Below are 45,840 nucleotides of genomic sequence, written 5' to 3'. Positions count from 1 at the left end.
GCTTGTTTGAGGAGCGCAGGCGCCGCTTTCACGTCGCTGACATTGCCGGCCGTCAGCATCAGCGCATAGGGACGGCCGATGACATCGGTGAGCGCGTGGACCTTGGTAGTCCAGCCACCGCGCGAGCGGCCGATTGCCTGGATCTGGCGCCCCCTTTTCCACCGAAGGCCGCGCGTTGCGCCTTGATGTAAGTGCTGTCGATCGCGGTACTCTTCGCGACCACACCGGCATCCACCAGCGCGTCGAGCAGCCTGAGCCAGAAGCCACGGCGCGACCAGCGGTTGAACCGGTTGTAGATCGTCGTGGACGGGCCTAATCGGCCGGGCAATCGCACCAGCGGCAGCCGACCTTCAGCACATGCACGATCCCGGAGATCACCCGCCGGTCGTCTACCCGCCGGGCACCGGGCTGGTTCTTCGGCAGATGTGGCTCGATCGCCGCCCACGCTTCATCCGACAACCAGAACAGCGCCATGCCTCACTCCTCCTGATCCACACCACAGTGAATCAGGAAAACCGTCACGCCTCAAGAGGCTGATTGGGTTTGGGCCCTAAGTTGCGAAGAGCCGAAGACGCTGACCTGCAGCGTCATGTTTTTGACCCACAATTAATTGATCTCGGCTGGATGGTTAAGCGGCAGAGAAGCAAGAGCGCACGTCATCCTGTGTTTTTCCGGGCTCGACTTATCGACAGATGTATGCAGCTTGAAGAGAAAGCTTTAGTGGCAAGTTGAAGCAAGGTTGGTTATAGCCGCCAACTACATAGTAGCCGTCGGTGTTGCGGCTGCTACTCATGCACGATTATGCTGCTGCGCGTACGCTTGCGTGCCACGCGTGATAACGTGATCTTCAGAAAGCGTCTGCGCGACCGAAATGTCGGAAAGCTGTTTTAGTTCGTCATATAGGGGCGCAAAGTCAGTTTCTACCGTGACTCGGAGCAGCTCGTCAAAGCTGGGTATGACGAAGTAGTTTTGCTGAAAATCGTCAATCCGATACTCGGTTCGCATAACACGTGCGAGGTCGAAGGCTATGCGGTGAGGGCTCGCGTCCTCAAGCGCGAAGCGGCTTTCAGCTGCGGAGGAAACGATGCCCGAGCCGTAGATGCGTAGGGCGCCATTCTCCTGAACAAGCCCAAATTCGACCGTGTACCAGTAGAGGCGGCCAAGATACTTGAGCGCGTTCATGCCGAGCGCGCGTTGACCACCCTTGCCGTAGGCTTCGAGGTAGTCCGCGAAAACTGGATCGGCGAGCATGGGTACATGGCCAAACACGTCGTGGAAGACGTCAGGCTCTTGCAGATAATCGAGCTGATCGGGGCGGCGGATGAAGTTTCCCGCAACGAAGCGGCGGTTAGCCATGTGGTCGAAGAAGACGTCGTCGGGAACCAGGCCGGGAACAGCGACGACCTGCCAGCCGGTTAGCTTCATCAATCGTTCGGACAGGGCGTCGAAATCGGGGATACCGGGCTTGTCGAGGCGCAATACGTCGAGTCCCCGCAACCATGCTTCGCTGGCACGACCGGGCAGCAGCTGCGACTGGCGGGCGAACAGCGTGTCCCAGGTTGCATGTTCCTCGGGCGTGTAGTTCGACCAGTTCTGCGCGATCGTCCAATCGGCGGCAGCGTCGGCGGGGGGAGCGGTGAGAACGTGCGTTTCCTCGGTCATGAGAGTGTTCTAGCAGCGCGTGGTGCGCCGCCAACCCCGACCTTTGCAAATAGCTGTTCTGGCGATCGCCGGGCTTGTTGCGCTGTATCTGCTCGCGGGGTTGGTAGGCGCAGCGTTGGTTGCGGACCCGGGTTGGCGAGAGCCGGCGCGTGGCGTGACCATCTGGGTCGAGGACAATGGCATCCACACCGATCTGGTCCTTCCAAAGCAGGCGGCGGGAGTGGATTGGCACCCTGTTTTCAAAGCCGATGCTATCGGCGATGCGCGCTTTGCCGGGTACGAATTCGTCGCCATTGGCTGGGGTGAGCGCCGGTTCTTTCTTGAGACGCCGACTTGGTGGGATGTTCGACCTGAGACGTTAGTCGCGGCGGCACTGGGTAGCAACGAGACTGTGTTGCACGTCGAGCATATCGCGCGTCCGGTTGAAGGGGAGCGGGTGCAGCGGGTTGTTTTGCGGCCCACAGAATACCGGCGGCTGGCGGAATTCGTGCGGGCGAGCCTTGCCGAGGGGAGGCCGGTTCGTGGTTACGCGGACTACGATGCGTTTTATCCGGCGCGGCGGCGGTATGATGCGCTGAGGACGTGCAACACGTGGACGGGGCGCGCGCTGAGGGTGGCGGGGGTGCGGGTTGGGCGGTGGACGCCGTTTCCCGCGACCGTCAGCTGGTGGTTGTGAGCGCGCGCTCGGAGCGTCAGTTCGCGGCGCCGGTCTGATTGGCGATCTCGCCGCGGGTGGCGGCGAGGGTCGGGGCGGGGCCGGTGGCGGGGCGGAGCGACTCGCGCTCACTTGGCGGAACGGCGGCGGTGGGGTCGGGGCGGAAGTCGACCGGTGCACGGGTGGTGCCGGGCGTGGGAGCGGAAGGCTTGAGATCGGGAGCGGGGTGCTCACCGGCGGACGGGCGGCTGGCAAGCAATTTGTCGAACAGACCGAAGCGGAGCGCACCGAAGAGTCCGGCGGCGACGGCTCCGATGCCGGCGGCGACGGCGACGCCGCTGGTCTTCTTTACCGGCTTGTCGGCGGGTTTGCGGTTCGCGCTGCGGCGGGTTGCGGGGTTGTTCTGTGCCATCGTCACGTCAACCGTCGGGCGGCGCAGGCGTTCCGTCGACCCGTGTGGGCGTAAGCGTGCCAGCGGGGGCGGGGCGGCAGAGATCGGCGGACGTGGCCGAGCCGTCGAGCCACGCACTCCAGTCCGTCGGATCGAGCACCACCACCTGACGGTCGTGATAAGGGGCAATATCGGGGCCCGGGCGGGTCGTGAGCATGGCGAAGGCCTGCCCGACCGCAGCGTCGTCGCGCCACACGCCGGCAATACAGAACCAGGGTTCGCGCGCGTGGGTGAAGAGCCACTTCGTCTTGCGCTTCTGCCCCGGTTCGGTCGGGGCGGTGAATTCGTAGAAGCCGTCGACGGGGATGAGGCAGCGCCCGCGCGCGATGTTGCGGTCGTCGGAGCGGTAATTGTAGACCGGACGCCCGTGCGCGCCGGGCCAGCTCCAGCGGCGGGTGACGAGCTCGGCCTCGCCCGAGGCATCGAAGCTCGCGCGGACGATGACGGTCGGGTCGGTGATCCGGATCGAGGGAAGCGGAGCCATGTTGGGCGCCCCTTCGGGAAAGCGAAGGGGGATGCGCAGGTCGTGGAAATCCTGTCGCAGGAGGCCGAGTTCGATCCGGCGGGCGGCTTCGTTGCACATGGAGCGATGCTAGAGCGTGCTGATCCGGGAGGCGAGGGGCTGGCGAGCGAATAGCGAGCATGGCGCCGCCGGCGTGGTCTGTGGTCGGAGCCGGGCTGGCTGGAGGCGGGCTGGGCGAGATCGAACGGGCGGTTGGAGCGGCGGTGCGGGTGGCGAGCGTGCCGCCGGTGTCGGTTGTCACGCTCGTCGCGGCGTTGCCCGGTACCTCAAGCGGCATGGTGTGAGCCGCCTGGTGTCGGTCGGGCGTGGGCTGTTCGACGCTGACCGGCGTGGCGGTTCGGGCGGCGGGGGCGGTCGGGATGGTATCGTGCTGTTCGTCGTCCGCCTCGGCAGCGGCGGAGGCGGGGGTGTCGGGCTGTTCGTCGCTGGCGGCCTCGTGCGACGGGCTGGGGGCGGATTGGACGTCGGCGGGGGCGTCGTCGCTTTCTTGCTCGTCCTTGATGCGCGCGCGGGCGGCCTCGGCGAACCATCGGTCGCGCATCCGGGCTTCGGTGACGTGGCGGACGGCGGCGTGGATGCGATGGGGTTTCTCGATCTGGTCGATCTCTTCCTCGTCGAGTTCGCGTTCGTAGTCGGGGTCGCCCCATTCGCCGGACTGCGCGCCTAGGAAGCCGTCGGGCGGGGGGAAGCGGGTGCGCCAGGCGTCGGCGTGGTCGCACCACCAGACGGGGTCGGGGCGATCGGCGGGGCTGACGTAGGGGGCGATCCCGGGCGGAAGTTGAGAAAGTTGACATTCACGCGCGGGTGCGAGCGCGAGGAGGCCGGCGGCCTCGGCGCGCGCCCATTGCTCGGCAGTCCAGGTAGCGCGGGTGGCGGGGTCTAGGTCGGAGACGTCGACCTCGGCAGCGGTAGCGGAGTGGCCGGCGAGCCAGCGGTCGGCGCGGGCGAGGGCGAGGACGGGCTCTAGGTCGGCGGCTCGGCTGGCGCGCGTGTCGAGTTCAAGGCGCCGCGCGACGAACAGGCCGGCGCGCGCGGGCGACGCGTCGGCATCGATCAGGTCGAGATAGGCGTCGAACTCGCCCGCGACGGCACGCGCGGCGGTGCCGTGGGCGCTGCGCTGCGCGGCATCGGAGAAGCGGTCGAGCCGGTGGAGCATGTGGGTGGCGAGGCGATTGTCGAAGCGGTGGCGGGTGACGACCGAGCCGTCGGGGCGGGTGATGACCTCCTCCTGCCCCTCCAGCGCGCGGGTGAGGAGCGTGTCGGCAAGCGTCTCGCGCGCGAGCAACCGCGCGCCGTCCCAGGCGAGCGCGAAGGCGGCACCGGCGGCGCGGCGGCGAAAGGCGTAGGCCGAGGCAGGCGAGAGCGCGACGCGCGCGCAGGCACGATCAACGGTGTCGCCGCCGGCGATCCCCTCCACGAAGAGGCGCTGCCGCTCGGGCGTCCAGCCGTCGGCACGGTGATTGAGGGGGCGGTGGTGGAGCGGGCGGTCGTGGGCGAGGGAGTCGTCGGGGGCCGGGATGGTGGCCGGGGCGGCGTGGCGGGTGGGCTCGTGTCCGGCCGCGGTGTCGGCGGGGGCGGGGAGCGCGGTGGGCGGGTGCGCGGTCATCGACGGCACAGCCCGGCGCGGCGGAACAGCGCCTCCATCGTCAGCGCAGCGGCAATCTCGAGCGCGGGCAGCGGGGCGGCGGCGATGCGGCCGGCATCGACGTGCGCCTGCCACTCACGATGCGCGATCTCGTGCCGCTCGGGCGCCTGATCGACCGGGTAGGCGACGGGGATGTAGGATGGGGTTTGCATGGGCGTGGTCCCGTTGGTTGAGGGACCGGGGTAGTAGGCAGGTTTGCCAAGTGTAGGACAGCGGCCGGCGCAGCAAGGCGCTAGCAAAGCTAGCGACGAGCGCCCCAGCGCCGGCCCGGCCAGCAGCGCCGACTGACGACGCGGCTTCGCCGCGGCGAGCCTTGGTTCTTTTTACTCCTAACAACGTCGCCGCCGTCGCCGCGATCAAAGGCGCTCCGCTGCACCGTCAGTTTAGCGGCACAATGTAAGTGCCTGAGTATGCTCAGCAATTTTATTGCTGAGCTTCCTTTTATTTTATCGAAATCACGCTATGCTTAAAACATTGAATTTTCGAAGGATTGCAGCGGTGAAGCAGTGGTTTCCATCGTTCCATATGGATCGACCTCAAGCGCGTCCGCTCGCGCGTTCGCTGGTTATTGAAGGCGACTGTTTAGACGTGATGGAGTATATTCCAGAGCGAAGCGTCAACATGGTTCTATGCGATTTACCGTACGGTACGACGCAGAATTCGTGGGACAGCGTGATCCCACTAGATGAATTGTGGGAAGCTTACGACCGCATTCTCGCCGCGCGGGGCGTTGTAGTTCTCATGGGGCAAGGGCCGTTCACAGCCCAGCTAATCATGAGTAGAGTTTCACAGTTTAAGTATAAAATCGTGTGGGTAAAATCCAAGGCAACAAACTTTTTAAATGCTAAGAAGCAGCCACTGCGTCGGCATGAAGATATATGCGTTTTTTACCCGGCGCAGCCAATCTATAATCCTGTCATGTCTTCAGGTGATGCGTATAACAAAGGTGTAAGAAAAGATCAGCTCACAGGATCTTATGGTGACTTTAAGCCTGTCGAAGTTAAAAGTAGTGGGTCTAGATATCCGAGTGACGTCTACTACTGTAAGACTGCTGAAAGCGAAGGGACGGTTTGGCACTCAACTCAAAAGCCGGTCGAGCTGGGCCGGTATCTTATTAAAACTTACACAAACGAAGGTGACGTTGTGTTGGACAATGCTTCTGGTTCTGGAAGCTTTTTAGTATCTGGTGCAATTGAAAATCGAAAGGTGCTAGGAATAGAAATAAATCAAGCCGTTCAGGCTTTTAAAATGGAACCGGTCGATCTCATTCATATTACCGATGAACGTCTGTCCGAGTACATCGCTGGCACCAATCGTTATGTCTTGCGCAACGGTGAGTGGGGGCATAACTCACTTACAGAGGCAATGAGTAGCTTTTTCAGTTGATGTCGATTTTATAAGTGCCGTTTACGTACTCAATGCAAAACTCCAAGCCGGCAGTATTAATAGTGCTAAAATCATTCAATGTTGCATTGTCGTAGTGTAGCCAAGTGTTTGGAGTGCTATTGTTTGCCATTCGAGTTGAGTCATGCGTGATATGGAATTTGCGCGAACCCTTGTGTGATCCGCAAATTGTCACATCTATATCAACGTAACATTCTTCAACGGGGTGATTGCCAAAAAAGCCAGCAGTCCAATTTTGTTGGCCGAAAAAAGTCTGCCGAAACCATGTTTGATTGTTCTGAGGATTGTTACCTTTGATAAAACGCAAATAAGGTACAATTCGGCCACTTGTCGGTTGTTGTGCGTCAGTAACCGACAGAATTTTACACCACTTCATTAGCCTCTCCAGCCTAGGTGAAAGGAGAGCCTACAATAGCAACCGACGTGGTCAATCCCAAACTCACGTGGCATTAGCCCACGTCTGTAAGCGGTGGTTTTCGGGTGTCAGGATGACCACCAACCCCGCGGCAGCAGCCCATCTTGCGTTTCGCTCCGGCTGAGGCGGCAATCGAGGCAAGACCGCTGCAGCTGTTATACCTAGTCCGATAACTCAAGCGAAGTCGTCCGAAGCGAAATGGCTCCGAGATGGATCAGCTTCGCCGCTTTCAATAAGTGAGAACCCGGATCAAGTCTGGGTTGACGGTAGGGAAGTTGGCTCGCAGCTACCAGCGTTTGCCGGTCTGCTTGATCGCGGCGAGCAGCGTCTTCTTCGAAGCGGTACGATTGCTGCCGGCGTTCCGCTGCATCTCCGGTTCGCCAAGCGCCGCACGCCGCTCCGCCAGCGCGGCCGCGAAGGCAGCGTGGTCGATGCGGCGGCCCGGCCAATCGTCGTTGGCGTCGCTCACTCCGCCGCTTCGGCGTGAACGGGCGCCTCCGCCACCTTCCGCTTCCCCAAGAGTGGCGCAAGATACCGCCCGGTGAAGCTCCCCTTCACCTTGGCGACCTGCTCGGGTGTGCCTTCGGCCACGACGCGGCCGCCCTTGACGCCGCCTTCGGGCCCCATGTCGATGATGTGGTCGGCGGTCTTGATGACGTCGAGGTTGTGCTCGATCACGACGACGGTGTTGCCCTGTTCGACGAGGGCGTGGAGCACCTCGAGGAGCTTGCGCACGTCCTCGAAGTGCAAGCCCGTGGTCGGCTCGTCGAGGATGTAGAGCGTGTTGCCGGTGGCACGGCGGGCGAGTTCCTTGGCGAGCTTGACGCGCTGCGCCTCGCCGCCCGAGAGCGTGGTCGCCTGCTGCCCGACCTTGACGTAGCCCAAGCCCACCTCGACCAGCATCGCCATCTTGTCGCGGATCGGGGGCACGGCCTTGAAGAACTCGGCCGCGTCCTCGACCGTCATGTCGAGCACGTCGGCGATCGAGTGGCCCTTGAACTTCACCTCCAGCGTTTCGCGGTTGTAGCGTTGCCCGTGGCAGACGTCGCAGGTGACGTAGACGTCGGGGAGGAAGTGCATCTCGATCTTGAGCACGCCGTCGCCCTGGCACGCCTCGCACCGCCCGCCCTTGACGTTGAAGGAGAAGCGGCCGGGCTTGTAGCCGCGGGCGAGGCTCTCGGGCAGGCCGGCGAACCAGTCGCGGATCTGCGTGAACGCGCCGGTGTAGGTCGCGGGGTTCGACCGGGGCGTGCGGCCGATCGGCGACTGGTCGATGTCGATGACCTTATCGAGATGCTGCAGGCCTGAGATCTTGTCGTGCTTGCCCGCGAGCATGCGCGCGCCGTTCAGCGTCCGCGCGGCGGCGGCGAAGAGCGTGTCGATGGTGAAGCTCGACTTGCCCGAGCCCGACACGCCGGTGATGCAGGTGAAGGTGCCCAAGGGGATCGACGCGGTGACGCCGGTCAGATTGTTGGCGGTGGCGTTGTGGACGGTGAGCTTCTTGGCCGAGCCCTTGCGGCGCTTGGCCGGCACCGGAACCTCGCGCACGCCGTTCAGGTAATCGGCGGTGACGCTGCCCTCGGTCGCCAGCACCTCTTCGAGCGTGCCGGCGGCGACGACCTGTCCGCCGTGGACGCCCGCGCCCGGTCCCATGTCGATGACGTAGTCGGCGGTGCGGATCGCGTCCTCGTCATGCTCGACCACCAGCACGGTGTTGCCGAGGTCGCGGAGACGCCGGAGCGTGGCGAGCAGCATGTCGTTGTCGCGCTGGTGAAGGCCGATCGACGGCTCGTCGAGGACGTAGAGGACGCCCGAGAGGCCGGAGCCGATCTGGCTGGCCAGGCGGATGCGCTGGCTCTCGCCGCCCGAGAGCGTGCCGCTGGTGCGGTTCAAGTTGAGGTAGTCGAGGCCGACGTTGTTGAGGAAGCCGAGCCGCTCGACGATCTCCTTCAGGATACGCTCGGCGATGGCGCGCTGCTGGTCGCCGAGATGGTTGGGGAGGTCGGTGAAGAAGGCGAGCGCGTCGACGACCGAGAGGTGGGTGGCGTGGCTGATGTCCTGGTGCGCGATCTTGACCGCGAGCGCCTCCGGCTTGAGGCGGGCGCCGTGGCAGGTCTCGCACGCCTGCGCGGACTGGTATTTGGACAGCTCCTCCTTCATCCACGCGCTCTCGGTCTGGAGCATGCGGCGGTTGAGGTTGCCGATGACGCCCTCGAACGGCTTCTTGACGTCGTAGGACTTCTTGCCGTCCACGAAGGTGAGCGTGACGGGCTTCCCGCTTGTGCCGTGGAGGATGGTCTTCTGCACCTCGGCCGGCAGTTCGCCCCAGGGGGTGTCGAGCGCGAAGTCGAACTCGCGCGCGAGGCTGCCTAGCACCTGCATGTAATAAGGCGAGGGCGGGTTGGATTTCGCCCAGGGGACGACCGCGCCCTTCTTGAGCGACAGCTGGTGGTTGGGGACGACGAGGTCCTCGTCGAAGATCAGCTTCTCGCCCAGGCCGTCGCAGGCGGGGCAGGCGCCCTGCGGCGCGTTGAAGGAGAACAGGCGCGGCTCGATCTCGGGGATGGTGAAGCCCGAGACGGGGCAGGCGAACTTTTCGGAAAAGACGATTCGGCCGTCGGGGGCGTGGTCGCCGAGCACCGCGCTGGTCGGCGTGCGGGGTTCGACCGGATCGGCGGGGTCGACGTAGGCGAGGCCGTCGGCGAGCTTCAATGCGGTCTCGAAGCTCTCGGCCAAGCGGGTGGCGATGTCGCCGCGTACCACGAGGCGGTCGACGACGACCTCGATGTCGTGCTTGAACTTCTTGTCGAGCGCGGGGGCCTCGTCGATCTCGTAGAGCTCACCGTCGATGCGGACGCGGGTGAAGCCCGCTTTCTGCCACTCCAGCATCTCCTTGCGATACTCGCCCTTGCGCCCGCGGACGACGGGGGCGAGCAGGTAGAGGCGCGTGCCTTCGGGCAGCGACATGACGCGGTCGACCATCTGGCTGACCTGCTGCGCGGCGATCGGCTCTCCGGTGGCGGGGGAATAAGGCACACCGACGCGCGCCCAGAGCAGGCGCATATAGTCGTAGATCTCGGTGACCGTGGCGACGGTCGAGCGGGGATTGCGGCTGGTGGTCTTCTGCTCGATCGCGATCGCAGGGCTTAGCCCCTCGATATGGTCGACGTCGGGCTTCTGCATCAGCTCAAGGAACTGGCGTGCGTAGGCGGACAGGCTCTCGACGTAGCGGCGCTGCCCCTCGGCGTAGATGGTGTCGAAGGCGAGGCTGGATTTGCCCGAGCCCGACAGCCCGGTGATGACGGTCAGCGTGTCGCGCGGGATGTCGACGCCCACGTCCTTGAGGTTATGCTCGCGCGCGCCGCGCACCGAAATCGTCGTCAAAGCCATGTGGGCCGTTCTACCTTCGTTCCGCGGCGGATGCCAGTGTGGGCGGATGTAGGAACGCGCGGGAGGCCTTGCGAGGTTCGTGCGGGAACGGGATTTAGTGGAAGATGCCGACCGCGCCCTCCGCCCAGATGAGCGCGACGAGCACGACCGCCGCGGCGACCGCGGCGCGGCGCGCGAGCGGGCGGTGGAGGAGGCGGGTCGCGGCCTCAACCGACAGGCCGAGCAGGGCGAGCAAAGCGGCGGCGGCGGCGAAGTCGAACGCGGTCCAGTTCACCTGATCGGTGAAGCGCATGGCAATAAGCGGGGCGACGAGGATCGCGGCGAAGACGAGCCACATCGCCAGGCGCGGAGCGGTGCGTGGCGCAGGTGCGGCGGAGACGGACATGGGTGAACATCCTTTCCGAAAGGGACGCGAGGGACAGCGTGCCACGAAGCGCGCGCGAAGGAAAGTGGTGCCGCAATGGACCGACTGCGCGGGCGCGGCGTTGGGATGGCAACGGAGTTGAGCGACACGATGAGCGACCTGCCCCCACGCGGCAATCCCGGGCCGAAGAGCCGGAAAACGTTCCTGACGGTGGTGGGGATCGTGCTGGCGCTGATCTTCATCACCTTCATCGGGCTGAACATCAACCACGTGAAGACCGAGCACGACCGCCCGATGGGCGAGGACCGGCCGAGCCCGACCGCGCGACAGGGGTGAGCCGGTCGGGCGCGTAGCCGCATCGGCCGCCCTGCGCGGTTCTTCGCCCGCCGCGCGCAATCAGGCCGGGTCAGGGTCGGACGAGGGCGGTGCGGCTTCGTCGCGTGCGCGACGGCGTGCGACGCGGCGATTCGGGCGCGCGCCGTCGCGGACGAGCGGATCGACCAGCCGCTGGTAGAGCGTGACGAGGTGTTCGACGCGCTCACGTTCGGAACCGAAGGGCACGCGGCGATCGTGATCGAGGTCCGCGAGGGTCAGAAGCGGACTGCTGTCGACGAACTAGGCAGGGAAGTGAATCCCGCAAAGTTTGTTGCCGTCGGGGTCACGAAAATACGCCAACTCGATGGTGCCCATCGAGGCAGTTTCGCGTGGTCCGGGCGGCGCTTCGATCGAGGTTCCGCCAGCGGCAACAGCGGTATCGTGAAGCTGCTTCACCTGCTCGGGCGAATTGCAGGAGAAAGCAACGGTGCTGCCGTTGGCGACGCTTGCCGGTTCGTCGTTGATCGGCTGACTGACGATGAAGTTGGTACCGCTGCCGTTGTTATAGATCAGGCGTGTATGGCCGCTATCGGCGATGTTTCTCGTCCCTTCCCCTGCACCCAGGGTGCCGAGCACCGTGTCATAGAAGCGCTTGGACCGTTCGATGTCGTTCGATCCGACCATGGTGTGAAACAGCATGCATACTCTCCTGAAGGCTGATCGACTTTCGATCGCCATTAGCGATTTCACCTAACCGGCATATTACCCGCGGTCACCCTCAGGCTCTCGCCTCGTGCCCGACGACTCGATCCGTTGAATGTCTGCCTCTGAAAGCGAAGTAGACCTTCGTGCTTCTAGGCTTCAAACACGAAAGGCGCTCCTGCTCGATCTCGCGGTGCTCGACGGGCGAGCCGCAGAGCACGAACAGCCAATCTCGCTTCAGGAGAGTAGACCCGCCATGCTGACGCATCACCGAGTTCGGCGGTGGCGATTGCACGCGCGACAACCTCAATCCGCCGCATAACCGCTCCCGCCGCGTGACCTTAACTGCTCAACAAGGTCGGTCCAAAAGGCCGCTGAGTCCAGGTGCGCTTGCCGGCCCGTCTCGTCGTCAATCGTTGCGTCCGCGAGCTTGCGTTGTTGGTCAGCGTAGAACGCGTATGCCGCTGCTCTGTCGCCCCTCACCGACTGCCGCCATCGTCCGCCCATCTGTCCTCGTTCTCGGTCGGCGCAGCACGAAACGATAATGAAACGGAGCTGCGGTGCGGGAAACTGCTTGCCGCAAGCAAGTGACCATATGCCGTCGCGAGCTGCTCATGTGCTATCCGAGCGGGCGCCGATTGAGCGTGCGCAGCATTGTAGAGCGACGTCTGCTCACGCCCGAGAATATAATTAACGTCCATGACGCTTCCTCCTCTTAGGTACCGCTCAGCATTCGTGTTGGCAGGTGACGTGTGATGAGACGCAAGCAGCTCTAGTTTGAGCCTATCGACCATCCCGCAGAGTAATTCGCAGGCGCATCATCATGTGGCGCACGTCGTCAGATGATCGACCCAACATCGTAGCGAGATCGGTGAGCGGAGCACCTGAGCTTGCTCGCTCGCGTAGGCTGGTGATGTCCGTTTGCGTCCAGCGCGCGTGCGGAAACGCTGCACCGAACCCGTCAGCCATTCCGCACCCATCTGGTTCTCACCACATCGCCCTTGATGAGCGATTGCGAGAACACGTCTCGCATGCGGTCAGCATCCGGCATGTTCATGAACACGACCCGTGTGCCGCCGGACAGGATCGCCTCCATCGCGCTGATCGGTGCCTTGTGGCGCTCGGCCTGCGAGCGAACGACTTGCTGATCGAGCGTTACGTTCATGGAGCGGTTCAATTGAACGCACCCCTTCGAAGGTCACAGAGCCCAATCGGGGCAATCGATAAAACAGATGCAGAGCAAAGACGCATCGCGGCCTCCACGTCGAGCGGGAGCGCCAGGTCTCTCAGCCGCGCAACGCCCAGGAAGAGTGCGCGATTGTACCTAGATCGGGCTTGGCTCAGCCATTTACAAGGTGCGGACGAACAGGAGACTGGCTAGGCGGAGCTGTAGAGGGGAACTCCCCGTACAGCAGCGTGACGAAGCTTGCAGCCGCCGCGTCAGCCACGTCCGTCACAAGCGCATCTGCCACAAGCGTATTCGCTCGACTGCACCGCGGCGACTGCTCAACTAAATAGCCGATCGTCCGGCGAAACCATGCGCCGTCGATCGTAACCGTGTCAGCTTCTACAACCATGTGACATCCTTCCGCCTGCGTAGCAGCCGGAGACGCTTACGGTGCGCGCCGACGCGGTCAGAGCGCAACGGACTTAGGAAAGTTGCCGAGACAACCTGATTTATACAGTCTGGCCTTTGCGGTGGTGACTTCTGGCTGCAGCGGATGTGCGATGCCGGGCGGTTGCGGCATGGCAGCTTTCAGCTCGGACCAGTATCGTCCACCCGCCGCCTACACCAGCGGCGGCGGGGGGCTGTTGAAGCGCCAGCGTTCGAGTTGGGTGAGCACATCGCCGGCGATCTGGTCGGCGGTGCGGCCGGTCAGGTCGCGGGCGCGGCGGTCGGTGCCGCTTAGCGCCACGAGCATCCAGGCGCGGCTGCGGCGGCCCTCGGGTGCCTCGAGCGCGGTGTAGGCGGCGAGCGGACGCGACTGCGCGGCGAGGCGGTAGGTGAAGGTGGGGCGGTCGGGCAGGCCGACCGTCAGCGTCGCGGCGCCGTCGGCCTCGTCGTGGGTGACGTGGCTGTCGGCCCAGCCTTCCTCCACCACCGCGCCCGACACCTGTTCGAGCGCGGGGAGGCCCTGACGCGTGAGCTGGCGCGCGATCTCGTCGCGGCTGGCGGGGACGAACAGGCGCTTCAACCGCTCGGCGACGGCCGGGCCTTCGGTCTCCAGTGCGACGCCGGCGAGGTCGGCCTTGGTCTGGCGCATCAGGCCGAAGGCGAGCATCAGCATGATGAAGCAAAAGGGTAGCGCGGCGAGCAGCGTCGCGGCCTGTAGCGCGCCGAGTCCTCCGATCACGAGCAGCAGCGTCGCGGTGAGGCCGAGCAGCACGCACCAGTACATCCGCTGCCAGCGCGGCGTCTCCTCCGCGCCGCCCGAGGCGAGCGTGTCGATGACGAGCGCGCCCGAATCCGCCGAGGTGACGAAGAACACCGCGACGAGCAGGATCGCGAGCGCGGAGGTGATGCCCGCGCCGGGAAGGTATTCGAGGAACTTGAACAAGGCGGTCGAGAGATTCGCCTGCACCGCGTCGGCGATCGCGCCGTGCGCCGCCCCGAGATCGAGCGAGATCGCGGTGTTGCCGAACACGGTCATCCACAGGAAGGTGAAGGCGGTCGGCACGAACAGCACGCCGGTCACGAACTCGCGCACGGTGCGCCCGCGCGAGATGCGCGCGATGAACATGCCGACGAACGGCGACCAGGCGATCCACCACGCCCAGTAGAAGAGCGTCCAGTCGGCCATCCACGCGCGCGGCTCGTACGCGTAGAGCGTGAAGGTGCGCATGACGAAATGGTCGAGGTAGAGGCCGAAATTCTGCACCAGCGCGCGCAGCAGGAACAGCGTCGGCCCGACCGCGAGCACGAACAGCATCAAGAGCACCGCGACGGTCAGGTTGAGTTCGGACAAGCGGCGGATGCCGCGGTCGGCACCGCTCAGGACCGACAAGGTGGCCGCGCCCATGACGAGCACGATTACCACGACCTTGACGAGCGTCGTGTCGGGGAGGCCGTAGTTATAGGCGAGCCCGGCGGTCATCTGCGACACGCCGAAGCCGAGCGAGGTCGAAACGCCGAAGACGGTGCCGCAGACCGCGAAGATGTCGATCGCGTCGCCGATGGGTCCGTTGACGCGCTTGCCGAGCAAGGGCGACAGGCCGGAGCGAAGCGTGAGCGGCATGTCCTTGCGATAGGTGAAATAGGCGAGGCTCAGGCCCACGAGCGCGTAGATCGCCCAGGCATGAACGCCGTAATGGTGAAAGGTGATCGCCATCGCCTCGCGCGCGGCGAGGATGGTGCCGCTCGGTGCCTCGGGCGGGGAGATGTAATGCTGGATCGGCTCGGCGACCGCGAAGTACATCAGGCCGATGCCCATGCCGGCGGCGAACAGCATCGCCAGCCAGGAGAGATAGGGGAAGTCGGGCTCGGCATCGTCGGGCCCGAGCTTGAGCTTGCCAGCAGGCCCGAAGCCTAGCACGAGCACGACAACGAGGAAGACGGCGACCGCGGCGATGTAGAACCAGCCGAAGGTGTCGATCGCCCAACCCTGCGCGGCCTTGAACGCGTGGTCGGCGCGGCCGGGCATGAGGAGCGTGACCGACAGCATCGCGCCGATGACCGCCGACGCGCCCCAGAAGACGCGCGGGTTCATGTGTGATTTGAGCATAAGCGAAGGCGTTTAACCGAAATCAGCCGCGAAGCTCAAATCGGGCAGGTGTTTCTGCGGCAAGCGCGATTGCACGCCGGGGCAGTCGCGTGGGCGCGCGGGGCGTGCGATGGCGGGCGTATTCGGAGGTTTCATGTCGTTCATTCGCCGCTTCATCGATCCTTACCTGCTGCTGCTGCTCGCCACGGTGGCGCTCGCCGCGGTGCTGCCGGCGCGCGGGGAGGGCGCGCGGGTGGCGGAGGTGGCGGTGACGGTGGCGGTCGCGCTGCTGTTCTTCCTCTACGGAGCGCGGCTGGCGCCGGCGGCGATCTGGGCGGGGCTGACGCACTGGCGATTGCAGGGGCTGGTGTTCCTGAGCACCTTCGCGCTGTTCCCGCTGCTGGGACTGGCGGTGAGTGGCGTCGCGCGCGCGTGGGTGCCGGGGGAGATTGCGGCGGGGCTGCTGTTCCTGACATTGCTGCCCTCGACGGTGCAGTCGTCGATCGCGTTCACGGGGATCGCGGGCGGGAACGTGCCCGCGGCCTTGTGCAGCGCGTCGGTGTCGAACCTGGTCGGCACGGTGTTGACGCCGTTGATCGTCGCCGTCGTGTTCCCGCTGACGGGGTTGCTTCCGGCGGCGGCGGGCGGGGGCGTGTCGCTGCATGCGATCGAGGGAATTGCGGCGCAGATCCTGCTGCCGTTCGTCGCGGGGCAGGTGGCGCGGCCGCTGATCGGCGAGTGGATCGCGCGGCACAAGGGGCCGACGAGCCTGGTCGATCGCGGGTCGATCCTGCTGGTGGTCTATGCCGCGTTCAGCGAGGGCATGGTGTCGGGCGTGTGGCAGGCGGTGAGCGCGGGCGACCTAGCGCTGGTGCTGCTGTGCGATGGATTGCTGCTGGCGGCGGTGATCGCAGGCACGACGTGGATGTCGCGCGCGTTGGGCTTTTCCAAGCCAGACGAGATCGCGATCGTGTTCTGCGGATCGAAGAAGAGCATGGCGAGCGGGATACCGATGGCGACGATCCTGTTCGCGGGGTCCTCGGTCAGCCTGATCGTGCTGCCGCTGATGATCTTTCACCAGGTGCAGCTGTTCGTCTGCGCGGTGCTGGCGCGGCGTTACGCGGCGCGGGGCGCGGGCGGGGTCGATCCGGCGCGCGCGGATGAGCGGGTGGTCGAGGCAGCGGTAGACAGCCGCTGAATAGGTGTGATAGTCAGATAATACAGGGTGGCGAAAACAAGCGTTGACGATAACTGACTACGCTTGTAGTCGAAGCGGCATCGACGGGAGGGGGAGTGCGATGCCGGTGCGGTTTGAATGGGGACGAGCGGCGGCGAGCACGCTCGCGCTGGCGGCGGTGCTGGTTGCGGGCGAGGGAGCCGCGCAGACCGCGCCGGCACCCGCACCGGTCACCGCGCCCAAGCCGGTCGACCCGCAGGGCGCGCAGCCGGCGGGACAGCCCGACCGCGTGACCGGCAGGCGCACCTATGACGCGGCGTGGTTCGCCACCTTCGCGCCCGCGACCGCACTGCAGATCGTCCAGCGCGTGCCCGGCTTCACGATCGAGAGCATCGATCCGTCGTTGCGCGGGTTCGGCGGGGCGGCGGGGAACGTGGTCATCAACGGACAGCGCCCGTCGGCGAAGAGCGACACGCTCGACACGATCCTGTCGCGCATCCCGGCGGGGCGCGTGGTGCGGGTCGAGGTGGGCCCGGGCGACCTGTACGGCGCGGAGTTCACGGGCAAGCCGCAGGTGCTGAACCTGGTGACATCGGCGAGCGGCGGGCTGGCGGGGACGCTGACGGGGACGCTCAGGCGCGACTACACGGGCAGACTGTTTCCCGAAGGAAGCGCGTCGGCGCTGCTGCGGAGCGGCAAGTCGACGTTCAACCTGGCGCTGAACGTCACCAACCAGAACAGCACGCAGGAAGGTTACGACCGGGTCACGTCACTGCCCGACGATCAGCTGGTCGAGTATCGCTACCGCGTGAACCGCTACCGCGAGCCGGGCGGGTCGTTGTCGGGATCGTGGGAGTATAACGACGGCACCAACCGCACCGCGCACCTGAACGCGCGCGCGGCGGTCGACCATTACGCGCTCGACCAGTCGAACCGCGTCGACCGCGTGGGGACGCCGCGGCGCGAGGACGCGCTGATCAGCCGGTCGGACCTGAACGAGTACGAGGTCGGCGGCGACGTGACGCGGCCGCTGGCAGGCGGCGGGATCAAGCTGATCGGGCTGGCGACGAGGCGCAAACGCGAGAGCGACGATCTGTCGCTGGTCGACCTGTTCGCGTCGAATGGACCCGGGCCGACCGGGTTCAGCCAGTCGGTCAACGACCGTGAAGCAGAAACGCTGGCGCGGCTGGTGTGGAGCCGGTCGGGGTGGAACGGCTGGAACGTCGAGGCGGGGGCGGAAGGGGTCATCAACAGCCTGCGCAGTCGCGTCGACCTGTTTGACCTGGCCGTCGGCGGCGCGCGGACGCGGATCGACCTGCCGGTCGACGATGCGACGGTGCGCGAGGTGCGGGCTGAGGCGTTCGTCAACGTCGGGCGCGCGCTGTCGCCGACGCTGCGCGTGGACGGCGGGCTGACGATCGAGGCGTCGCGGCTGACCGTGTCGGGCGACGTGGATGCGAAGCGGACGCTGTCGTTCCTGAAACCCAAGCTGGTGCTCGACTGGCGGTTCGCGCCGGGCTGGCGCGCGCAATTGTCGGCGCAGCGGACGGTCAACCAGCTGCAGTTCACCGACTTCATCTCGGTCGCGGAGCTCGGCAACGACCGCGTCAACGGCGGCAACGCGCAGCTGGTCCCGCAGCGAAGCTGGGAGCTGCTCGGCACGCTGGAGCATCCGATCCTTGGCGATGGACTCGTCCGGCTGGAGGCAGGCTACACGCACATCAGCCTGGTGCAGGACCGCGTGCCGACGCCCGAAGGGTTCGACGCGCCGGGAAACCTGGGCGACGGCACGGTGGTGATCGCGCGCGCGCGGATCGAGGCGCCGCTGAAGACTTTGGGGGTGAAGGGCGGGCGGCTGACGCTGTACGGATCGCTGGTGCCGACGTTCGTGACCGATCCGTACACGCTGAGGACGCGACCGTTCACGGGCAACAGCACCTTCTACGGCTCGGCGGAGTTCCGGCAGGATCGCGGCAGCTGGGCCTGGGGGCTGCTGGCGGAAAATGCGACGAGTTCGACGCAGTATCGCCGCAACGAGACCGATCGCAGCTTTCGCGGCATCTACACGCAGGTGTTCGCAGAGTGGCGCCCGACCAAGACGAGCGTCGTCACCTTTACGCTGGAGAATGCGCTGGCGAAGCCGGCGTATCGCGACCGGTTATTCTACGCGCCCGACCGCACGTCGACCACGCCGGTATCGCGCGAGTTCCGGCGGCGCGACGGCTTCATCGTGCCGGCGCTGACCTTCAAGCGGACGTTCGGCTGATTATATCGGGCACGAAGAGGAGCAACACGCCGTGGCCAAGAAGAAGAAACGCATTCCGAAGACGATCGGCGGCGTGAAGCTGCCCAAGGAACTGCGTCGCGCGGGCGAGCAGATCATCGATCAGGCGGTGACCGTTGCCAACTCGCCGCAGGGCAAGGCGATGATCGCGACAGGCCTGTCAATGGCGGCCGCGGCGGCGATGAAGGCAGCCGAGGCGAAGGCGGCAAAGCCGGCGGCGGAGAAGCCGCCCGAAAAGCCGTCACCGGCGAACGATGCGAGGACCGAGGAAAGCCGGCAGCCGGGTGTCGGCGGGATCGACGGCGACGCGATCGGTCAGGCAGTGGAACAGGTGCTGGGACGATTGTTCGGCCGCCGCGCGTGAGGTGATCGCGGTCGGGTCGGTGCCAGGCGCTGGTGCCCGGCTGCGCGCGGTCGCTTGCCTTCAAGCGTTGGTGCGGCGGTGCTGGTGGAGGTAGGTCGGGTCGTACTCGGCCACCTCGCGCAGCCGGTCGATGTCGAGGATGCGCAAGTTCTTGTTGTGCATCTCGATCAGGCCTTCCTCGCGCATTCGCCCGATGGTGCGGTTAACGTGGGTGCCGGTCAGCCCCATTGTGTCGCCGAGCTGTTCCTGCGTTAGCGGCACCTCCATCTGGTTGCCGTGGCGCAGATTGACCTGCGTCAGCCGGTCCCACAATTCGCAGAACAGGTGCGCGATCCGCGCGTAGGCATCGCGTTGTCCGTTGTTGAGCAGCCAGTGGCGCAGCACCGCCTCGTCGACCAGCGTCGCCCACCACAAGGCGCGCCCGATCGCGGGATGCCGATCGGTCAACTCGATAATCGTGTCCTTCGGAATGAAGGCGAGTTTCGCGTCGGTCAGCAGCGCGATCGAGTGATCCATCCGGTCGAGGATGAAGACGTGCGGATCGCACAGGTCGCCGGGCAGCAGATAGGCCATGATCTGCCGGTTGCCGTCGGCGAGCACCTTGTAGCGGCACGCCCAGCCCTCGATCATGAAGATGACCGCGTCGGGGCGATCGCCTTCGCTGATGATGTCGGTGTTCGCGCGGTGGCGCTCGCAATCCCTGACCATGTCGTCGAGCGCGGCGCGATCGTTGGTGCTCAGGTCGGTGAAGCTGCACAATTTGTCGGCGAGCGGATTGTAGACGGCGTCCTCCATCAAGATCACGGCCGGACCGGAACCGAGATCAATAACATGGGGCAGTCACTTTCGCTAGGCAAGCGGCGCGCAGGTGAGACGCGAGAAGTGACGATCTCGGACAATCCGGTCGACGAGGTTGCCGAGCGTCAGCGGCACCTGGCGTGGCGGCGCGGGTTCCGGGTCGGGCGTGAACCGAGCAACCGAGGCGGCGGTCGCCGGACTGGTTGGCGGGTTGCTGACCGGCACGCGCGGGAACGTTGCGGGCGCAGCGGCGTCGAGCGGGCATGAGCGACGATGACAAGCGGCTGGCGGCCGAGGCGGCGCTGGGCGAGGTGCAGGACGGCATGCTGGTCGGGCTGGGGACGGGGTCGACGGTCGCGTTCCTGATCCGCGCGCTGGGCGAGCGGGTGCGGGGCGGGCTAGGGATCGAGGCGGTCGCGACCAGCATTGCCAGCGCGCGTGCGGCCGAAGCGGTCGGCATTCGGGTGCGCGATTTCGCCGAGGTGGCTCGTGTCGACCTGACGATCGACGGCGCGGACGAGATCGACGCGTGGCTTCACGCGATCAAGGGCGCGGGCGGCGCGATGCTGCGCGAGAAGGTGATCGCGGCGGCTTCGACGCGGATGGTGGTGATCGCGGACGGGTCGAAGCGGGTCGCGGCCATCGGCGCGGCGAAGCTGCCGGTCGAGGTGCTGCCCTTCGCGCGCGCCTTCGTCACCGCGCGGCTGGAGGCGCTGGGCGCGGCGGTCGTGCTGCGCGACGGGGTGACCGACAACGGCAATGTCATCCTGGACGCGCGGTTCGGTGCGATTTCCGACCCGGCGAAGCTGGCGGCGGCGATCGACGCGGTGCCGGGCGCGCTGGGGCACGGGCTGTTCCTTCGCGAAGTCGACGCGGCTTATGTGGCGAGTGCGGGAACGGTTGAGCTGATCGAGCGCGGCGAAGGGTGACGCGTGAAGGGCAGCAGCGGCGGCGCGGTCGGCGCGTGTGCTTCTTGGCGCTGCTCAGTTCGGCGTAGGGTGATCGTGCGCGATCGACGGCTCGGCACACGTTCCCGCTTCTTGTTCGAGCAGGCGTAGGATCAACAGCCAGGAGGCGCGCGCGTTGCCGGTCGCCTGCTGACACTGGGTTTGCGCGACGACGATCGACCGCGCGCCGAACGTCGTCAGGAAGCGCTCGATAAAGGTCGAAACGAGAACTTCCATATAGCGACGTTATGCCTTGATCGGTTTACCCGACATAACATGGGTTAACATTGTAAGGCAATGCGGCGCGATCAGCGCGCCAGCATCGTCCTGACCTGATCTGCCAGCGCGATCGGGTCGAAGGGTTTCGAGATCACGCCGACAACGCCCGGCAGGTCGTAGCGCCCGCGCCGGATCGCCTCGGCGGTGAGAAAGATGACCGGTGTCGGCGGCGAACCATCCGCGCGCGTGATGTGCTCGAGCAGCTCCAGTCCGTCGCGGCCGGGCATCATCGCGTCGAGCAGCACGACGTCGAAACGCTGCTCGCCGGCGAGCGCCGCGATCGCCTCGTCGACACTGCCCAGTGACCATGCGCGAATATCGGGGTCGAGATGCAGCGACAGCTCCACCAGGAGCCTGATATCCGCGTCGTCGTCGACGCACAGAACCCGCAACATGCGGCGCCCCTCACCGCTCAAACGCTGTCTCCCCCTTCGATTATATCGCCCCTTACGCCGGCCCGGTTACTTGTCCCGTAACATGCGTGAAGCGCGCAATTGGTTCCGGGCTACACCGCGTCCTTGCCGAGCGGCGTGGTCGAGGGTGGGGTGCGGAAGGGCTCGAACCCGCTGGGGAGCTTGCCGCCGATCGGGGCGGGCAGGATGCGGCCGACCTTGTTGGCGGCGGCGACCACGTCGGAGCTGGTGCGGACCGCCTCGTGGACGGGGGCGGTCAGGCGCTGTATCGGGACACGCTCCTCGCTGACGAACGGCTGCACATAGCCGAGTGCCCAGCCGCGCGTGTCCTCGTCGGCCAGGCGATCGATGACGTGAGCGCGAAGTGTCGGAGCGTCGTTCATGCAGGCGAGCATGAAAGCGACCGTCGAGGGGTTGGTGGCAGCGGCCAGCATCACCTCGGCTTTTCCGGTCTGCGCCTCGCTCAGGCGGTTGGACCGGAACAGCGCGCACGTCCGATAAGCCTGGATGCTGATGATCGCGCTCCGATTGATGCTGCCGAGCGTCTTTAGTCGTGCGAGAAACGTGTCGGCGCGCGTGATCGCCTGCGGCCAGTCGGCATATTGCGCAGCGAGCGTCACATAAGCGGCGTCGATGTTCAGGACGTTGGCGCCCGCCTCCGCCGGTAGCTGCTGCGCGACGCGGCCGAGTAGCGCCTGGCCGTCGGAGGCGCGCCCGATCGCGGTTAGCGAGCGCGCGACGATCGGCGCGAGTGTCTCGACCCCGGCGTCATAATCCTCCTTCGTAAGGTGGTCAAACAGCGGGAGGAACAGCTTGACCACCGCGTCATACGCCTGAAGGCTGGCGAGTTCGCGCGCGTAGGGCGTTGCCGTTTCGAAGCTCTGCGTCGCGTTCCAGTCGGCGCGGAGCTCTTCGAGATAGCGACGCCGCGGCGCGTCGAAACTGCCGCCGCTCCATTCGGCGATGCGCGGCCAGAGCGGCTCGAAACGGCGATTGATGTACATCGCCGCGAGATCGTCCGCGTCGCCGACCGTGGGTACTGCGGCGATCGCATCGGCGGTGCGGCCGGCCCGCATCGCCGCGCGGATCGTCGCCAGCGCGTAGGTGGAGCGTTCGGGGGCGAGTGCGGTGGCGAAGCCGATTTCGCCCAGCCGCGCCGATACGCGATCGCCGCGGGCATGGTCGCCGATCTCGTACAAGCGGCCGAGCAGCGCGTTCATCGTGTAGCGGTCGCTCTGCCGCGCGAGTTCGGGCGCCTGCTGGCTGACGACGAGCCACAGGTCGGCGGCGCGTTGCGGCGCACCGGAGAAGGTGAAGACCTCGGTCGCGACCATCTTCGGAACCGGATGGTCGGGCAGCAGGCGGAGCGCTTCCTCGACGGCGGCGACCGCGAGCTTGTCGTTGGGCTCTTGATTTAAGACCGAGGCGCGGGCCGATTGCACCATGCCGCGCAAGGGGGTGGGGCGGGGCAGCTTGGCGAGGACGGCGTCGAGTTTCGCCAGACTGGGCGGGCGTTCGGCGACCGCGGCGGCGGCCTCCGCCATCACGGCGCGATCGGCGGGATCGGTGGTGAGTTCGAGCGGGCTCTTCACCTGCGCGGTGGCGGCGAGCGGTGTGAGCGCAGCGATCGGTGTCGTGACGGCGAGCAGCGCGGCGGCGACCGGCAGGCGCATGTGTGTTTCCCTTTTTCGTGACCGGATTGCCGGCCTTTCCCCGACGCGCATCGTGGCGGAGGGGGTGAGGGTGTGCAAGCGTGACGCGCTGCTGGGTCGCTTGGCAGCAGGGTGGGCGAGCGCTCCGGCGATCCGGATACTGGCTTCGATCAACAAGCGAGCGCGCGGTGGCAGAGCACTTCGGTCTGGTGGTCGCGGGAGGCCGGGCGTGCTTGCCAAAGGGACGGTGACACTCGACAAGCGGTCATGCTCCTTCCGCTTCTTCTTGCCGTCGCCGCACCGGCCGCGTGCACCTACGATCGTGCCGCGATGATCGCGCTACCGTTTGAGGCGTTCGATCAGGACATGGCGGCTGGCTGGCGTGGTCTGTCGACGCGCGGGTGCGAGGCAGCGGCGGCGGACCTGATCCGCGACTGGCGCGTGGCCAACGCATCCGAGCGCAACGCCAGCCTCCTTTTCTGGCACGAGGGGCAGTTGCGCGCGAACCTGGGCCAGCGCGCCGCTGCGATCGCGCTGTTCGAACGCTCGCGCAAGACGGCAGCGCAGGACGGGGGCATGGGATGGAACCTGTACGTCGATGGCAGCGTCGCCTTTCTGCAGCGGGATCGGCGCGCGTTCGACCGGGCGCACGCGGCACTCGCGGCGCTGCCGCGGCCGGCCGGGTTCGATCCGCGCGGACCCGACGGCAAGCCGGTCGCGATCCGGTGGCCGATGAACCTGAACGTGCTGGACGGCTTCGCGCGTTGCTGGAACAAGTCGTACAAGGAAGCTTATGCGAGCTGTGCGACGCCGAACAGGGTCGTTCGGCCGGGGTGACGGCGCACGCGGTGCGGCCGCTGCGCAGGGGGGAGCCAGCAGCATGGCCAGTCCACGCTCGCCCGAGTGGAAAAACGCCGCCGGATCGGCTATATGCGCCGGCATGCCTGAGATCGCCGCCGCCATCATGCCCATCGCCGGGCACATTGACCCCGTGCCTGTTCCGCGTGCGGTGGCGCCGCGTGTGGATGGGCGCGTCGATCTGGTCGGGCTGAACAAGGCGGAGCTGCGCGAGGCGCTGCTCGCCGCCGGCATGGAGCCGCGGCAGGCGAAGCTCCGGTCGAAGCAGATCTGGCACTGGATCTACAATCGCGGCGCGACCGAGTTCGCGCAGATGACCGACATCGCCAAGGCGCAGCACCCGTGGCTGGAGGCGCGCTTCGTCATCGGGCGGCCCGAGGTGGTCGAGGCGCAGGTGTCGTCGGACGGGACGCGCAAGTGGCTGCTGCGCTCACCCGACGGGCAGGATTACGAGGCGGTGTTCATCCCCGACGCCGATCGCGGGACGCTGTGCGTGTCGAGCCAGGTCGGTTGCACGCTCAACTGCACCTTCTGCCACACCGGCACGATGCGGCTGGTGCGCAACCTGACCGCGGGCGAGATCGTGGGCCAAGTGATGCTGGCGCGCGATGCGCTGGGCGAGTGGCCGTCGCAGCCCGAAGGGCGGATGCTGACCAACATCGTGATGATGGGGATGGGCGAGCCGCTGTATAATTTCGAGAACGTTCGCGACGCGTTGTCGGTGGTGATGGACGGTGATGGCCTGGCGCTCAGCAAGCGGCGGATCACCTTGTCGACGAGCGGCGTGGTGCCGATGATGGCGCGCGCGGGCGCGGAGATCGGGGTCAATCTGGCGGTGTCGCTGCACGCGGTGACGAAGGAAATCCGCGACGAGATCGTGCCCCTGAACCGCAAATACGGCATCGAGGAATTGTTGCAGGCGTGCGCGGACTATCCCGGTGCCAACAACGCGCGCCGGATCACGTTCGAGTATGTGATGCTCCGCGACAAGAACGACAGCGACGCGCACGCGCACGAGCTGGTCCGCTTGCTCAAGCACTACAAGCTGCCCGCAAAGGTCAATCTGATCCCGTTCAACCCGTGGCCGGGCGCGGCGTACGAGTGTTCGACGCCCGAGCGGGTGCGTGCGTTCAGCGACATCGTGTTCGCGGGCGGCATCTCCGCGCCGGTACGCACCCCGCGCGGACGCGACATCGATGCGGCGTGCGGACAGCTGAAAACCGCGGCGGAGAAGAAGAGCCGTGCGCAGCTCGACCGCGAGGCGGCGGCGGAGCTCGTCGCGGCAGGGTGATCGCGCGCCAGTGGCGGCACTGCTGCTGGCCGTAACGGTCGGCTGGCAGGAATAACGTCGCGGGTTAGCCTGGATCGATGGTCTCTTGCCGATCCGGGTAATAGACCGAGGCGATGACCGACGCTTCGCTGACGCATCCCGTGCCCGAGCCACCCCGGATGGGGTCGGTGCTGAGCCGCAACATCGCGCGGATGCGGGACCGGCGGGCGCGCGAGGAGGTGTCGGCGCCGTGGTCCGAGCGCGTGTCGGACCGGGTGACCGCGTTTGCGGGCAGCATGACATTCGTCGTGATCCACGCGGTCGCGTATGGCGCGTGGATCGCGGTCAACGTGGGCGCGGTGCCGGGCGTGCGCGCGTTCGACCCGAGCTTCGTCATGCTGGCGATGGAGGCGAGCGTCGAGGCGATCTTCCTCTCCACCTTCGTGCTGATCAGCCAAAACCGGATGATGGGGACCGCGGCGAAGCAGGCCGACCTCGACCTGCAGATCAACCTGCTGGCCGAGCACGAGCTGACGCGACTGATCGGGCTGGTCGACCGGATGGCGCGGCACATGGGGATCGACCCCGACGCGCACGGCGAACTGGACGAGATTAAGCAGGACGTGTCGCCTGAGGCGGTGCTCGACGGGCTGGAGGATGCGGCGCGCGAGTGAGCAGCCGCCGACCGGACGCGCGCATGCGCCGGAGCGATGCGGCTGGTCGTGGCCGGCGTGCTCACGTCTGGCCAAAGGCGCGCGCCGGGTGAAGACTACCCCCGGCGCGCGCGATCGATCAGCGCTTGTACATCGCGGTGTGCACGGCCTGGACGAAGTGATCGCCCGGGCGGGCGGTGCAGTCGGCGACGATCACCGGGCGGATACGCTCGACGCCGGACACGGTCATGGTCGGGTGCGCCTTGCCCTTGGGACCGTAATTGGCGGCGTAACGGATCGCCTCGGGCTTGAAGCTCTCGTCAAGGGTGTTGAAGTCGCTGCACATGACGGTTTCGAGGTGGTTGCCGCTCTTGAAGACCTGCACCGTGCGGTCGCCACCCATGCGGCCGGGTACGTTGACGGCTTCGGTAACGTGCGGCGTGGCCATCGCATGGTGCATCTGCGTCGCGGCGGCAGCGACCCCGCCGCCCATCAAAGCGGTGACACCAGCGGCGACCAAAACGATCTTCTTCATGACAGCTCTCCTCTGCTGGTAATGCGAGCGAGACGAGCGTGCGGGCAGGCGCGTTGCAGCGTGAACATCATTTAACCTGGCGCAATCGGGTGCCGAGGGCGGAGGTGAACGGCGTGTCATGCGGTGGCCACTCTATTCCCAGCCACTCGACTCCGTGATGGGCGGCGGGCAAGCGAGGCGAGAAAGGCGGAGCGTGGCAGGATGGCGGTGACGACAGTGGCGCTGGTCGCGCTCGCGGGGGTGGCGGGTGGTGCGATGAACGCGCTGGCGGGGGGCGGCACGTTCGCGACGCTGCCGGCGTTGCTGGCGGTCGGCGTGCCGGCGAATATCGCCAATGCGACGTCGAACGTCGCGCTGCTGCCGGGCGCGGCGACGAGCGCGTGGGCGTTTCGCGGCGAACTGGCGCCGCTCGGTGGGGTCGATCACCGACTGCTCGCGGGCATCACCTTCGCCGGGGGGCTGGTCGGCAGTGCGTTGCTGGTCGTGACGCCGGGGCACGCGTTCGACCTGATCGTGCCGTGGCTGGTGCTCTACGCCTTTGTCGTGCTGGCGTTCGGGCGCGCGGCCTCGGCCTGGCTGGCGGCGCGGGTGACGATCGGCGCGAAGACGCTGGTGGTCGCGCAAGCGCTGCTGGGCATCTACGGCGGCTATTTCGGCGGCGGCGTGGGGTTGATGACGACCGCGACCTATGGCCTGCTCGCCAGCATCACCCCGCGCGCGATGTTCGCGCCGCGCACGCTGATGCTGGCGGTGGCGAACGCGGCCGCGGCGATCGTGTTCGTGGGGGAGGGGATGGTCGCGTGGCAATATTGCGTGCCGATGCTGGCCGGCGCGGTCGTGGGTGGCTGGGCAGGGGCGGCGGTCGGGCGGCGCCTGCCCGAGCCGGTGGTGCGGCTGGGCACGCTGGCAGTGACGGGGGTGACTGCGGCGGTGTTCTTCTGGCGGGCGTATGGGTGAGGGGTGAGCCGTTTTCGTGTAGCCGCTACCCCTCACCCAACCAGTTCCGGGTCAGCATCGCCCCGCGATGTTGAGATCGTGCTGGGAGCACGATCGACCCGGAACTCCCCGGTGGGGAGAGGGCGTTGGCTCCGCCTCAGCGCGGGCGTTTCATCTCGAATTTTGCGGTGTCGGTGATTTCGAAATAGTCGCCGGGGCCGCCGCCGCGCAGGATCGGGTGGGCGCGGGCGGTCTGGTAGACGCCGTTCGACAGCATCGCGCGGTCGATGTGGATGCCGACGACCTCGCCGATGACGAGCCAGGTGTCGACTTGCTCGCCGCTTCGCGTCTCGAGTTTAATCAATTGCGTTAAGACGCACTCGAACGAGGCGGGACTGGCGGCGACGCGGGGTGCGGCGATCTTGCGTGAGGCGGCGGTTTCGAGATCGGCGAGGGTGAATTCGTCGACCTCGCTCGCCACGGTCGCGGCGCTGGCGTTCATCTGTTCGGCCAAGTCGCGGGTGGCGAGATTCCAGGTGAACTCGCGCGTTTCCTGGATGTTGGCGACCGAATCCTTCCAGCCGTTGGAGGAGAAGGCGAGCAGCGGCGGCTTGTAGTTGAGTAGGTTGAAGAAGCTGTAGGGGGCGAGGTTGCGGACGCCCGCGGCCGACACGCTGCCGATCCAGCCGATCGGGCGCGGTGCGACGATCGCGTTCAGGGGATCATGCGCGAGGCCGTGGCCGTTCGCGGGCTCGTAGAAATGCCATTCGGTCATGGCGGCGAAACTGATATGAGTGAGAAATGGACGCATCGCCGATCACGAAACCCGCATCCGGCCCCGTCACCATCCGGCGGCACGCGCTGGCGACGCGGGTGTGGCATTGGATCAACGCGCTGGCGATCTTCATCCTGATCGGATCGGGGCTGGGGATCAGCAACGCGCACCCGCGGCTGTACTGGGGGCGGTACGGCGCGAATTTCGACCCTGCCTGGGCGACGCTGCCGCGCTTCCCGGCGTGGGTCACGATCCCGCAGAACTATAATCTGGCGATCTCACGGCGTTGGCACCTGTTCTTCGCGCTGGTGCTCGCGTTCGGGTTGCTGGGGTATATGATCGCGAGCCTCGCCAACCGGCATTTCCAACGTGACCTGCGGCTGCGCGCGAAGGACCTGAGCCCGGTGCATCTGGCCGCCGATGTGCGCGCGCATTTGCAGTTCAAGTTCCACGACGAGGCGCATCCGGGCGCGTACAATCCGTTGCAGAAACTAAGCTACGCGGGCGTCGTGTTCGTGGCGCTGCCGCTCGTCATTCTGACCGGCCTCGCGATGTCGCCGGGGATGGATGCGGCGTGGCCGTGGTTGCTGGAGCTGTTCGGCGGGCGGCAGTCGGCGCGCTCGATCCATTTCATCACGATGGCGGCGATCACCGCGTTCGTGGTGGTGCACCTGGTGCTCGTCATCCTGGCGGGATGGCGGCGCGAGTTGTGGTCGATGATTTCGGGGCGCTGGCGCGTGGCGGCGATCGAGCGCGGCGTGCCCGACGACGCTGACGCGCGCGCGGAGGCGGTACGATGATCCGGCGCAGGACGCTTATTGCGAGTGGCGGCGCGGGGTTGCTGCTGTCGGGGTGCGACCGCGTGATCGCGCAGCCGCAGGTGCGTGACATCATCTTCAAGGGTGAGGACATGCACCGCGCGCTGCAGCGCGCGCTGATGAACCGCGACGCACTGGCGCCCGAGTTCACGCCCGATCAGCGATCGCCCTATTTCCGCACCAACGGGACGCGCGATCCGGGGACGGCCGAGTATAATGCGCTGAGGGCCGGGCGATTCGCCGACTGGCGGTTGCAGGTCGACGGGCTGGTGGCGCGGCCGTTGACGCTGTCGCTCACCGATCTGGGGCAGTTCCCGCAACGCGCGCAGATCACGCGGCACGATTGCGTCGAGGGATGGAGCGCGATCGGCAAGTGGCAGGGGCCGAAGCTGGGAGACGTGCTCAAGCAGGCGGGGGTACGCGACGCGGCGCGCTTTGTCGTGTTCACCTGTGCCGACCTGTACGGCGGCGCGCCTTATTACGAGTCGGTTGACATGGTCGACGCGTTTCATCCGCAGACGATCCTCGCCTGGGCGATGAACGACCGCTTCCTGGACGTGGGCCACGGCGCGCCGTGTCGCCTGCGCGTCGAACGGCATCTGGGGTACAAGCACGCCAAATATCTGATGCGGGTCACCGCGGTGGATAGCCTGGCCGGCATCGGCAAGGGGCAGGGCGGTTACTGGGAAGATAACGTCGATTACGATTGGTACGCGGGAATTTGACAGTTTCGTTAGTGGGCTAGTGACAGGCAGGCGCGCGATCCGTTAGCGGTCGCCGCATGGCATTGATCGACGTTTTCCTCCGCCGCGCGATCCGTCGCGGCGACCTGACCCTTATCAAACCCGATGGCAGCTCCACCCGCTTCGGCGCGCCCGACGCCGAACTGAAGCCGGTGACCTTCACGATCCACGACAAAAACGTGTACCGGGCAATCCTGGCCGATCCGGCGCTGGGGCTCGCGGAAGCGTTCATGGATGGGCGCGTGACGTTGCAGCAGGGCGACATCCTCGACCTGCTGACGCTCGCCACCGCCAATTCACGCTGGGAGAACGGGACCAGCCACCTGGCGGCGAACCGCTGGCGCGATTTCAAGGGCAAGTTCCGGCACCGGTTCCTTCGGCTCAACAAGGCGCTGGAGTCGAAGAAGAACGTCGCGCATCACTACGATCTGTCCGACCGATTGTACGACCTCTTCCTCGACGCCGACAAACAGTACAGCTGCGCTTACTACACCGACCGCGACAACAGCCTGGAACAGGCGCAGGCGGACAAGAAGGCGCATATCGTCGCGAAACTCAGCATCGAGCCGGGGATGCGCGTGCTCGACATCGGCTGCGGCTGGGGCGGGATGGCGCTGTACATCCACGCGAAGACCGGCGCGGAGGTGCTGGGCATTACGCTGTCCGAGGAACAGTTGAAGGTGGCGCAGCGGCGTGCGGAAGAGGCTGGGGTGGCGGACAAGGTCAGGTTCCAGTTGATCGACTATCGCGCGCTAGACCAGACGTTCGACCGGATCGTGTCGGTCGGCATGTTCGAGCATGTCGGGGTGCGCAACTTTCGCACCTATCTCGAAAAGTGTCGCGACCTGCTCACCCCCACGGGCGTGATGCTGCTCCACACGATCGGGCGCGCCGACGGGCCGGGGTACACCGACCAGTTCACCGACAAGTACATCTTCCCGGGCGGCTACATTCCGGGGCTGTCGGAGGTGCTGGAGGCGAACAATTACATCCGCTGGTTCGTCAGCGACATAGAGGTGCTGCGGCTGCATTACGCGTTCACGCTGCGCGAATGGTACAAAAGGACGGTCGAGCACCGCGACGCGATCGTGGCACTGTACGACGAGCGGTTCTTTCGGATGTGGACCTATTATCTCGCCGGCGCGATCGTGTCGTTCACCAACGGGCCGCTGGTCAATTTTCAGATCCAGTTCACGCGCGACCGCGACGCACTGCCGCTGACGCGCGATTACATGCTGGAGGAGGAGCGGAAGCTGCGGGGATGAGCGTGAAGCGACGGATGGCGACGGCGTTGCTGACGGTGTGGGCCGTGATCGCGGCTGCGGTGCCCGTCAGCGTCGTCGCGCAAACAATTGAGGCGCCGCCGCCGCCACTACTGAACCTGTCGCCTGACCGTTATCCCAATCCGGGTCCGTTTCTCGTCTTCTTCGATGATGCCGGGTTGCTGCCCGAGGGCGACGAAGTGCTGCGCCGGGCGGTCGAGGTTTGGCAATACGGCGACAATGAAGCGTTTCTGCTGTGCAGCAGGACGAGAGACGGTGTGCCCCCCAGGCCAACCCGACACATTGCGCAGGTCGCCGCGCGATTGCGCGAGCACGGCGCCAAAATCGTGGTGACGAGCGAACCTGAGGCGTGCTCGGGGGTGCCGCTTTATCGGGCGCAGCGCACCTATGACAGCGTCGAGATACGCGGCACCTACGCCCATTAGCTCGGCAGCAATGCGGACGACTAGCAGCAAGGAAATAGTGCGCAGCGGGGCGGCTATAACCGGTGGATGCGATCGGTGTCGCGAGCAGTCGAAACATCCGGTCCTGCGACGTACCTGCTGTTCTCCCGCAACTGAACCGCGCTGCCATCGGCGCAGCGATCGACACGCCCGCTTCAGCTTGCCACGCGCTGCTCTTGATCCTCCAGGTTCAAGCGAGCGACTTCGTCATCGCAATAGTCTGCCAGATCATGGAGCGTCGCGCGCAGCGCCGGATCGTCGGTTTCCGCCGCTTTTTGCCTAGCGTCGCGCGCCATATCTATCAGATAATCCCGCAGGTCCATAAGCACCTGCTATCAGGTAACTGGTTGCAATCGCCTTAGTCTTCCCTCCGCAATGGATGAGTGCAGAAGTACTACATTGGTCTAATCGGCCGAGTTCTTCTGACGAGCCGGCGTGTTCGAGATTGGACTTGGGATGTCCATGCCTTCGTCAGGATGCTTGCCAGGCTGCCGATCGGAGCGAGCCGACCGGCCGCCGCGATTTCGTCAGAAGTTCACGCGTGCGCCCAACCGCAGCGTGCGCGGCTCGACGACGCGGCTGAGGCGTCCGTCCGTCGGACCTGCGGTGTCGAAGGCGGGGATGTAGGATTCGTAATAGTAGGCGATGTCCTTGTCGCGGCTGTTCAGGATGTTGAGCAGCTCGCCGTAGACCTGGAAGCGCCCGATCTTGCGCGCCGCGCGCAGGTTGACGACCGTGCTGCCGCTATCACGCACGCTGTTGTCCTCGATCAGCGGATAAGGCCCGAGATGGCGCACGCGGATGCTCGCCTCCCACGGATCGAGCACGATCGATGCGCCGGCCGAAGCGGCATTCTCGAACGCATTGGGGATGCAGTCACCGTTGTCGTAGCGCGAGTGGCTGACGACATAATTGCCGTCGAGCGCCAGCCACGGCAGCGGACGCCAGAAGGCGACGAGCTCGTAGCCGTGCCGCTCGCTCGCCCCGGTCGGTTCGACCGCGTTGGAATCGCCGACGAAGCGCAGCTCGCTGTCGACGTCGAGCCACCAGTAAGTTGCGGTCAGCGTCAGCCCCGATCCCTGCCAGCGCGCGCCGAGCTCGCGCCCGTCGCCGCGCACCAGCACCGGCACCGGCGTGTCGACGTTGACCGCGCCGCGTACGTCGTTGGAGTGAAAGCCGCGGCCCCAATTGGCGTACAGTTCGACGTGCTCGCCAGGCGCCCAGGCGATCGATGCCTTGGGCGAGAGGATCGCGTCGTCGCCGCTGCCCGTACCGGCCGCCGCTGCCGCGCTGTCGCGCGCGCGGACGGCGTAATGGTAATAGTCGCCGCGCAGGCCGCCGATCACGCGCACGCCGGCGAGCGGCGTCCAGGTCGCCTCGCCGTAGAGCGAGGTCGACGCTTCCTCGACGTGGTAGCGACCGAGCGAGAACAGGAACGCGCGCGCGGCGGTGCGGTCGACGCCGACGCTGCCAATGTGGTCGAAGCGGTTCTCCGTGCCCAGCGCCAGCGCGAGCTGTGGCGAGAGCGTCCAGCGCTTCTCACCGCGCGCGCCGACGATCCAGCGGCGATCGAACTGACGGATCTGCGCGCTGGTGCCGTCTGGATCGGTGTAGGTCGGGTTGGAGTACATCGACCAGTCGTAGAACTGGCCGTAGACGTTCGCGCGCCAGTCGCTCTGCGTGACCCCCACGTTGCCGATCAACCGCGTCGTGCGACCGCGCGCGGTCGGGTCGGGCGAACAGAACACGTCCGCGCAGATGGCAGAGCCGATGATGCGTTCGGGGATCTGCTCGGTCGGCCGCCAGGTCGCATGGTAGGCGTGAAGCGAGGCCTGGATCGTTCCCGACCCCGCCGGCGCGCTATACTTCGCGAAGCCGGACAGATGGCGCAGATGCTCGGGCTCCTGCCACGGCCCGTCGTAGACGCGCGCCTGACCGACCAGCGTCAGCTTGCCCGCGCCGACGCCGTCGATCGTGCCGCCCGCGGCGATCCGGCCATAGTCGTACGAGCCGCCCTCGACCGACAGCCACGCCCGGTCGTAGCCGTCGATCGTTGTCATGTAGGCGGCGCCCGCCAGCGCGAAGTCGCCGCCATCAACGCGGTACGGACCTTTGCGGAAGTCCTCGCGCGCGACGATCTCGGGGATCAGGCCGTTCAGATCGAGGTAGCCCTGGCCGTGGCCGTGCGTGCGCAGGTTCATCTGCACGCCGTCGATATAGGTGGTGAAATCGGTGCCGTGATCGAGGTTGAACCCGCGTAGGAAATACTGGTTCGCCTTCCCGCTGCCCGAATGCTGCGCCGCGATCATGCCAGGCACCGCCTCCAGCAGCTCGGCCACGCGCAGCAGCGGGCGGACCAGCAGGTCGCTTCCCGCCACAGTGCCTTCACTGGCGGCGTGAGCGACGCCGATCTTCGACTCGCCCCGGCCGAACACGACGATGTCGTCGCGAGGAGTGCTGCTGGTCTGTCCGATCGGCTCGGCTGGTTGCGTCGTCTGCGCCGCGCTCGGCAGGCTGGTGCCCGCAGCGATCGCCGCCAGGTACCACGCTATCGTCTTCGTCATCAGTATTCTCCGGGCGTCAAGCGACTACCGGCGGAGGCGTGCCGTCACGAACGGTCGCGCGCACCCGCGCGCCGACGCCGATCAGCGTCGCGGGACACGCACGATGCGGCCTCCACCGCTCGTTCGTCGCTCAGACGGGAGAACCGTGCCGCAGCCATCCCCTGGGCCAAGGCAAGAGCGACCCAACGCTGGCAGGTCTCCTGGCTCACGGGTCATCGCCGCGACGTACTAGCCTTCCCAGGTGACGCGATCAGGCGCCCTCCAGTGGCCGGCCCCGTTTGAGGAACCACGCACGTCGTGCTCGCCGCTTACAGTTGCAGGGACAGCCTCGGCCTCGGAGCGCGCGCTCCTCACCGTGTTCCCTATTAAGCCCTTGTCAGGGCACCAGCGCGATCATCACCGGCTGTCGAACAACCGGTGGTCGGCTGGTTAGCCGCTGGCCGGTGGACAGGCAAGATCGTCCGGCAGCGGTGGGCTCGCGTGTGCGAGGCGCTGCTATCGCCCGGTCGGGCCGCTCTTGCCTGCGGCGCGCGCCGCGGCTCGGGCGGCGGCGGCTTCTTCGCCGTCGACGCGGCCGTCGTGGTTGAGGTCGTAGCGTGAGAAGACTTTGGTCATCAGCGCCTGCGACTCCGCTTCGCTGACGCGGCCGTCCTTGTTGGTGTCGGCGCGCGCCATGAACAGGGTGGCGATCTTCTTCGCCTGCGCGGGGTCGAGTTTCTTGCCGCCAGCGACCTTCATGTTGCTCATCCGTGCGAGCACCTCGGCCTGGCTGAGGAACCCGTCGTGGTTGGTGTCGGAGGCGGCGAACTCGCCGTCGAGCTTGGTCTCGGCGCTCTTGCGGGTTTCCTGCGCGGTGGCGGGGAGGGCGAGGGCCGGGAGGACGAAGGCGGCGAAGAAAAGGGCGCGGGTCATTCAGGCAACTTTCCAAGGGAAACGGGCGCCGTGGTGGCGCCCGTCGTTTTTACGGCACATGAACGCGGTGCGCGCCGGCACGGGTCCGACGCGCGCCGCAGAAGGCGCAGCTCAGCGCGCGGCGAGCTCGCGCACCAGCGTGGGCGCGGGATAGACCTTCTCCAGCGCCTGCTGCACCGCCGCCGCAGAGACGACCACGGTGCGGTTGAGTTTCGGATCGTAGCCGAAATTGCCGCCGAGCGAGTGGATGTTGCCGTCGAACGCGGCGCCGATGACCGAGCCGTCGCGCGCGATCACGGGTGAGCCCGAATTGCCGCCGATGATGTCGTTCGTCGTGACGAAATCGAACGGGGTGTTCAGGTCGAGCGACGATTTGGCGCGCGCGTAGGCGGGGGCGAGCTGGAACGGGTCGGCGCCGGTCGCGCGCTCGTAGAGGCCGCCGACCTTGGTCTCGTACGGGATCTCGCGCCCGCGCTCCGTCCAGCCCATCACGCGGCCGTAGCTGATCCGCAGCGTGAAGGTCGCGTCGGGGTAGTTGCCCGCGCCGTAGGCGGCGAAGCGCGCCTGCGCGATCTTCGCCTGCGCGGCAGTAACGGGCGCATCGACCTGCGCGGCATATTGCTGGCGCAAGCTGCGCGCGGCGGCGTCGTTGGCGAGCACGAAGCGGATCAGCGGATCGTCGGAGGCCGCGATCGCCGCGGCGCCGCCGTCGAACAACCGCTTGCGGACCGCGGGATCGGCGAGCTTCGTGCCTGAGACGAGCCGTTTTGCCAGCTGTTCGGGCGACTCGCGGCCGAGCAGCGCCTTCACCTGCGGGTTGTCGGCGGTGAGATACTCGCGCGCCTTGCTGAGCCAGAAGGAGAGGTTCGCCTCCTCCAGCCACGGCTCGATCGGCTTGGCATCGGTCAGCTGCTTCTCGACCAGCGGCAGCGCGCTGTCGGTATAGCCGGGCAGGCGATCGGCATTGGGCTTCTGCCGCTCGGCGGCGGCGCGCACCAGCGCCTTGGCATAGCCGTAGAGGTCGGAGGTCCAGCCCGCACGCGCCTCGAGGAAGTAATAATCGAGGTAGATGTTGCGCAAGCTGCGGTCGGCGGCGGCGATGTCGGCCCAGGGCGTGCCGTAGCGCGTGCCGGCGCGGCGTTGCAGGTCGGCCTCGTTCTTCGCCAGGCTGGCGGCGAAGGCGTCGTCGTCGAGCGCGCGTGCCTGACCCCAATAGACCTTGTAGCTGTTCTCGGTCCCGAACAGCGAGTCCTGCGCCTCGCGGCGGCGCTCCTCGCTCTGCGCGCCCGCGGCGATCAGGCGACCGCGCCATTCGGACAGCAATGTGGTGGTGAGCGGGATCGCGACCTCGCGCTGGAAGGCGAGCTGGTCCTGCGTCAACAGGCGCTGGGTACGGCCGGGATTGCCGACGACGAAGGTCGCTTCCTCGGCGATCGGGCCACGCGGGTTCCAGCGCAGGTGTGCAGGCGTGCTAACCGGGCGACCGTTCTCGTACGCGCGCAGGAACGAGGCATCGAGATTGTAGCGCGGGAAGTTGAAGTTGTCGGGGTCGCCGCCGAAGAACGCCGCGGCGAACTCGGGCGCCCAGACGAGGCGCACGTCCGAATATTTGCGGTACTTGTAGAGCTTGTACTGCCCGCCGCCGTAGAGCGTCACGACCTGGCAGCGCGTGGTCGCCTTGTCGGTGCAGTTCTGCGCCTCGATTTGCGCGATCTGCGCGTCGCGCGCCTTGGTCAGCGCCTCGCCCGACAGCGAGCCGATCGCGGCGGTGACGGGCTTGGTCACGTCGGTGATCTGCGTCACGACCTCGGCCTGCTGGCCCGGGCATTTCTGCTCGCGCGCGCGGTCGCCGGCGATGAAGCCGTCCTTCAGAAAATCCTTGCTGGAGGACGACAGGTCCTGCGCGCATTGCGCGACGCAGTGATGGTTGGTGAGGATCAGGCCCTCGGGCGAGACGAAGGAGGCCGAGCAGCCGCCGGTCAGGCGCACGGCGGAGGCCTGAACGCGGTCGAGCCATGCCTGATCGGGCGCCCAGCCGTAGGCGGCCTTCATCCGCGTGGCGGGAAAGCCGTCGAAGGTCCACATGCCCTCGTCCGCGCTGGCGGTGGCGGCGGTGACGAGCCCGGCGGTGGCGGCGAGCGCGGCGAACTTCCTCATGCGGGCATCCCTGTTCGTTGCATCTGTTACGGGTGCTTGTGTGCGCCGCTTCGTTTCGCGGGGCAAGTGGATGTGACAAGGTATCGTGCGGGAACTCGGCTGGCGGGTTGCGGTTGCGTGGTGGCGCGCGCGCGCATAGGTCCGCGCGCGAATATTCGTATCAGGAGCGCTGCCCGCATGTCCGAGCCCATCAAGAAGGTCGTCCTCGCTTATTCCGGTGGTCTGGACACCAGCGTGATCCTGAAATGGCTGCAGGAAACGTACGGCTGCGAGGTCGTCACCTTCACCGCCGATTTGGGGCAGGGCGAGGAGCTGGAGCCCGCGCGCGCCAAGGCCGAGCTGATGGGGGTGAAGCCGGAGCACATCTACATCGACGACCTGCGCGAGGAGTTCGTGCGCGATTTCGTGTTCCCGATGATGCGGGCGAACGCGCAATACGAGGGGCTGTACCTGCTCGGCACCTCGATCGCGCGGCCGCTGATCTCCAAGCGGCTGATCGAGATCGCGCGCGAGACGGGCGCGGACGCGGTGGCGCACGGCGCGACCGGGAAGGGCAATGACCAGGTGCGCTTCGAATTGTCGGCCTACGCGCTCGACCCCGACATCAAGGTGATCGCGCCGTGGCGCGAGTGGGATCTGAACAGCCGTACCAAGCTGATCGAATGGGCCGAAGCCAGGCAGGTGCCGATTCCGCACAACAAGCGCGGCGAGGCGCCGTTCTCGACCGACGCCAACCTGCTCCACACCTCGAGCGAGGGGCTGGTGCTGGAGGATCCGTGGGACGAGGTGCCCGATTACGTCTACTCGCGCACGGTCAACCCGGAGGACGCGCCCGACACGCCGGAGACAATCGAGATCGAGTTCGAGCGCGGCGACGGCGTCGCGCTGAACGGCGAGCGGATGAGCCCGGCGACGCTGCTGGAGGCGCTCAACGAGCTCGGGCGCAAGCACGGCATTGGGCGGCTCGATCTGGTCGAGAACCGCTTCGTCGGCATGAAGAGCCGCGGCATGTACGAGACGCCGGGCGGTACGATCTACCTCGAGGCGCACCGTGGCATCGAGGCGATCACGCTCGATCGCGGGGCGGCGCATCTGAAGGACGAACTGATGCCGCGCTATGCCGAGCTGATCTACAACGGTTTCTGGTTCTCGCCCGAGCGCGAGATGCTGCAGGCGGCGATCGACCTCAGCCAGGAGAAGGTGTCGGGGACGGTGCGGTTGAAGCTCTACAAGGGGCTGGCGTCGGTGACGGGGCGCAAGTCGCTCAACACGCTGTATTCGGAAAAGGTCGTGACGTTCGAGGACGACCAGGGCGCGTACGACCAGCGCGACGCGGCGGGGTTCATCAAGCTCAACGCGCTGCGGTTGCGCTTGCTCGGGCGGCGCGATCGCTGAGTGACACGGGCGGGTCGCAGCGACCCGCCCGGTTACGACAGCCTTGCAGGCACACCCCTGTCGCCCGTAAGGCGCTGAACATGGACGCGGGGGTGCGGCTTCATTGGTGGCAGACCAGGTGGTTCGTCGTCGCGGCGGCGCTGATTGCGTGCGTGCCGCTGATCTGGCCCGACATCCCGCCGATCGTCGATTTGCCCGGGCACATGGGGCGCTACCGCGTCCAGCTCGACCGCGGCGCGCACGCTTGGCTGGCGGACTGGTACACCTTCCGCTGGTCGCTGATCGGTAATCTGGGCGTCGACTTGCTGATCGAGCCGCTGGCGCCGGTCATCGGGCTGGAGCCCGCGGTCAAGCTGATCGTGATGGCAATTCCCGCGCTGACGGTCGCGGGGCTGTTGTGGATCGCGCGCGAGGTGCAGGGGCGCATTCCCGCGACCGCGCTGTTCGCGCTGCCGCTCGCCTACGGTTACCCGTTCCAGTTCGGGTTCGTGAATTTCGCGCTGTCGATGGGGCTGGCGCTGTGCCTGTTTGCGCTGTGGCTGCGGATGGCGCGGCTGGGTCGGTTGCGGCTGCGCGCCGCGGTATTCGTGCCGCTGTCGTGCCTGTTGTGGGTGTGCCACACGTTCGGCTGGGGCGTGCTGGGCGTGCTCGCCTTCTCGGCCGAGATGATCCGCCAGCATGATCTCAGGAAAGACCGCCAGTCGGGGCATTGGGTCGAGAGCTGGGTGCGCGCAGGCCTCGGCTGCGTGCCGCTGGCGCTGCCGATGATGTTGATGGTCGCGTGGCGATCGGGCGCGGACGTGACCGGGCAGACCGCCGACTTCTTCTACTGGCGCACCAAGATCATGTGGGTGCTGATGGCACTGCGCGACCGCTGGCTATGGTTCGACGTCGCGTCGGTGGCGGTCATCTACCTGGTGCTGTTCAAGGGCCTACGCGATCCGCGGATCACCTATTCGCGGCATCTGGGGCTGTCGGCGCTGTTCATGCTGGCGGTCTTCATCCTGTTGCCGCGGATCGTGTTCGGCTCGGCCTATGCCGACATGCGGTTGGCGCCGTTCATGCTGGCGATCGCGGTGATCGCGATCCGGCCCAAGCCCGGAATGACGTTCCGCCACGCGAGCGTGCTGGCGGCGGTCGGCCTCGCATTTTTTCTGGTGCGGATCGCCGGCACAACGGTGAGTTTCGCGATGTTCGATCGCGATTACGACGAGGAGCTGGTCGCGCTCGATCACGTGCCGGTCGGCGCGCGGTTGCTGTCGTTCGTCGGGCATAATTGCCGCAACGACTGGCGGATGAGCCGGCTGGAGCACATGCCCGCGCTCGCGCTCGAGCGGCGGCTTGCCTACACCGACGACCAATGGTCGATGGCGGGCGGGCAGCTGCTGACGGTCAATTACGACGCGGCGGGCGGTTACGCGCACGATCCGACGCAGATCGTGACGCAGGTTCGCTGCCGCGGCGAGTGGTGGCGGCCGGTCAACTACGCGATCGGGCGGTTGCCGCGCGATGCGTTCGACTATGTCTGGCTGATCCGCCCGCCAAAGTACGACCCGCGCTTCGCGCCCGGGCTGGTGCCGGTGTGGCGCTCGCCGACGAGTTCGTCGGTGCTGTTCCGCATCGATCACTCGGTGCCCGCACCAGAGGCGACCGACGAGGAGCTGGGCATCCCGCACTATATCGTCGAGTTCATGCAGCGGCGGCGCGAGCGGTTGATCGCGACCGGGGCGATCGGGAAGTAGCGGGCGCGGTCAGCCGCGCTTGAACGGGGTCATCTGTTCGAGAAAGTGCTGGTCGCTCTCGACCGCGGCGCGTTCGCGCACGAGGAAGTCGGACACCGCGCGGCGGAAACCGGGATCGGGGATGAAGTGCGCCGACCAGGTGGGCACGGGGGAATAGCCGCGCGCGAGCTTGTGCTCGCCCTGCGCGCCTGCCTCCACCGTCTTCAGCCCGCGCGCGATCGCGGCGTCGATCGCCTGATAATAGCATAGCTCGAAATGGAGAAAGGGCACATCCTCGGTGCAGCCCCAGTAGCGGCCGTATAGCGCGTCGTCGCCGATCAGGTTGAGCGCACCCGCGATTGGCACGCCGTCGCGCTCGGCGAGGATCAGCAGTACGCGGTCGCCGAGTGCTTCACCCAGCAGCGGGAAGAAGGCGCGTTTCAGGTAGGGCGTCCCCCATTTGCGGCTGCCGGTGTCCTGGTAGAAGGTCCAGAACGCGTCCCATTCGCGCCGCCCGATCTCGCTGCCGGTCAGGTGGCGGATCGTCAGGCCCTCTACCGCCGCTGCGCGCTCCTTGCGGATCGCCTTGCGCTTGCGGCTGGCGAGCGCGGCGAGGAAGTCGTCGAAGGTGGCGTAGCCGGCATTCTGCCAGTGGAATTGCGTGCCCTCGCGGATCAGCCAGCCGGCGGCCTCGAACAGCGGCAGCTGATCGGGTGCGACGAAGGTGGCGTGTGCGGATGACAGTTCGTGCTGGCGGGTGACGGCCTCGATCGCGGCGATCAGCGACGGGGCGGCGGCGGGGTCGCGCAGCAGCAGCCGCGGGCCGGGCACGGGGGTGAAGGGAGCGGCGACCTGTAGCTTGGGGTAATAGTCGCCACCGGCCCGCTGCCATGCGTCAGCCCAGGCGTGGTCGAAGACGTACTCGCCCTGGCTGTGGCTCTTGCCGTAGGCGGGGGCGACCGCGATCGGGGTGCCGTCGTCGCCATCGATGACGAGCGGGATCGGTTGCCAGCCGGTGCGCTGCCCGACGCTGCCTGAGTCCTCCAGTGCCTTGAGGAAGGCGTGGCTGACGAACGGATTGGCGGTGCCGGCGCAGGCGTCCCACTGATCGGCGGGGATGGCGGCGACGCCGTCGGCGATCCGTGCGGTGATGGCGGTCATTGCGCGCCAAGATAGGGGCGCGGGCAGGTGAGGGGTAGGGGGGCAAGCGGCGACGCGATGCCGGGCTTGGGTACGATGTGAAAAGGGGCGGCCGCTACGTGCGCGACCGCCCCCTCTTGTTTTCCTGCTCGAACCTAGCGGATCAGAGCGAGCGTTCGATCTCGACGATGGCGTCGACCTCGACCGCCGCGCCGAGCGGCAGGACCGCGACGCCGACCGCGGAGCGCGCGTGCTTGCCCGCGTCACCGAACAGCGCGGTCATCAGGTCGGACGCGCCGTTCGCGACCTTGGGCTGGTCGGTGAAATCGGGGGTGGAATTCACGAACACGCCGAGCTTCACGACGCGCTTGACGTGGGCGAGGTTGCCGAGATGCTGCTTGATCTGCGCGACCAGCATCAGCCCGCAGGCGCGCGCGGCCTCCTGACCCGCCTCAAGGCTGACGTCGTCACCCAGGCGGCCGGTGATGATCTGGCCGTCCTTGAACGGGAGCTGGCCCGAGATGTGGAGCAGCCCGCCTGCCTCGACGATCGGCGTGTAGGAGGCGACGGGAGCGGCGGCCTGGGGCAGTTCGAGCCCGAGGTCGGCGAGTTTGCGGTCGATCTGGTCGGTCATGGCTTCGCGGATTGGGCGCGGCGACACGAGAGGTCAAGTGGTGGCGAGCGCCTCGACCGGCGGCGCGGGCTCGGCGGCGGCGAAGCGCGCCTCGATCCACGCCTGCGCTTGCCTCCAGTCGTCGATGCGCGCGTGCGCGGCGGGGGCGGGTGCGATGCCGGCGGCGAGTTGCGGTTCGGAGACCATGTGGAGCCGCCAGACCTCGGGCGCGTGCTCGGCGACCGATTGGTGATGGACCGGCAGGTCGTCGACGAACACCGCGACGCTTGGGCCATATTCGGCGACGAGCGCGGCGACGGGCGTGCCCTTGCCGCCCTGATTGCAGACGACGCGGTGCGGGATGCCGAAGGCGGCGAGTTGCTCGACGCGGTGCGTCTGGCATTGGTCCTGCAGGTTGGTGAGGATCACCACGTCGGCCTGTTTGCTGAGCGCGGCGATCGCCTCGCGGGCGTGGGGCACGATCGTCTGGCGGTGCATCTGGTCGGGGAAGAAGCCGTGGAGGAAGGCCCACATCTCTTCCTGGGTCAGCGGCTCACCGGTGCGGCGGCGCATGTTCTTGGCGAGTTCCCACGAGTTGTAGGAGAAATCGACCGCGTGCTCCTGATCGAGCCAGTCGGCGAAATGGCGGACCATGTGGACGAGCACTTCGTCGCAGTCGGTGATGAGAAGGGGGCGGGTCATGCATGCTCCAGCGTCGCGCGCGCGGCGACGAGGGTTTCGGGACGGGTGCCGAGGTCGTCGGCGCAGGCGACGAGGTCGGGTTCGTAGCTCTCGAGATAGGTGAGCACCGCGGCGAGGACGGCGGGTTCGCCCAGCCGCTCGCGCAGGTCGCCGGGGGCGAGGCCGGTGAGCGTCAGCAGCCGCCCGGCGCGGTCGTCGTCCGACAGCACCCAGGCGAGCGCGGAGAGCGCCAGCGCGGCGACCGCGTCGGGATCGCCAATCCTATTTGTCAGGGGCGTACGCATTGCCTATCTCTTGAGCGTGTCGATGGGGGTTAATGAACACGTGGCGAAAAGGGTGCTCGTTGTCGAGGACAACGAACTGAACCTGAAGCTGTTCTGCGACCTGCTGCGCGCGCACGAGTTCGCCGCCGAAGCGGTGCGCGACGGGCGTGAGGCGGTGGCGCGCGCGCGCGAGGTGATGCCGGACCTGATCATCATGGACATCCAGATGCCGCACGTCACCGGGTACGAGCTGATCCTGGAATTGAAGGCGGACGAGACGCTGAGGCACATCCCCGTGATGGCAGTGACGGCCTATTCGGGGCGCGAGGACGAGGAGCGCATCCGCGCGGCAGGAGCGGAGGCGTATGTGTCGAAGCCGATCAGCCTTGCGCGGTTCATGCAGGCGGTGGGAGCGCTGGTTTAGTTGTTCCCTTTCTCCGCTGGGGAGAGGGCTAAAGACGCCAAAAACCGCGCTGGATCGCTCCACCGCGGTTTTGCAGCATAGCGTAACCTGCGGCGGCGCGGGGCCGCCGGCGCGATTACTTGATCTTGGCTTCCTTGAAGTCGACGTGCTTGCGCACGACCGGGTCGTACTTGCGGAACGACAGCTTCTCGGTCTGGGTGCGGGGATTCTTCTTGGTCACGTAGAAGAACCCGGTGTCGGCCGAGCTGACGAGCTTGATCTTGACGGTGGTCGGCTTTGCCATGACCGTATCCTGTGCGAATAGAAAACAAAAAGCGGCGAGGCGTGCCCGCTGGGCTGCCTTGCCGCGTCTGGTGGGGCGAATGACGGATTCGTGACCCCAAGTCAAGGCATCTCCGTGGACGGTTGATCGGGCGTCCGGTGGCGCGGTTTAGCCGGGCGTTAACCGCGGCGCGCGCATGATGCGGGCAAGGGGCGGAGAGGATGCCGACATGAGCATGGAGCAGCAGCGGGCGGGAACGGGCGACGCGGGCGCGATCAGGGCCGATCTGGCGCGACGCGTGGCGGCGATCGAGTGGCGCAGCGGTCCGGCGCGGCTGGTGGACGAGGTCGACCAGATCCGCCGCATCGCGCGTGCGAACGGCATGCTGCCCGCGCTGGTGGTCGCGCAGCAGCTGGAGCGCGCGCTGGCACGCGGCGATCACGGTCCGATCGTTCACGCCTGGCTGTCGATGCTGGGCGAGGCGGTGTCGAGCGAGCGGCAGGACGCCGCCGCATCCGATGCCTTTGCCGCGGCATGCCAGGTGCGGTTCGCAGCGTGACGCGCGTGTTCCGCGCTCTGCCCGGTAGCAGCACGCGCTGACGCAGTGGACGCATTGATGGCGGCGATCGTGCTGGGCGCGATCACGCAGATGTCCGACAAGACGCCGTGGCTGGCCGCGATCTTCGCCGACCGGTTCAGGCGGCCTGCGCTGGTGGTGCTGGCCGCGGTGCTGGCGCTCAGCATCAACTACGCGATCGGGGTGGCGGCGGGGCGGGCGGTGACGGCGCTGCTGACGCCCGAGGCGCGTTTGCTGCTGCTGGCGCTTGCGTTGGTGCTGGCGGGCGTGGGAACCGGGTTTCGGATAAAGCGTCCCGACGCGCTGGAGGGGTGGCGGACGGGTGCGGCGTTCACCAGCATCGCGGGGCTCGCCATCATGGCGTTCGGCGACCGGATGCAGTTCATCGTCGCGGCACTCGCCGGGCGCAGTACCTTGCCATGGGCGGCGATGGTCGGCGCGGTGTTGGGCGCGAGCGCGGTCAACGTCGTGGCGATCGCGTTGGGGGAGGAGGCGTGGCTGAGGCTGCCGTTGAAGGGCGTGCGTGTCGCGGCGGCGGCGATCTTGCTGGTCGCGGGCGTGGTGATCGGATTGAACGCGCTACGACTGGTGTAACGGGGCTGGTGTGACCGGCTGACGTGACAGGAAGCGGAGCCATTCGGCGGCGGGCTCGTTGTGGAGGCGAAATCACCTCATCAACGGAGACACAGCGCCGTGGCCGACATCGACCCCAAGCTCGCTACCCCGACCGACCTTGCCCGCAACGACACGATGACCGCGGCCGACGCGCTGAACGTCGCGCTGGCGGACTGTTTCGCGATCTATCTGAAGACCAAGAATTTTCACTGGCACGTCTCGGGCCCGCATTTCCGCGACTATCACCTGATGCTCGACGATCAGGCGGCGCAGATCCTGGGCGTGACCGACGCGATCGCGGAGCGCGTGCGCAAGACCGGCAACACGACGCTACGCTCGATCGGCGACATCAACCGGCGCCAGCAGGTGGCCGACAACGACCGCGAGTTCGTGTCGCCAGACGACATGCTGGCGGAACTGCGCGAGGACAACCTCAAGCTGGTCGAGGCGCTGCGCCGCGCGCGCGAGAAGGCCGAGGAAGCGAACGACACCGCGACGTCGAGTCTGGCGGACGACTGGATCGACCAGGCCGAGGAGCGCGCGTGGTTCCTGTTCGAGGCGAGCCGCAAGGGCTGAGCGCCGCCTGCATTTTCCATTATCTAACTAATTGGGGGCGTTACTCATGTTGAAGCTCGCACTCACGTTTCTCGTCATCGGGCTGGTGCTCGGGTTGCTCGGCTTCGGCGGGCTCGCGGGGACCTTCGTCGGCATCGCCAAGGTGCTGTTCTTCATCGCCATCGCGTTGTTCGTGATCTTCCTGATCATCGCGCTGGTGACGGGAAAGGCGGTCAAGTCGGCGATCGACTGACGCGCGGCTGGCGCGCGGGCCCGAGCGTCAGCAGCCACAGGTCGGGTGGCGCGCGCCAGCGGATCGGCAGGTCGCTGGTGCCGAGCCCGGCGGTGACGAGGACCTGATGCCCGCGGTCGTCGATCATGCCGCAGAGATAGCGTTTGTGGGTGCGCACGGGCAGGATCGGCGGGCCGATGACGGGCAGCCGGACCTGCCCGCAATGCGTATGCCCCGCGATCATGAAGGGCGC

At 66.6% G+C, this 45,840-nt stretch carries 52 protein-coding genes, 1 pseudogene and 1 riboswitch (1 of these 54 only partly in view); of the genes and pseudogenes, 24 read left to right on the top strand and 29 right to left on the bottom strand.

Features of this window, described 5'->3' with window-relative positions:
* Positions 1 to 474: pseudogene (locus tag BMW51_RS16230) on the bottom strand (IS5 family transposase); the annotation flags it as partial.
* A gap of 315 nt (positions 475 to 789) precedes the next feature.
* A complete protein-coding gene (phhA, locus tag BMW51_RS04650; protein WP_093003691.1) occupies positions 790 to 1,662 on the bottom strand; it encodes a phenylalanine 4-monooxygenase in 873 nt (290 codons plus the stop codon).
* Positions 1,663 to 1,681: 19 nt separating this feature from the next.
* Between phhA and BMW51_RS04645 the strand changes: the two genes are divergently transcribed.
* Complete coding sequence (locus BMW51_RS04645) at positions 1,682 to 2,338, top strand: TIGR02117 family protein (RefSeq protein WP_342723306.1); 657 nt, start codon at positions 1,682 to 1,684, stop codon at positions 2,336 to 2,338.
* Between the two features lie 16 nt (positions 2,339 to 2,354).
* On the opposite strand, the gene BMW51_RS04640 is transcribed toward BMW51_RS04645, so the two are convergent.
* Positions 2,355 to 2,729 carry a hypothetical protein gene (locus tag BMW51_RS04640; RefSeq protein WP_143051797.1) on the bottom strand — a complete coding sequence of 125 codons (375 nt, stop codon included), beginning with the start codon at positions 2,727 to 2,729 and terminating at the stop codon, positions 2,355 to 2,357.
* Between the two features lie 7 nt (positions 2,730 to 2,736).
* Positions 2,737 to 3,351 carry an SOS response-associated peptidase family protein gene (locus BMW51_RS04635; RefSeq protein ID WP_093003687.1) on the bottom strand — a complete coding sequence of 205 codons (615 nt, stop codon included), beginning with the start codon at positions 3,349 to 3,351 and terminating at the stop codon, positions 2,737 to 2,739.
* Positions 3,352 to 3,431: 80 nt separating this feature from the next.
* On the opposite strand from BMW51_RS04635, the gene BMW51_RS16025 reads away from it, so the two are divergent.
* Together BMW51_RS16025 and BMW51_RS04630 are read left to right on the top strand one after the other, a co-directional pair.
* Entirely contained in the window at positions 3,432 to 3,575 is a 144-nt protein-coding gene (locus tag BMW51_RS16025; protein WP_177171514.1) for a hypothetical protein, read from the top strand.
* On the top strand, positions 3,572 to 3,958 hold the full coding sequence (locus tag BMW51_RS04630; protein ID WP_093003685.1) for a hypothetical protein: 387 nt from the start codon (positions 3,572 to 3,574) through the stop codon (positions 3,956 to 3,958). The genes BMW51_RS16025 and BMW51_RS04630 overlap by 4 nt, the downstream gene beginning before the upstream one ends.
* Before the next feature lie 935 nt (positions 3,959 to 4,893).
* On the opposite strand, the gene BMW51_RS04625 is transcribed toward BMW51_RS04630, so the two are convergent.
* Positions 4,894 to 5,088 carry a hypothetical protein gene (locus BMW51_RS04625; RefSeq protein ID WP_093003683.1) on the bottom strand — a complete coding sequence of 65 codons (195 nt, stop codon included), beginning with the start codon at positions 5,086 to 5,088 and terminating at the stop codon, positions 4,894 to 4,896.
* 346 nt (positions 5,089 to 5,434) lie between these two features.
* Here BMW51_RS04625 and BMW51_RS04620 point away from each other — a divergent pair, with 346 nt between their 5' ends.
* The gene (locus BMW51_RS04620; RefSeq protein ID WP_218139358.1) at positions 5,435 to 6,322 is read left to right on the top strand and encodes a DNA-methyltransferase; all 888 of its coding nucleotides are present in this window, start codon (positions 5,435 to 5,437) and stop codon (positions 6,320 to 6,322) included.
* Here BMW51_RS04620 and BMW51_RS15825 read toward each other — a convergent pair.
* From BMW51_RS15825 to BMW51_RS16020, 4 genes are all read right to left on the bottom strand, one after another.
* Positions 6,315 to 6,716: a hypothetical protein gene (locus BMW51_RS15825; protein WP_143051796.1), complete on the bottom strand. Its 402-nt coding sequence runs from the start codon at positions 6,714 to 6,716 to the stop codon at positions 6,315 to 6,317. The two genes, BMW51_RS04620 and BMW51_RS15825, sit on opposite strands and share 8 nt — an antisense overlap.
* A 325-nt stretch (positions 6,717 to 7,041) precedes the next feature.
* Entirely contained in the window at positions 7,042 to 7,224 is a 183-nt protein-coding gene (locus BMW51_RS04615) for a hypothetical protein (protein WP_093003680.1), read from the bottom strand.
* On the bottom strand, positions 7,221 to 10,145 hold the full coding sequence (gene uvrA / locus BMW51_RS04610; RefSeq protein WP_093003679.1) for an excinuclease ABC subunit UvrA: 2,925 nt from the start codon (positions 10,143 to 10,145) through the stop codon (positions 7,221 to 7,223). The genes BMW51_RS04615 and uvrA overlap by 4 nt, the downstream gene beginning before the upstream one ends.
* Before the next feature lie 94 nt (positions 10,146 to 10,239).
* On the bottom strand, positions 10,240 to 10,530 hold the full coding sequence (locus BMW51_RS16020) for a hypothetical protein (protein WP_093003677.1): 291 nt from the start codon (positions 10,528 to 10,530) through the stop codon (positions 10,240 to 10,242).
* A gap of 105 nt (positions 10,531 to 10,635) precedes the next feature.
* On the opposite strand from BMW51_RS16020, the gene BMW51_RS04600 reads away from it, so the two are divergent.
* Positions 10,636 to 10,845, top strand: a complete 210-nt coding sequence (locus tag BMW51_RS04600; RefSeq protein WP_177171513.1) for a hypothetical protein — start codon at positions 10,636 to 10,638, stop codon at positions 10,843 to 10,845.
* A gap of 60 nt (positions 10,846 to 10,905) precedes the next feature.
* On the opposite strand, the gene BMW51_RS16015 is transcribed toward BMW51_RS04600, so the two are convergent.
* From BMW51_RS16015 to BMW51_RS04580, 4 genes are all read right to left on the bottom strand, one after another.
* Positions 10,906 to 11,070, bottom strand: coding sequence for a hypothetical protein (locus BMW51_RS16015; RefSeq protein WP_177171512.1), 165 nt, complete (start codon positions 11,068 to 11,070; stop codon positions 10,906 to 10,908).
* A 54-nt stretch (positions 11,071 to 11,124) separates the two neighbouring features.
* A complete protein-coding gene (locus BMW51_RS04595; RefSeq protein WP_093003673.1) occupies positions 11,125 to 11,523 on the bottom strand; it encodes a VOC family protein in 399 nt (132 codons plus the stop codon).
* A 964-nt stretch (positions 11,524 to 12,487) separates the two neighbouring features.
* On the bottom strand, positions 12,488 to 12,691 hold the full coding sequence (locus tag BMW51_RS04585) for a hypothetical protein (RefSeq protein ID WP_093003669.1): 204 nt from the start codon (positions 12,689 to 12,691) through the stop codon (positions 12,488 to 12,490).
* A 622-nt stretch (positions 12,692 to 13,313) separates the two neighbouring features.
* Positions 13,314 to 15,233, bottom strand: coding sequence for a BCCT family transporter (locus tag BMW51_RS04580; RefSeq protein WP_245708268.1), 1,920 nt, complete (start codon positions 15,231 to 15,233; stop codon positions 13,314 to 13,316).
* Positions 15,234 to 15,381: 148 nt separating this feature from the next.
* On the opposite strand from BMW51_RS04580, the gene BMW51_RS04575 reads away from it, so the two are divergent.
* The 3 genes from BMW51_RS04575 to BMW51_RS04565 all read left to right on the top strand — a co-directional run bounded on the left by BMW51_RS04575 (position 15,382) and on the right by BMW51_RS04565 (position 19,052).
* Positions 15,382 to 16,425, top strand: a complete 1,044-nt coding sequence (locus tag BMW51_RS04575; protein WP_093003931.1) for a bile acid:sodium symporter family protein — start codon at positions 15,382 to 15,384, stop codon at positions 16,423 to 16,425.
* A 100-nt stretch (positions 16,426 to 16,525) separates the two neighbouring features.
* A complete protein-coding gene (locus BMW51_RS04570; RefSeq protein WP_093003665.1) occupies positions 16,526 to 18,670 on the top strand; it encodes a TonB-dependent receptor in 2,145 nt (714 codons plus the stop codon).
* A gap of 31 nt (positions 18,671 to 18,701) precedes the next feature.
* Positions 18,702 to 19,052: a hypothetical protein gene (locus tag BMW51_RS04565; RefSeq protein ID WP_093003663.1), complete on the top strand. Its 351-nt coding sequence runs from the start codon at positions 18,702 to 18,704 to the stop codon at positions 19,050 to 19,052.
* Positions 19,053 to 19,112: 60 nt separating this feature from the next.
* Here the strand turns inward: BMW51_RS04565 and BMW51_RS04560 are convergent, their stop codons facing one another.
* Positions 19,113 to 19,847 carry a Crp/Fnr family transcriptional regulator gene (locus tag BMW51_RS04560; RefSeq protein ID WP_143051794.1) on the bottom strand — a complete coding sequence of 245 codons (735 nt, stop codon included), beginning with the start codon at positions 19,845 to 19,847 and terminating at the stop codon, positions 19,113 to 19,115.
* Between the two features lie 266 nt (positions 19,848 to 20,113).
* On the opposite strand from BMW51_RS04560, the gene rpiA reads away from it, so the two are divergent.
* Positions 20,114 to 20,779, top strand: coding sequence for a ribose-5-phosphate isomerase RpiA (rpiA, locus tag BMW51_RS04555; RefSeq protein WP_093003659.1), 666 nt, complete (start codon positions 20,114 to 20,116; stop codon positions 20,777 to 20,779).
* A 54-nt stretch (positions 20,780 to 20,833) separates the two neighbouring features.
* Here the strand turns inward: rpiA and BMW51_RS04550 are convergent, their stop codons facing one another.
* The 3 genes from BMW51_RS04550 to BMW51_RS04540 form a co-directional block, all read right to left on the bottom strand.
* Entirely contained in the window at positions 20,834 to 21,034 is a 201-nt protein-coding gene (locus BMW51_RS04550) for a hypothetical protein (protein WP_093003657.1), read from the bottom strand.
* A 71-nt stretch (positions 21,035 to 21,105) separates the two neighbouring features.
* On the bottom strand, positions 21,106 to 21,471 hold the full coding sequence (locus tag BMW51_RS04545; RefSeq protein ID WP_093003655.1) for a response regulator: 366 nt from the start codon (positions 21,469 to 21,471) through the stop codon (positions 21,106 to 21,108).
* 110 nt (positions 21,472 to 21,581) lie between these two features.
* On the bottom strand, positions 21,582 to 23,162 hold the full coding sequence (locus BMW51_RS04540) for a hypothetical protein (protein ID WP_093003653.1): 1,581 nt from the start codon (positions 23,160 to 23,162) through the stop codon (positions 21,582 to 21,584).
* A 246-nt stretch (positions 23,163 to 23,408) separates the two neighbouring features.
* Between BMW51_RS04540 and BMW51_RS04535 the strand changes: the two genes are divergently transcribed.
* From BMW51_RS04535 to BMW51_RS04525, 3 genes are all read left to right on the top strand, one after another.
* The gene (locus BMW51_RS04535) at positions 23,409 to 23,978 is read left to right on the top strand and encodes a hypothetical protein (protein WP_093003651.1); all 570 of its coding nucleotides are present in this window, start codon (positions 23,409 to 23,411) and stop codon (positions 23,976 to 23,978) included.
* Positions 23,979 to 24,081: 103 nt separating this feature from the next.
* Positions 24,082 to 25,290, top strand: coding sequence for a dual-specificity RNA methyltransferase RlmN (gene rlmN / locus BMW51_RS04530; RefSeq protein WP_093003649.1), 1,209 nt, complete (start codon positions 24,082 to 24,084; stop codon positions 25,288 to 25,290).
* Positions 25,291 to 25,403: 113 nt separating this feature from the next.
* Positions 25,404 to 25,943 (top strand): DUF1003 domain-containing protein, encoded by a 540-nt coding sequence (locus tag BMW51_RS04525; protein ID WP_093003647.1) that lies wholly within the window; start codon positions 25,404 to 25,406, stop codon positions 25,941 to 25,943.
* Positions 25,944 to 26,061: 118 nt separating this feature from the next.
* Here the strand turns inward: BMW51_RS04525 and BMW51_RS04520 are convergent, their stop codons facing one another.
* Positions 26,062 to 26,457, bottom strand: a complete 396-nt coding sequence (locus BMW51_RS04520) for an HdeA/HdeB family chaperone (RefSeq protein WP_177171511.1) — start codon at positions 26,455 to 26,457, stop codon at positions 26,062 to 26,064.
* 201 nt (positions 26,458 to 26,658) lie between these two features.
* Between BMW51_RS04520 and BMW51_RS04515 the strand changes: the two genes are divergently transcribed.
* Positions 26,659 to 27,414, top strand: a complete 756-nt coding sequence (locus tag BMW51_RS04515; protein ID WP_093003643.1) for a sulfite exporter TauE/SafE family protein — start codon at positions 26,659 to 26,661, stop codon at positions 27,412 to 27,414.
* Positions 27,415 to 27,550: 136 nt separating this feature from the next.
* Here BMW51_RS04515 and BMW51_RS04510 read toward each other — a convergent pair whose 3' ends face one another.
* Positions 27,551 to 28,168 carry a flavin reductase family protein gene (locus tag BMW51_RS04510; protein WP_093003641.1) on the bottom strand — a complete coding sequence of 206 codons (618 nt, stop codon included), beginning with the start codon at positions 28,166 to 28,168 and terminating at the stop codon, positions 27,551 to 27,553.
* Positions 28,169 to 28,194: 26 nt separating this feature from the next.
* Between BMW51_RS04510 and BMW51_RS04505 the strand changes: the two genes are divergently transcribed.
* Genes BMW51_RS04505 through BMW51_RS04490 form a run of 4 tightly spaced genes read left to right on the top strand, consistent with a single transcriptional unit; the run spans position 28,195 to position 31,437 of the window.
* Entirely contained in the window at positions 28,195 to 28,968 is a 774-nt protein-coding gene (locus tag BMW51_RS04505; RefSeq protein WP_093003639.1) for a cytochrome b/b6 domain-containing protein, read from the top strand.
* Positions 28,965 to 29,711: a molybdopterin-dependent oxidoreductase gene (locus BMW51_RS04500; protein ID WP_093003637.1), complete on the top strand. Its 747-nt coding sequence runs from the start codon at positions 28,965 to 28,967 to the stop codon at positions 29,709 to 29,711. Before BMW51_RS04505 ends, BMW51_RS04500 begins: the two co-directional genes overlap by 4 nt.
* A 56-nt stretch (positions 29,712 to 29,767) precedes the next feature.
* Entirely contained in the window at positions 29,768 to 30,994 is a 1,227-nt protein-coding gene (locus tag BMW51_RS04495) for an SAM-dependent methyltransferase (protein ID WP_093003635.1), read from the top strand.
* 14 nt (positions 30,995 to 31,008) lie between these two features.
* Positions 31,009 to 31,437 (top strand): hypothetical protein, encoded by a 429-nt coding sequence (locus tag BMW51_RS04490; protein WP_093003633.1) that lies wholly within the window; start codon positions 31,009 to 31,011, stop codon positions 31,435 to 31,437.
* Between the two features lie 173 nt (positions 31,438 to 31,610).
* On the opposite strand, the gene BMW51_RS16010 is transcribed toward BMW51_RS04490, so the two are convergent.
* The 4 genes from BMW51_RS16010 to BMW51_RS04475 all read right to left on the bottom strand — a co-directional run bounded on the left by BMW51_RS16010 (position 31,611) and on the right by BMW51_RS04475 (position 37,088).
* Positions 31,611 to 31,778 (bottom strand): hypothetical protein, encoded by a 168-nt coding sequence (locus tag BMW51_RS16010; protein WP_177171510.1) that lies wholly within the window; start codon positions 31,776 to 31,778, stop codon positions 31,611 to 31,613.
* Between the two features lie 204 nt (positions 31,779 to 31,982).
* Positions 31,983 to 34,019 carry a TonB-dependent receptor gene (locus tag BMW51_RS04485; RefSeq protein WP_093003631.1) on the bottom strand — a complete coding sequence of 679 codons (2,037 nt, stop codon included), beginning with the start codon at positions 34,017 to 34,019 and terminating at the stop codon, positions 31,983 to 31,985.
* 173 nt (positions 34,020 to 34,192) lie between these two features.
* Positions 34,193 to 34,423, bottom strand: a riboswitch (cobalamin riboswitch).
* Positions 34,424 to 34,514: 91 nt separating this feature from the next.
* Positions 34,515 to 34,931, bottom strand: a complete 417-nt coding sequence (locus BMW51_RS04480) for an EF-hand domain-containing protein (protein WP_093003629.1) — start codon at positions 34,929 to 34,931, stop codon at positions 34,515 to 34,517.
* 111 nt (positions 34,932 to 35,042) lie between these two features.
* Positions 35,043 to 37,088 (bottom strand): S46 family peptidase, encoded by a 2,046-nt coding sequence (locus BMW51_RS04475; protein ID WP_093003627.1) that lies wholly within the window; start codon positions 37,086 to 37,088, stop codon positions 35,043 to 35,045.
* A gap of 177 nt (positions 37,089 to 37,265) precedes the next feature.
* Here BMW51_RS04475 and BMW51_RS04470 point away from each other — a divergent pair, with 177 nt between their 5' ends.
* Positions 37,266 to 38,483: an argininosuccinate synthase gene (locus BMW51_RS04470; protein ID WP_093003626.1), complete on the top strand. Its 1,218-nt coding sequence runs from the start codon at positions 37,266 to 37,268 to the stop codon at positions 38,481 to 38,483.
* Positions 38,484 to 38,563: 80 nt separating this feature from the next.
* The gene (locus BMW51_RS04465) at positions 38,564 to 40,225 is read left to right on the top strand and encodes a hypothetical protein (RefSeq protein WP_093003624.1); all 1,662 of its coding nucleotides are present in this window, start codon (positions 38,564 to 38,566) and stop codon (positions 40,223 to 40,225) included.
* Between the two features lie 9 nt (positions 40,226 to 40,234).
* Here the strand turns inward: BMW51_RS04465 and BMW51_RS04460 are convergent, their stop codons facing one another.
* The 4 genes from BMW51_RS04460 to BMW51_RS04445 form a co-directional block, all read right to left on the bottom strand.
* Positions 40,235 to 41,365: a GNAT family N-acetyltransferase gene (locus BMW51_RS04460; protein ID WP_093003622.1), complete on the bottom strand. Its 1,131-nt coding sequence runs from the start codon at positions 41,363 to 41,365 to the stop codon at positions 40,235 to 40,237.
* Between the two features lie 142 nt (positions 41,366 to 41,507).
* The gene (locus BMW51_RS04455; RefSeq protein ID WP_093003620.1) at positions 41,508 to 41,978 is read right to left on the bottom strand and encodes a RidA family protein; all 471 of its coding nucleotides are present in this window, start codon (positions 41,976 to 41,978) and stop codon (positions 41,508 to 41,510) included.
* A 33-nt stretch (positions 41,979 to 42,011) separates the two neighbouring features.
* Positions 42,012 to 42,659, bottom strand: coding sequence for a hypothetical protein (locus BMW51_RS04450; RefSeq protein WP_093003618.1), 648 nt, complete (start codon positions 42,657 to 42,659; stop codon positions 42,012 to 42,014).
* A complete protein-coding gene (locus BMW51_RS04445; protein WP_093003616.1) occupies positions 42,656 to 42,943 on the bottom strand; it encodes a DUF3572 family protein in 288 nt (95 codons plus the stop codon). Before BMW51_RS04445 ends, BMW51_RS04450 begins: the two co-directional genes overlap by 4 nt.
* A gap of 40 nt (positions 42,944 to 42,983) precedes the next feature.
* Here BMW51_RS04445 and BMW51_RS04440 point away from each other — a divergent pair, with 40 nt between their 5' ends.
* Positions 42,984 to 43,346, top strand: a complete 363-nt coding sequence (locus BMW51_RS04440; RefSeq protein ID WP_093003614.1) for a response regulator — start codon at positions 42,984 to 42,986, stop codon at positions 43,344 to 43,346.
* A gap of 115 nt (positions 43,347 to 43,461) precedes the next feature.
* Here BMW51_RS04440 and rpmG read toward each other — a convergent pair whose 3' ends face one another.
* Positions 43,462 to 43,629: a 50S ribosomal protein L33 gene (gene rpmG, locus BMW51_RS04435; protein ID WP_019516727.1), complete on the bottom strand. Its 168-nt coding sequence runs from the start codon at positions 43,627 to 43,629 to the stop codon at positions 43,462 to 43,464.
* Between the two features lie 175 nt (positions 43,630 to 43,804).
* On the opposite strand from rpmG, the gene BMW51_RS04430 reads away from it, so the two are divergent.
* From BMW51_RS04430 to BMW51_RS04415, 4 genes are all read left to right on the top strand, one after another.
* Positions 43,805 to 44,167, top strand: coding sequence for a hypothetical protein (locus BMW51_RS04430; protein ID WP_245708267.1), 363 nt, complete (start codon positions 43,805 to 43,807; stop codon positions 44,165 to 44,167).
* Positions 44,168 to 44,212: 45 nt separating this feature from the next.
* Entirely contained in the window at positions 44,213 to 44,779 is a 567-nt protein-coding gene (locus BMW51_RS04425) for a TMEM165/GDT1 family protein (protein WP_093003610.1), read from the top strand.
* A gap of 156 nt (positions 44,780 to 44,935) precedes the next feature.
* Positions 44,936 to 45,376, top strand: coding sequence for a Dps family protein (locus tag BMW51_RS04420; RefSeq protein ID WP_093003929.1), 441 nt, complete (start codon positions 44,936 to 44,938; stop codon positions 45,374 to 45,376).
* Positions 45,377 to 45,422: 46 nt separating this feature from the next.
* On the top strand, positions 45,423 to 45,608 hold the full coding sequence (locus BMW51_RS04415) for a DUF1328 family protein (RefSeq protein WP_093003608.1): 186 nt from the start codon (positions 45,423 to 45,425) through the stop codon (positions 45,606 to 45,608).
* On the opposite strand, the gene BMW51_RS04410 is transcribed toward BMW51_RS04415, so the two are convergent.
* On the bottom strand, positions 45,589 to 45,840 hold the end of the coding sequence (locus BMW51_RS04410) for a metallophosphoesterase (protein WP_093003606.1). The gene runs 609 nt beyond the window's last position; 252 of the gene's 861 nt are visible here — the last part of the coding sequence; its start codon lies beyond the right edge, outside the window; it ends in the stop codon at positions 45,589 to 45,591. The genes BMW51_RS04415 and BMW51_RS04410 overlap by 20 nt on opposite strands.

Source organism: Sphingomonas palmae (assembly GCF_900109565.1).
In the GTDB taxonomy this organism is placed as follows: domain Bacteria; phylum Pseudomonadota; class Alphaproteobacteria; order Sphingomonadales; family Sphingomonadaceae; genus Sphingomonas; species Sphingomonas palmae.
Note: the sequence above shows the minus strand (reverse complement) of the source record. Positions and strands in the feature narration are given on the sequence as shown.

Excerpts from the sequence above, each read along its gene's own strand:
- BMW51_RS04445 (WP_093003616.1), bottom strand. The coding sequence starts at position 42,943 with ATGCGTACGCCCCTGACAAATAGGATTGGCGATCCCGACGCGGTCGCC.
- rlmN (WP_093003649.1), top strand. The coding sequence starts at position 24,082 with ATGCCTGAGATCGCCGCCGCCATCATGCCCATCGCCGGGCACATTGAC.
- BMW51_RS04460 (WP_093003622.1), bottom strand. The coding sequence starts at position 41,365 with ATGACCGCCATCACCGCACGGATCGCCGACGGCGTCGCCGCCATCCCC.
- BMW51_RS04635 (WP_093003687.1), bottom strand. The coding sequence starts at position 3,351 with ATGTGCAACGAAGCCGCCCGCCGGATCGAACTCGGCCTCCTGCGACAG.
- rpmG (WP_019516727.1), bottom strand. The coding sequence starts at position 43,629 with ATGGCAAAGCCGACCACCGTCAAGATCAAGCTCGTCAGCTCGGCCGAC.
- phhA (WP_093003691.1), bottom strand. The coding sequence starts at position 1,662 with ATGACCGAGGAAACGCACGTTCTCACCGCTCCCCCCGCCGACGCTGCC.
- BMW51_RS04535 (WP_093003651.1), top strand. The coding sequence starts at position 23,409 with ATGCTCCTTCCGCTTCTTCTTGCCGTCGCCGCACCGGCCGCGTGCACC.
- BMW51_RS04450 (WP_093003618.1), bottom strand. The coding sequence starts at position 42,659 with ATGACCCGCCCCCTTCTCATCACCGACTGCGACGAAGTGCTCGTCCAC.
- BMW51_RS04580 (WP_245708268.1), bottom strand. The coding sequence starts at position 15,233 with ATGAACCCGCGCGTCTTCTGGGGCGCGTCGGCGGTCATCGGCGCGATG.
- BMW51_RS04475 (WP_093003627.1), bottom strand. The coding sequence starts at position 37,088 with ATGAGGAAGTTCGCCGCGCTCGCCGCCACCGCCGGGCTCGTCACCGCC.
- BMW51_RS04480 (WP_093003629.1), bottom strand. The coding sequence starts at position 34,931 with ATGACCCGCGCCCTTTTCTTCGCCGCCTTCGTCCTCCCGGCCCTCGCC.
- BMW51_RS04570 (WP_093003665.1), top strand. The coding sequence starts at position 16,526 with ATGCCGGTGCGGTTTGAATGGGGACGAGCGGCGGCGAGCACGCTCGCG.
- rpiA (WP_093003659.1), top strand. The coding sequence starts at position 20,114 with ATGAGCGACGATGACAAGCGGCTGGCGGCCGAGGCGGCGCTGGGCGAG.
- BMW51_RS04490 (WP_093003633.1), top strand. The coding sequence starts at position 31,009 with ATGGCGACGGCGTTGCTGACGGTGTGGGCCGTGATCGCGGCTGCGGTG.
- BMW51_RS04420 (WP_093003929.1), top strand. The coding sequence starts at position 44,936 with ATGACCGCGGCCGACGCGCTGAACGTCGCGCTGGCGGACTGTTTCGCG.
- BMW51_RS04470 (WP_093003626.1), top strand. The coding sequence starts at position 37,266 with ATGTCCGAGCCCATCAAGAAGGTCGTCCTCGCTTATTCCGGTGGTCTG.
- BMW51_RS04515 (WP_093003643.1), top strand. The coding sequence starts at position 26,659 with ATGGCGGTGACGACAGTGGCGCTGGTCGCGCTCGCGGGGGTGGCGGGT.
- BMW51_RS04525 (WP_093003647.1), top strand. The coding sequence starts at position 25,404 with ATGACCGACGCTTCGCTGACGCATCCCGTGCCCGAGCCACCCCGGATG.
- BMW51_RS04625 (WP_093003683.1), bottom strand. The coding sequence starts at position 5,088 with ATGCAAACCCCATCCTACATCCCCGTCGCCTACCCGGTCGATCAGGCG.
- BMW51_RS04415 (WP_093003608.1), top strand. The coding sequence starts at position 45,423 with ATGTTGAAGCTCGCACTCACGTTTCTCGTCATCGGGCTGGTGCTCGGG.
- BMW51_RS04600 (WP_177171513.1), top strand. The coding sequence starts at position 10,636 with ATGGCAACGGAGTTGAGCGACACGATGAGCGACCTGCCCCCACGCGGC.
- BMW51_RS04510 (WP_093003641.1), bottom strand. The coding sequence starts at position 28,168 with ATGACCGAATGGCATTTCTACGAGCCCGCGAACGGCCACGGCCTCGCG.
- BMW51_RS04585 (WP_093003669.1), bottom strand. The coding sequence starts at position 12,691 with ATGAACGTAACGCTCGATCAGCAAGTCGTTCGCTCGCAGGCCGAGCGC.
- BMW51_RS04505 (WP_093003639.1), top strand. The coding sequence starts at position 28,195 with ATGGACGCATCGCCGATCACGAAACCCGCATCCGGCCCCGTCACCATC.
- uvrA (WP_093003679.1), bottom strand. The coding sequence starts at position 10,145 with ATGGCTTTGACGACGATTTCGGTGCGCGGCGCGCGCGAGCATAACCTC.
- BMW51_RS04465 (WP_093003624.1), top strand. The coding sequence starts at position 38,564 with ATGGACGCGGGGGTGCGGCTTCATTGGTGGCAGACCAGGTGGTTCGTC.
- BMW51_RS16020 (WP_093003677.1), bottom strand. The coding sequence starts at position 10,530 with ATGTCCGTCTCCGCCGCACCTGCGCCACGCACCGCTCCGCGCCTGGCG.
- BMW51_RS04640 (WP_143051797.1), bottom strand. The coding sequence starts at position 2,729 with ATGGCACAGAACAACCCCGCAACCCGCCGCAGCGCGAACCGCAAACCC.
- BMW51_RS04595 (WP_093003673.1), bottom strand. The coding sequence starts at position 11,523 with ATGCTGTTTCACACCATGGTCGGATCGAACGACATCGAACGGTCCAAG.
- BMW51_RS16010 (WP_177171510.1), bottom strand. The coding sequence starts at position 31,778 with ATGGACCTGCGGGATTATCTGATAGATATGGCGCGCGACGCTAGGCAA.
- BMW51_RS04430 (WP_245708267.1), top strand. The coding sequence starts at position 43,805 with ATGATGCGGGCAAGGGGCGGAGAGGATGCCGACATGAGCATGGAGCAG.
- BMW51_RS04540 (WP_093003653.1), bottom strand. The coding sequence starts at position 23,162 with ATGCGCCTGCCGGTCGCCGCCGCGCTGCTCGCCGTCACGACACCGATC.
- BMW51_RS04560 (WP_143051794.1), bottom strand. The coding sequence starts at position 19,847 with ATGGAGGACGCCGTCTACAATCCGCTCGCCGACAAATTGTGCAGCTTC.
- BMW51_RS04455 (WP_093003620.1), bottom strand. The coding sequence starts at position 41,978 with ATGACCGACCAGATCGACCGCAAACTCGCCGACCTCGGGCTCGAACTG.
- BMW51_RS04495 (WP_093003635.1), top strand. The coding sequence starts at position 29,768 with ATGGCATTGATCGACGTTTTCCTCCGCCGCGCGATCCGTCGCGGCGAC.
- BMW51_RS04485 (WP_093003631.1), bottom strand. The coding sequence starts at position 34,019 with ATGACGAAGACGATAGCGTGGTACCTGGCGGCGATCGCTGCGGGCACC.
- BMW51_RS04575 (WP_093003931.1), top strand. The coding sequence starts at position 15,382 with ATGTCGTTCATTCGCCGCTTCATCGATCCTTACCTGCTGCTGCTGCTC.
- BMW51_RS04545 (WP_093003655.1), bottom strand. The coding sequence starts at position 21,471 with ATGTTGCGGGTTCTGTGCGTCGACGACGACGCGGATATCAGGCTCCTG.
- BMW51_RS04520 (WP_177171511.1), bottom strand. The coding sequence starts at position 26,457 with ATGAAGAAGATCGTTTTGGTCGCCGCTGGTGTCACCGCTTTGATGGGC.
- BMW51_RS04550 (WP_093003657.1), bottom strand. The coding sequence starts at position 21,034 with ATGGAAGTTCTCGTTTCGACCTTTATCGAGCGCTTCCTGACGACGTTC.
- BMW51_RS15825 (WP_143051796.1), bottom strand. The coding sequence starts at position 6,716 with ATGAAGTGGTGTAAAATTCTGTCGGTTACTGACGCACAACAACCGACA.
- BMW51_RS04500 (WP_093003637.1), top strand. The coding sequence starts at position 28,965 with ATGATCCGGCGCAGGACGCTTATTGCGAGTGGCGGCGCGGGGTTGCTG.